The 55,848-nt window shown below is 62.3% G+C and carries 60 protein-coding genes (2 of these 60 cut by a window edge); 38 read left to right on the top strand and 22 right to left on the bottom strand.

Annotated elements, in window-relative coordinates:
* A protein-coding gene (locus LGQ03_RS10820) for an FAD-dependent oxidoreductase (RefSeq protein ID WP_226748400.1) crosses the window boundary here: on the bottom strand, positions 1–959 show its 5' portion. 514 nt of this gene lie to the left of the window's left edge; only the first 959 of its 1,473 coding nucleotides appear in the window; its start codon is at positions 957–959; its stop codon lies off the left edge, out of view.
* 106 nt (positions 960–1,065) lie between these two features.
* Positions 1,066–1,854 (bottom strand): ribose-5-phosphate isomerase RpiA, encoded by a 789-nt coding sequence (gene rpiA / locus LGQ03_RS10815; RefSeq protein ID WP_226748399.1) that lies wholly within the window; start codon positions 1,852–1,854, stop codon positions 1,066–1,068.
* A gap of 135 nt (positions 1,855–1,989) precedes the next feature.
* Here rpiA and LGQ03_RS10810 point away from each other — a divergent pair, with 135 nt between their 5' ends.
* Together LGQ03_RS10810 and LGQ03_RS10805 are read left to right on the top strand one after the other, a co-directional pair.
* Entirely contained in the window at positions 1,990–2,664 is a 675-nt protein-coding gene (locus LGQ03_RS10810) for a glutathione S-transferase family protein (protein ID WP_226748398.1), read from the top strand.
* 36 nt (positions 2,665–2,700) lie between these two features.
* On the top strand, positions 2,701–3,606 hold the full coding sequence (locus LGQ03_RS10805; RefSeq protein WP_226748397.1) for a DMT family transporter: 906 nt from the start codon (positions 2,701–2,703) through the stop codon (positions 3,604–3,606).
* On the opposite strand, the gene LGQ03_RS10800 is transcribed toward LGQ03_RS10805, so the two are convergent.
* Entirely contained in the window at positions 3,551–4,228 is a 678-nt protein-coding gene (locus LGQ03_RS10800) for a thiamine diphosphokinase (protein WP_226748396.1), read from the bottom strand. The two genes, LGQ03_RS10805 and LGQ03_RS10800, sit on opposite strands and share 56 nt — an antisense overlap.
* A gap of 123 nt (positions 4,229–4,351) precedes the next feature.
* Between LGQ03_RS10800 and LGQ03_RS10795 the strand changes: the two genes are divergently transcribed.
* Positions 4,352–6,643, top strand: a complete 2,292-nt coding sequence (locus LGQ03_RS10795) for a hypothetical protein (protein ID WP_226748395.1) — start codon at positions 4,352–4,354, stop codon at positions 6,641–6,643.
* A 118-nt stretch (positions 6,644–6,761) separates the two neighbouring features.
* Here the strand turns inward: LGQ03_RS10795 and LGQ03_RS10790 are convergent, their stop codons facing one another.
* Entirely contained in the window at positions 6,762–6,992 is a 231-nt protein-coding gene (locus tag LGQ03_RS10790) for a DUF2842 domain-containing protein (protein ID WP_090158949.1), read from the bottom strand.
* Entirely contained in the window at positions 6,989–8,284 is a 1,296-nt protein-coding gene (locus LGQ03_RS10785; protein WP_090158950.1) for an adenylosuccinate synthase, read from the bottom strand. Before LGQ03_RS10785 ends, LGQ03_RS10790 begins: the two co-directional genes overlap by 4 nt.
* A gap of 288 nt (positions 8,285–8,572) precedes the next feature.
* Between LGQ03_RS10785 and secG the strand changes: the two genes are divergently transcribed.
* Complete coding sequence (secG, locus tag LGQ03_RS10780) at positions 8,573–8,932, top strand: preprotein translocase subunit SecG (RefSeq protein ID WP_226748394.1); 360 nt, start codon at positions 8,573–8,575, stop codon at positions 8,930–8,932.
* A gap of 159 nt (positions 8,933–9,091) precedes the next feature.
* On the top strand, positions 9,092–10,735 hold the full coding sequence (locus LGQ03_RS10775; RefSeq protein WP_090158952.1) for a CTP synthase: 1,644 nt from the start codon (positions 9,092–9,094) through the stop codon (positions 10,733–10,735).
* A 47-nt stretch (positions 10,736–10,782) separates the two neighbouring features.
* Here LGQ03_RS10775 and LGQ03_RS10770 read toward each other — a convergent pair whose 3' ends face one another.
* On the bottom strand, positions 10,783–11,700 hold the full coding sequence (locus LGQ03_RS10770) for a calcium/sodium antiporter (protein ID WP_226748393.1): 918 nt from the start codon (positions 11,698–11,700) through the stop codon (positions 10,783–10,785).
* Positions 11,701–11,963: 263 nt separating this feature from the next.
* The gene (locus LGQ03_RS10765; protein ID WP_226748392.1) at positions 11,964–12,728 is read right to left on the bottom strand and encodes a MipA/OmpV family protein; all 765 of its coding nucleotides are present in this window, start codon (positions 12,726–12,728) and stop codon (positions 11,964–11,966) included.
* Positions 12,729–12,837: 109 nt separating this feature from the next.
* Between LGQ03_RS10765 and rlmJ the strand changes: the two genes are divergently transcribed.
* The 11 genes from rlmJ to LGQ03_RS10710 all read left to right on the top strand — a co-directional run bounded on the left by rlmJ (position 12,838) and on the right by LGQ03_RS10710 (position 22,715).
* Positions 12,838–13,620, top strand: coding sequence for a 23S rRNA (adenine(2030)-N(6))-methyltransferase RlmJ (gene rlmJ / locus LGQ03_RS10760; protein ID WP_090158955.1), 783 nt, complete (start codon positions 12,838–12,840; stop codon positions 13,618–13,620).
* Positions 13,621–13,656: 36 nt separating this feature from the next.
* Positions 13,657–14,091 (top strand): tellurite resistance TerB family protein, encoded by a 435-nt coding sequence (locus tag LGQ03_RS10755; RefSeq protein WP_226748391.1) that lies wholly within the window; start codon positions 13,657–13,659, stop codon positions 14,089–14,091.
* 70 nt (positions 14,092–14,161) lie between these two features.
* On the top strand, positions 14,162–14,941 hold the full coding sequence (locus LGQ03_RS10750) for an ABC transporter ATP-binding protein (protein WP_226748390.1): 780 nt from the start codon (positions 14,162–14,164) through the stop codon (positions 14,939–14,941).
* Between the two features lie 87 nt (positions 14,942–15,028).
* On the top strand, positions 15,029–15,757 hold the full coding sequence (locus LGQ03_RS10745) for a transporter substrate-binding domain-containing protein (protein WP_226748389.1): 729 nt from the start codon (positions 15,029–15,031) through the stop codon (positions 15,755–15,757).
* A gap of 93 nt (positions 15,758–15,850) precedes the next feature.
* Complete coding sequence (locus LGQ03_RS10740; RefSeq protein WP_226748388.1) at positions 15,851–16,732, top strand: ABC transporter permease; 882 nt, start codon at positions 15,851–15,853, stop codon at positions 16,730–16,732.
* A complete protein-coding gene (locus LGQ03_RS10735; protein ID WP_226748387.1) occupies positions 16,729–17,535 on the top strand; it encodes an ABC transporter permease in 807 nt (268 codons plus the stop codon). Before LGQ03_RS10740 ends, LGQ03_RS10735 begins: the two co-directional genes overlap by 4 nt.
* 63 nt (positions 17,536–17,598) lie before the next feature.
* Positions 17,599–18,930 carry a glutamine synthetase family protein gene (locus LGQ03_RS10730; protein ID WP_090158960.1) on the top strand — a complete coding sequence of 444 codons (1,332 nt, stop codon included), beginning with the start codon at positions 17,599–17,601 and terminating at the stop codon, positions 18,928–18,930.
* Positions 18,931–18,980: 50 nt separating this feature from the next.
* The gene (locus LGQ03_RS10725) at positions 18,981–19,661 is read left to right on the top strand and encodes a type 1 glutamine amidotransferase (protein WP_226748386.1); all 681 of its coding nucleotides are present in this window, start codon (positions 18,981–18,983) and stop codon (positions 19,659–19,661) included.
* Positions 19,658–21,010 carry a glutamine synthetase family protein gene (locus LGQ03_RS10720; protein WP_090158962.1) on the top strand — a complete coding sequence of 451 codons (1,353 nt, stop codon included), beginning with the start codon at positions 19,658–19,660 and terminating at the stop codon, positions 21,008–21,010. The genes LGQ03_RS10725 and LGQ03_RS10720 overlap by 4 nt, the downstream gene beginning before the upstream one ends.
* Before the next feature lie 85 nt (positions 21,011–21,095).
* On the top strand, positions 21,096–22,397 hold the full coding sequence (locus LGQ03_RS10715) for an NAD(P)/FAD-dependent oxidoreductase (protein ID WP_226748385.1): 1,302 nt from the start codon (positions 21,096–21,098) through the stop codon (positions 22,395–22,397).
* A gap of 45 nt (positions 22,398–22,442) precedes the next feature.
* Positions 22,443–22,715 (top strand): DksA/TraR family C4-type zinc finger protein, encoded by a 273-nt coding sequence (locus tag LGQ03_RS10710; protein ID WP_226748384.1) that lies wholly within the window; start codon positions 22,443–22,445, stop codon positions 22,713–22,715.
* Positions 22,716–22,718: 3 nt separating this feature from the next.
* On the opposite strand, the gene phaR is transcribed toward LGQ03_RS10710, so the two are convergent.
* From phaR to LGQ03_RS10695, 3 genes are all read right to left on the bottom strand, one after another.
* Positions 22,719–23,273, bottom strand: a complete 555-nt coding sequence (gene phaR, locus LGQ03_RS10705; protein WP_226748383.1) for a polyhydroxyalkanoate synthesis repressor PhaR — start codon at positions 23,271–23,273, stop codon at positions 22,719–22,721.
* Between the two features lie 136 nt (positions 23,274–23,409).
* Complete coding sequence (locus LGQ03_RS10700; protein WP_090158966.1) at positions 23,410–23,859, bottom strand: Phasin; 450 nt, start codon at positions 23,857–23,859, stop codon at positions 23,410–23,412.
* Between the two features lie 140 nt (positions 23,860–23,999).
* Positions 24,000–25,823, bottom strand: coding sequence for a PHA/PHB synthase family protein (locus LGQ03_RS10695; RefSeq protein ID WP_226748382.1), 1,824 nt, complete (start codon positions 25,821–25,823; stop codon positions 24,000–24,002).
* A gap of 62 nt (positions 25,824–25,885) precedes the next feature.
* Here LGQ03_RS10695 and phaZ point away from each other — a divergent pair, with 62 nt between their 5' ends.
* Complete coding sequence (gene phaZ, locus LGQ03_RS10690) at positions 25,886–27,160, top strand: polyhydroxyalkanoate depolymerase (protein ID WP_090158968.1); 1,275 nt, start codon at positions 25,886–25,888, stop codon at positions 27,158–27,160.
* A 33-nt stretch (positions 27,161–27,193) separates the two neighbouring features.
* On the opposite strand, the gene LGQ03_RS10685 is transcribed toward phaZ, so the two are convergent.
* From LGQ03_RS10685 to LGQ03_RS10670, 4 genes are read right to left on the bottom strand one after another with little or no spacing between them, the layout of a single operon-like run.
* Complete coding sequence (locus LGQ03_RS10685) at positions 27,194–27,904, bottom strand: alpha/beta fold hydrolase (protein WP_226748381.1); 711 nt, start codon at positions 27,902–27,904, stop codon at positions 27,194–27,196.
* 60 nt (positions 27,905–27,964) lie between these two features.
* Complete coding sequence (locus LGQ03_RS10680) at positions 27,965–29,311, bottom strand: MFS transporter (protein ID WP_226748380.1); 1,347 nt, start codon at positions 29,309–29,311, stop codon at positions 27,965–27,967.
* 51 nt (positions 29,312–29,362) lie between these two features.
* Entirely contained in the window at positions 29,363–30,112 is a 750-nt protein-coding gene (locus LGQ03_RS10675) for an alpha/beta fold hydrolase (protein ID WP_226748379.1), read from the bottom strand.
* A complete protein-coding gene (locus LGQ03_RS10670) occupies positions 30,102–31,430 on the bottom strand; it encodes an MFS transporter (RefSeq protein WP_226748378.1) in 1,329 nt (442 codons plus the stop codon). Before LGQ03_RS10670 ends, LGQ03_RS10675 begins: the two co-directional genes overlap by 11 nt.
* A gap of 87 nt (positions 31,431–31,517) precedes the next feature.
* Between LGQ03_RS10670 and thrS the strand changes: the two genes are divergently transcribed.
* The gene (gene thrS / locus LGQ03_RS10665; protein ID WP_226748377.1) at positions 31,518–33,464 is read left to right on the top strand and encodes a threonine--tRNA ligase; all 1,947 of its coding nucleotides are present in this window, start codon (positions 31,518–31,520) and stop codon (positions 33,462–33,464) included.
* A 94-nt stretch (positions 33,465–33,558) separates the two neighbouring features.
* On the opposite strand, the gene LGQ03_RS10660 is transcribed toward thrS, so the two are convergent.
* The 6 genes from LGQ03_RS10660 to LGQ03_RS10635 form a co-directional block, all read right to left on the bottom strand.
* Complete coding sequence (locus tag LGQ03_RS10660; RefSeq protein ID WP_226748376.1) at positions 33,559–33,783, bottom strand: hypothetical protein; 225 nt, start codon at positions 33,781–33,783, stop codon at positions 33,559–33,561.
* 52 nt (positions 33,784–33,835) lie between these two features.
* Complete coding sequence (locus LGQ03_RS10655; RefSeq protein ID WP_226748375.1) at positions 33,836–34,399, bottom strand: hypothetical protein; 564 nt, start codon at positions 34,397–34,399, stop codon at positions 33,836–33,838.
* Between the two features lie 63 nt (positions 34,400–34,462).
* Positions 34,463–35,659, bottom strand: coding sequence for a thioesterase family protein (locus LGQ03_RS16725; protein WP_226748374.1), 1,197 nt, complete (start codon positions 35,657–35,659; stop codon positions 34,463–34,465).
* Between the two features lies 1 nt (position 35,660).
* A complete protein-coding gene (locus tag LGQ03_RS10645; protein WP_226748373.1) occupies positions 35,661–35,969 on the bottom strand; it encodes a hypothetical protein in 309 nt (102 codons plus the stop codon).
* On the bottom strand, positions 35,966–36,511 hold the full coding sequence (locus LGQ03_RS10640) for a lipocalin family protein (protein ID WP_090158974.1): 546 nt from the start codon (positions 36,509–36,511) through the stop codon (positions 35,966–35,968). Before LGQ03_RS10640 ends, LGQ03_RS10645 begins: the two co-directional genes overlap by 4 nt.
* A 178-nt stretch (positions 36,512–36,689) precedes the next feature.
* The gene (locus tag LGQ03_RS10635; protein WP_226748372.1) at positions 36,690–37,733 is read right to left on the bottom strand and encodes an aldo/keto reductase; all 1,044 of its coding nucleotides are present in this window, start codon (positions 37,731–37,733) and stop codon (positions 36,690–36,692) included.
* A gap of 144 nt (positions 37,734–37,877) precedes the next feature.
* Between LGQ03_RS10635 and metG the strand changes: the two genes are divergently transcribed.
* The 3 genes from metG (at position 37,878) to LGQ03_RS10620 (ending at position 41,481) form a co-directional block, all read left to right on the top strand.
* On the top strand, positions 37,878–39,593 hold the full coding sequence (gene metG / locus LGQ03_RS10630) for a methionine--tRNA ligase (protein WP_226748371.1): 1,716 nt from the start codon (positions 37,878–37,880) through the stop codon (positions 39,591–39,593).
* Between the two features lie 73 nt (positions 39,594–39,666).
* Entirely contained in the window at positions 39,667–40,449 is a 783-nt protein-coding gene (locus tag LGQ03_RS10625; protein ID WP_404807654.1) for a lytic murein transglycosylase, read from the top strand.
* 117 nt (positions 40,450–40,566) lie between these two features.
* Complete coding sequence (locus tag LGQ03_RS10620) at positions 40,567–41,481, top strand: FkbM family methyltransferase (RefSeq protein WP_090158978.1); 915 nt, start codon at positions 40,567–40,569, stop codon at positions 41,479–41,481.
* Positions 41,482–41,514: 33 nt separating this feature from the next.
* On the opposite strand, the gene irrA is transcribed toward LGQ03_RS10620, so the two are convergent.
* Complete coding sequence (gene irrA, locus LGQ03_RS10615; protein ID WP_056038227.1) at positions 41,515–41,949, bottom strand: iron response transcriptional regulator IrrA; 435 nt, start codon at positions 41,947–41,949, stop codon at positions 41,515–41,517.
* A 142-nt stretch (positions 41,950–42,091) separates the two neighbouring features.
* Here irrA and fabA point away from each other — a divergent pair, with 142 nt between their 5' ends.
* The 5 genes from fabA to LGQ03_RS10590 all read left to right on the top strand — a co-directional run bounded on the left by fabA (position 42,092) and on the right by LGQ03_RS10590 (position 46,175).
* Positions 42,092–42,601 carry a bifunctional 3-hydroxydecanoyl-ACP dehydratase/trans-2-decenoyl-ACP isomerase gene (gene fabA, locus LGQ03_RS10610; protein WP_226748369.1) on the top strand — a complete coding sequence of 170 codons (510 nt, stop codon included), beginning with the start codon at positions 42,092–42,094 and terminating at the stop codon, positions 42,599–42,601.
* A gap of 42 nt (positions 42,602–42,643) precedes the next feature.
* Positions 42,644–43,393: a methyltransferase family protein gene (locus LGQ03_RS10605; RefSeq protein WP_226748368.1), complete on the top strand. Its 750-nt coding sequence runs from the start codon at positions 42,644–42,646 to the stop codon at positions 43,391–43,393.
* On the top strand, positions 43,380–44,081 hold the full coding sequence (gene ubiG / locus LGQ03_RS10600; RefSeq protein ID WP_226748367.1) for a bifunctional 2-polyprenyl-6-hydroxyphenol methylase/3-demethylubiquinol 3-O-methyltransferase UbiG: 702 nt from the start codon (positions 43,380–43,382) through the stop codon (positions 44,079–44,081). Before LGQ03_RS10605 ends, ubiG begins: the two co-directional genes overlap by 14 nt.
* A gap of 74 nt (positions 44,082–44,155) precedes the next feature.
* Complete coding sequence (gene fabB / locus LGQ03_RS10595; protein ID WP_226748366.1) at positions 44,156–45,385, top strand: beta-ketoacyl-ACP synthase I; 1,230 nt, start codon at positions 44,156–44,158, stop codon at positions 45,383–45,385.
* A 4-nt stretch (positions 45,386–45,389) separates the two neighbouring features.
* A complete protein-coding gene (locus tag LGQ03_RS10590; RefSeq protein ID WP_056038211.1) occupies positions 45,390–46,175 on the top strand; it encodes an enoyl-ACP reductase FabI in 786 nt (261 codons plus the stop codon).
* Positions 46,176–46,213: 38 nt separating this feature from the next.
* Here LGQ03_RS10590 and LGQ03_RS10585 read toward each other — a convergent pair whose 3' ends face one another.
* The gene (locus tag LGQ03_RS10585; protein ID WP_090158984.1) at positions 46,214–46,648 is read right to left on the bottom strand and encodes an FKBP-type peptidyl-prolyl cis-trans isomerase; all 435 of its coding nucleotides are present in this window, start codon (positions 46,646–46,648) and stop codon (positions 46,214–46,216) included.
* A gap of 126 nt (positions 46,649–46,774) precedes the next feature.
* Here LGQ03_RS10585 and LGQ03_RS10580 point away from each other — a divergent pair, with 126 nt between their 5' ends.
* From LGQ03_RS10580 to LGQ03_RS10530, 12 genes are all read left to right on the top strand, one after another.
* Entirely contained in the window at positions 46,775–47,587 is an 813-nt protein-coding gene (locus tag LGQ03_RS10580; RefSeq protein WP_226748365.1) for an alpha/beta fold hydrolase, read from the top strand.
* Positions 47,584–48,546: a threonine ammonia-lyase gene (locus LGQ03_RS10575; protein WP_226748364.1), complete on the top strand. Its 963-nt coding sequence runs from the start codon at positions 47,584–47,586 to the stop codon at positions 48,544–48,546. The genes LGQ03_RS10580 and LGQ03_RS10575 overlap by 4 nt, the downstream gene beginning before the upstream one ends.
* Positions 48,543–49,334, top strand: coding sequence for a 3-oxoadipate enol-lactonase (gene pcaD / locus LGQ03_RS10570; RefSeq protein WP_226748363.1), 792 nt, complete (start codon positions 48,543–48,545; stop codon positions 49,332–49,334). The genes LGQ03_RS10575 and pcaD overlap by 4 nt, the downstream gene beginning before the upstream one ends.
* On the top strand, positions 49,335–50,537 hold the full coding sequence (locus LGQ03_RS10565) for a TCR/Tet family MFS transporter (RefSeq protein ID WP_226748362.1): 1,203 nt from the start codon (positions 49,335–49,337) through the stop codon (positions 50,535–50,537).
* A 20-nt stretch (positions 50,538–50,557) separates the two neighbouring features.
* Complete coding sequence (locus LGQ03_RS10560) at positions 50,558–51,640, top strand: zinc-binding dehydrogenase (RefSeq protein ID WP_226748361.1); 1,083 nt, start codon at positions 50,558–50,560, stop codon at positions 51,638–51,640.
* A 45-nt stretch (positions 51,641–51,685) separates the two neighbouring features.
* Positions 51,686–52,912 carry a mandelate racemase/muconate lactonizing enzyme family protein gene (locus LGQ03_RS10555; protein WP_226748474.1) on the top strand — a complete coding sequence of 409 codons (1,227 nt, stop codon included), beginning with the start codon at positions 51,686–51,688 and terminating at the stop codon, positions 52,910–52,912.
* A 66-nt stretch (positions 52,913–52,978) separates the two neighbouring features.
* Complete coding sequence (locus LGQ03_RS10550; protein ID WP_226748360.1) at positions 52,979–53,569, top strand: TetR/AcrR family transcriptional regulator; 591 nt, start codon at positions 52,979–52,981, stop codon at positions 53,567–53,569.
* A gap of 89 nt (positions 53,570–53,658) precedes the next feature.
* A complete protein-coding gene (locus tag LGQ03_RS16720) occupies positions 53,659–53,814 on the top strand; it encodes a hypothetical protein (protein ID WP_319004483.1) in 156 nt (51 codons plus the stop codon).
* 9 nt (positions 53,815–53,823) lie between these two features.
* Positions 53,824–54,336, top strand: a complete 513-nt coding sequence (locus tag LGQ03_RS10545) for a PspA/IM30 family protein (protein ID WP_319004482.1) — start codon at positions 53,824–53,826, stop codon at positions 54,334–54,336.
* Between the two features lie 24 nt (positions 54,337–54,360).
* Positions 54,361–54,639: a hypothetical protein gene (locus LGQ03_RS10540; protein ID WP_226748359.1), complete on the top strand. Its 279-nt coding sequence runs from the start codon at positions 54,361–54,363 to the stop codon at positions 54,637–54,639.
* A gap of 83 nt (positions 54,640–54,722) precedes the next feature.
* Positions 54,723–55,376 (top strand): lysophospholipid acyltransferase family protein, encoded by a 654-nt coding sequence (locus tag LGQ03_RS10535; protein WP_226748358.1) that lies wholly within the window; start codon positions 54,723–54,725, stop codon positions 55,374–55,376.
* Positions 55,373–55,848, top strand: partial view of a phosphatidate cytidylyltransferase gene (locus LGQ03_RS10530; protein WP_090158995.1) — the 5' portion only. The gene runs 469 nt beyond the window's last position; 476 of the gene's 945 nt are visible here — the first part of the coding sequence; its start codon is at positions 55,373–55,375; its stop codon lies beyond the right edge, outside the window. The genes LGQ03_RS10535 and LGQ03_RS10530 overlap by 4 nt, the downstream gene beginning before the upstream one ends.

Genomic DNA, 55,848 nt, shown 5'->3' with positions numbered 1-55,848 from the left:
TTGCGTTCCAGCTTGACCCCGACATCATCCAGCCCCAGCCCATCCGTCGACGGTGCGCGCCCCGTGGCAAAGATCACATGATCGAACACCTGCTCCACCCCTGTCGTCGCCTTGGTCCAGATCGGGCCAGCGGCACGGGGATCGGTGATGCTCTTGTCGTTGGTGGCCAGCGAACGACGCTCTCCTGCGGGTTCGCCCATCGTGGCATCAGATCCGGTCGGACGCGGCCCTTTGGGGGCCTGATCGGCCGGGCACATTTCCTGCACGCTGGTGCCCATGTGAATGTCGATGCCGCATTGCTTCATGGATTCCGACAAAAGACCGCGCGCCTCGTCGTCGAACCCTTTGAGGATTTGCGCACCACGCGCGTAGATCGTGACCTCGACCCCGAAATTGCGCAGGATGCAGGCAAATTCGCAGGCAATATATCCGCCACCCACGATCAGGACGGATTTGGGCAGTTTTTCCAACAGGAACACATCATTGCTGACAAGCCCCAATTCCGCGTTTTCCAGCGGCGGGCGCACCGGATGGCCTCCGACTGCAATCAGGATGTGTTTGGCCGACACGGTTTGGTTGTTGGCGAGTTTAACCGTATGCGGGCCGTCCACCGTCGCGCGACTGTCATAGATCTTGACGCCCGAGCCATCCAGCAGCTTGCGATAGACCCCCTCGAGCCGCTCCAGTTCAGCCGTCAGCTTGGGGTGGAAACGGCCCCAGTCGAAATCGCCGATGGTCGCGTCCCAGCCGAATTTCTGCGCATCCGACACCTGCGCCGCCCCTTTGGACGCAAAGACCATCAGTTTTTTCGGGACACAGCCACGGATGACGCATGTACCGCCCAGACGCGATTCCTCGGCCAGGGCCACCCGCGCGCCGGTCTGCGCCGCCATGCGCGCCGCACGCACCCCGCCTGACCCGCCACCGATGACAAACAGGTCAAAATCGTAATCAGCCATGGTCGCGCACCCTCTCTTCAATTCGTCCGCAACCTAGGGCGAAGCCCGCCTGAGGACAACGCCACATCGGGCCATCCGCCCCAAGTGCTGCGACAGACCGGGTGCCTCAGTCGCCCAGATCGGCGAACAGGTTGTCGTCATCCAGAAAATCGTAACGGGTTTCGTCGTGTTCGCCATTGTTGATGTCCTGCACCTCGACCCGGCCATCGCCATAGCCCGTCACGACGATATCGCAGATGTCGATGAACAGGCCGTTTTCAACGACCCCCGGGATCTGGTTCAGCACAAGGCTGAGCTGTCGCGCGTTGCCGATCCGGTTCAGATGCAGGTCCAGGATATGGTTCCCCTCGTCGGTGACATAGGGCGCATCTGCGTTCATGCGCAGACTGGCGGTGGTGCCCAGCACATCCATGCCCACCAGCACCTCTTCGATCAGCGCCTTGCTGGTCTGCCAGCCAAAGGGGATCACCTCGACCGGCAGCGGAAAGTTCCCCAGCGATTCAACCCGCTTGGACCCGTCGGTGATGACGATCATCTGGTCGGACGCCGTGGCCACGATCTTTTCCTGCAACAGCGCACCGCCGCCGCCCTTGATCAGGTTGAGGTCGTGGTCGTATTCGTCCGCCCCGTCGATGGTCAAATCCAGCCATTTCGCCTCGTCCAGCGAAATCACCTCGATCCCGACCTGACGGGCCAGTTCCGCCGTCCGGCTGGAGGTCGGCACGCCCTTGATCTTGAGGCCGTTGTCTCGCACCATTTCGCCCAGACATCGCACCAGCCATGCGGCGGTCGATCCTGTTCCCAGTCCCAGCTTCATGCCGTCCTGCACGTAATCGCAGGCGCGTTTTGCGGCGACGAATTTCGCTTTGTCGATGGGGGACATATTGGCGGACATGGGGCAGCTCCTGTGACGACTCGCCGCTTTATAGGCCGGGCGGGCGGCCCTTGGACAGTCAGATCACACGGCGACGCGGCGAATTGGCCCGCAAACCCGCTGGACGCGCGCAACAAGGCAGCGCAGACATGCGAAATGACACACCAACCTCTGCGACTGCACTATGCGCCCGACAATGCCTCCTTGTGCATCCGGTTGGCCTGCGAACTGCTGGACATCCCCTATCAGACCGTTCTGGTGGACCGCGCCAGCCGTGCGCAGGACAGTGCCGCCTATCGCGCGCTGAACCCAGCTGGCCTTATCCCGGTGCTGGAAACCGACGACGGTCCGGTGTTCGAGACAGCCGCCATCCTGATCTGGCTGGCAAACCGGTATCCCGGCCAGCTGATGCCCGCCCCCGCCACAACCGGAGAGGCTGCCGCCCTGTCGTGGCTGCTGTGGCTGGCCAACACATTGCATCCAACCCTGCGCATGACATTCTATCCCGCGCAATACATGCCCGATGCGCCAGACGATTTCAGGGCCGCCATGCAGAGGCGGCTGTCCAGCCACCTGCACCTGCTGGACCGCCATGCTACGACGCTGCACCCGGTCCATCACTGCTACCTTGCACCCATGCTGCGCTGGACGTCCCTGTATGGTGACAACGCAGGCTGGTTCACACTGACCGACTACCCGCGGCTGCACGACCTCGCGCGGCAATGCGAGGTCAGCGCCCATGCCCGCCGCGCGGCCCAGGCCGAAGGTCTGGGGGACACTCCGTTTTCCGCACCGCGTCTGGCCAATCCGCCCGAAGGGTCCGCCACCTGATATTGCGCAGGTCTGTTCCCGCGCCTAGGCTGCGACATGCCAAATGACCGCCCCTTTACCGGCATCCTGTTGATGCTCGGATTCTGCGTCCTCGCCCCGTTGGGCGATGGCATGGCAAAACTCTTGGGCGGTGCCGTCGTGCTGGGGACGCTGGTGCTGGCCCGGTTCGCGATACAGGCCGCGGTGCTGGTGCCATTGGTTCTGGCACGCGGGCAAGATCTACGCGCGCCACATGAAACAAGGCGTCTGGTCTGGCTGCGCAGCACCCTGCACATCGCCGGCATGACGATGATGTTCGCATCACTGCGCTATCTGCCGTTGGCTGATGCACTGGCCATCGCTTTTGTCATGCCGTTCATCCTGCTGTTGCTGGGGCGCATTTTCATGGACGAACAGGTGGGCCCGCAGCGCATGATCGCCTGCGCGGTCGGGTTTGCCGGAACCCTGCTCGTGATCCAGCCGAATTTCGTCGATGTCGGCCTGCCTGCGCTCTTGCCACTGGGGGTGGCGGTCACATTCGCGCTGTTCATGCTGGTCACACGGTCGCTGTCAGGACGCATCGACCCGATCAGGCTCCAGGCGATTGGCGGATTGCAGGCCACGTTACTGGTGTCGATCGGCCTGCTGGTGCTGCCTGGCCCGCAGGCCAGTTTCGCGCTGCCCGGCACCGGCGCGCTGTGGCTCGTCGTATTGATGGGGCTGGTCGGCACGGCGGCACATCTGCTGATGACATGGAGTCTGCGCTGCGCCCCGGCGTCAACACTCGCCCCGATGCAATACCTCGAAATTCCATTTGGAACGGTCATCGGCTGGGCCATGTTCGGCGACCTGCCCAACGGCCTTGCGGCCTGTGGCATCGTCGTCACTGTCGCCGCGGGCCTCTATGTCATCGTCCGAGAGCGTAATCTAGCGCGCCGGGCAATTCCGACCGCTCCAGCGTGATCAGGACAGGCCCGGCCACATCCAGTGTCACATGGTCTGCCTGCGCCCTGTTCGAACTGCTGACCACCCCGTCAGGTGCTAGGCTGTGCGCGTCCATGTTCCAGACCAACCCAGCCGACCTGACCGTCGCGGCCCCTAATGGCATGACTGCGACACGTGTCTGAGGTGTCACCGCAATGCGGCTGCGCCCTTGCCGCGCCAAGATGCAGACCTCGCTGTCGGACACCAGAACGACGTGATGCGCGCGCAGCCGCGCCAGTGTTGCCAATGTTGCCAGCGTGTGATCCAGCCGTGCGCCCAGAAACCCTGCTGCCAGAACCAGGGGCGCTGTGATCCGCGTCAGGCATTTTTCGAAATCGGTGGTGTCCTGTTCCGTCACCGCATGGATGAGATCCCTGTGCATCGCACGCGCCTGCGCTGACAGACTGTCCATGTCACCGATCACCGCCAAAGGCGCGATGCCCGTCACAACAAGGCGATCAGCGCCCCCATCGGCTGCGACGACACTTGGCGCGACCCTTAGGCACATGTTAAGGGTTTCGTCGGCAATGTCCGCGCCACCTATCAAGGTGATCGGTTCGGAACTGGCAACAATCGGTTTTTGCAGTGGGGATTGTTTCATATTTTGCGACATTCCTCAAAAGCGCCCCAAAATCAACCAGACAGCACCGCCAGCCTGTTCCGGTTTGCGAACCAATTCGTGGTAAACGAGGGTAATTGATTTTGAAAGAAAGCGAGGGACACCATGGTTGAATCGAGCAAGATTCTCACCGTCTCCTACGGCACCTTCTCATGCACCCTGGAAGGATTCGACGATTCCTTTTCCACGATGAAGGCGATCGCCGAATATTTCCGGGACCTGGCTGCGGGTGACCGTTATTTCGGGGCGGAGCCGCCGACACCGGATACGGAGATGCTGACCCGGATCGCCGAACGCGAGATTTCCCGCAGGGTCGAGGCGCGCACGTCCGATGCTGGCATCGTCTTGCGCGCGTCCGACCCCGCACCGCAAGCCCTCGCCGACCCCGACACGCGCCCTGCCATGCCACCGGCCCAGCAGCCCCCCGCAGAGGCACCGGTCGCACAGTCACAGCCCAAGGCGGAACGTCACCCCGATTCCGAAAGCGTCGCTGACAAGCTCAAGCGCATCCGTTCGGTCGTGGGCAGCCGCGCCGACACAGCCTTCGTCGAGGATCTGGAAGAGCGCGAAACCCCAAGTGCGCCCGCGCCCATTGCAGATGATACCGCATCGCTCGCGGACGATGATGCGCCTGTCGCAGCCAATCCGGACGCCGCTGCCAGCGTAGCCCCCGACGACGCCGCAACCTCGGTCAAGGCAGACACAGCAGAAGAGACTGTCACCATCCCCGAAGCCTATGCTGCGGCAGAGGACGACATCGACGACGAAACGGATGCGCAGATCAAAGAGGTGCTGCGCAATCTTGAACGCGCAGGCTTGCGACCGCCAGAGACACCGGCCGTCGAAGATCAGGCAGCCGTCGTCGAAAGCGCCACCGCGCGGGTTGCCGCACAAATCGCGCAGGACGCACCGCAGCAGGACATTGCCACGCCTGCACCCAAGTCCGAACAACCGGCAGAGACGCAGGCAACCGCGAAGCCCGCACTGGCCGTCAAGGCAGAGCCAGCAGCGGCCGCGCAGCCAGCCAAGCCTGAACCCAAGGCCGACACGGCACAGGCTGCGACTGCGGCCCCTGCGGCCGATCGCGCCGAACAAGAGGCTGACGAGGCTGCGGCTATCATTCAGTCGCTGATCGCGCAAACACGCGAGGCCAGCACCGCAGAACAGCCTCAAACCGCAAAGGCCGCGCCCGATGCGGCCCCGGCCAAGTCAGACGATGACTCCCAGACCGAGGCATCCGCCGACCCCGTCGAGGCACCTACAGCCCCGCGCCGTGGCCGGATCCTGCGTGTCACACGCCGGCCCCGCCCAGAGGCCGCCAGCGCCGCGGATGCACCGCAGGATGATGCCGCAGAACCCGCCAAGACCGGCCCTGTTTCGACACCGGTGCAGGACGCGCGCGCGCGCCTTGCCGAGATGCGCCGCGACATGAACCCGGAACCGCGCGAAATCGCTGCCGATCAAAAAGATGCACCAACCGATGCACCCTTGGAATCGTCACTTTCGCCAGAGGACGAGGCCGATCTGCAACGTGATCTTGCTGCGGCAGAAGCAGCAGCCGAGGCAGAACTGAGCAGCGTGTCCCAGGATGAAGACGGCGACGGCTTTGACGCCGACGACACCGAAGAGACCGCAGAGACCGCAGAGACTGACGCGGCCGTGGACGACGCCGAGACAGACTCCGGCAAACCCGAGGTGGCAACGGCAGCTGCACCGCAGGTGACCCGCGATGCCCTGCCCACCACGTCAGAGGCCGAGATGTCCCGCATCAACGCCCAGGCCGAAGAGGAACTGGCAAACCCTGAAAATAGCCGCCGCCGCGACGCCATCGCGCATCTCAAGGCCGCTGTGGCAGCGACCGAGGCCGCGCGCCAGCTGGGCGAGCCGCGCAAGACGCAGGACTCCGAGGAAACCGATTTCCGTGAAGACCTGCAAAAGGCGGTCAAGCCGCGCCGTCCGGTGGCCGATGAATCGGCACGGACCGAACGTCCCCGCACCGCACCACTGAAACTGGTTGCCAGCCAGCGTGTCGACACCCCCGCCGATGCAGCCGAAAAACAGGTGCAACCGCGCCGCGTGGCCGCACCTGCAGCAAAAGCATCGGACACCGGTGATTTCGCCGAATACGCGCAAAGCGTGGGTGCCAACTCGTTGCAGGACCTGCTCGAGGCTGCCGCCGCCTATGTCGCGATCGTCGAAGGTGCCGAAGACTTCTCGCGTCCGCAGATCATGCAAAAGGTGCAAGCAACCGCCAAAGAGGAATTCACCCGCGAAGACGGACTGCGCTCTTTTGGCACGCTGCTGCGTCAGGGCCGCATCGAAAAGGCCCGTGCCGGTCGGTTCCAGATTTCAGACCGCACCCGGTTCCGGCCTGAACAGAAGGCTGCCAACGGCTGAAACCGGCCATACGCAAACGACAAAAGGCGAAGGGGCAACCCTTCGCCTTTTTCATTTCGATACCAACGCGCGGCACTTGCGCCCAAGAGAGCGACGCCCGCAAACCGGACCGTGGCGATCACTCGTCCGGATCAGGCTGTCCGATACCGCGGAAAATCGCGCGGAACGGGAATGCCCACAACACCCCCAACCCCACGTAGATGGCCAGTTCCGTCAGGATCGACGGACGGTCCAGCGATGACACAACGCTGACGGCCACGATGATGTAGGCGGGCAACCCCAGTACCAGGATCAGCAGCGCCAGACGCTTGCGTGTCTTGTAGCTGAGAGAGGCGAACCAATCGTTCATCGCGCGGCGAACGGATCGGTGACAAGGATCGTGTCCTCGCGCTCGGGCGAGGTGGACACGAGCGCGACCGGACAATCGATCAGTTCCTCGATCCGGCGCACATATTTGATCGCCTGCGCGGGCAAATCGTTCCAGGATCGCGCCCCTTCGGTCGATTCCGACCAGCCCGGCATTTCCTCATAGATCGGAACGCAACGCGCCTGCTGGTCCGCTGCCGTCGGCAAATAATCCAGCGCCTTGCCGTCCAATGTGTAGCCTGTGCAAATCTTCAATGTCTCGAACCCGTCCAGCACGTCCAGTTTCGTCAGGGAAATCCCCGACACACCGGATGTAGCACAGGTTTGCCGGACAAGCGCTGCGTCAAACCAGCCGCACCGCCGTTTGCGGCCCGTGGTCGTGCCGAATTCATGGCCTCGCTCGCCCAGCATCTGACCGTCTTCGTCGTGCAGCTCGGTCGGGAACGGTCCCTCACCCACGCGGGTCGTGTAGGCCTTGACGATCCCCAGCACGAAATCGATCGCGCCCGGTCCCACACCGGTGCCCGTCGCGGCCTGTCCTGCGATCACGTTGGATGAGGTCACATAAGGATAGGTGCCGAAATCGATATCCAGCAGTGCGCCCTGCGCACCCTCGAACAGGATGCGTTTGCCCTCTTTGCGCTTGTCGTTCAGCACCTTCCAGACGGGGGCTGCGTATTCCAGAATCCCCGGCGCAATCTCGCGCAGTTGCGCCAGCAGTGCATCACGGTCGATGGGGTCCAGCCCCAGCCCGCGGCGCAGCGCATCATGATGGACCAGCGCGCGGTCCACGCGCAGTTCCAGCGTTGCATCATCGGCCAGGTCCGCCACGCGGATCACGCGCCGCCCGACCTTGTCCTCATAAGCCGGGCCAATACCGCGCCCGGTCGTGCCGATCTTGGCGACGTTGGCCTGACCTTCGCGCGCGCGATCCAATTCACCGTGGAACGGCAGGATCAGCGGCGTGTTTTCCGCGATCATCAGCGTTTCCGGCGTGATCTCGACGCCCTGACCGCGCAGGCCTTCGATTTCTTTCAGCAGATGCCAGGGGTCCAGCACCACGCCGTTGCCGATCACCGACAGCTTGCCGCCGCGCACGACGCCGCTGGGCAGCGCGTGCAGCTTGTAGACCGCACCGTCGATCACCAGCGTATGGCCCGCGTTATGACCGCCCTGAAAGCGTGCGATGACATCGGCACGCTCGCTCAGCCAGTCGACGATCTTGCCTTTGCCTTCGTCACCCCACTGGGCACCTACAACGACCACATTTGCCATGACTTACGTCCTTAAACCCGGAAATTCCGCCGTCCGCTATATCCATGACGGCACCGGTCTGAAACCGAAAAACGTCGCCTGCCTTGCCAGAGTGCGAAACCAGCCGCATTGCGGCACGGCCAACTCCGCCAGTCAGGTCCCGCGATTGCCCTGTCCGTGGCAAATCGGCCATGACACGCCCAACCTGCGACGGCAGGTTTGCCCCCCGCGCCGGTCAATGCCCCTTGCGGCAAGGGTCACAACGTCCTAGTTACCCCCGAACCAAATTAACCCGCAGGCCCGCCCACCATGGAAAACGTCGTTCTCGTCATCCACCTGATCCTTGCGCTGACGCTGATCGGCACCGTTCTGTTGCAACGGTCCGAAGGCGGGGGTCTGGGAATCGGCGGTGGTGGCGGTGGTGCCACCGGCAGCCGCCCGCCCGCGACCGCCATGGGCAAGGTGACTTGGGGTCTGGCGCTGGCATTCATCGCAACGTCCATCGCGCTGACGATCATCGCTGCGGAAAATGCGGCCGGGTCCTCTGTGGTGGACCGCCTGATCGACGCGCCGAACCCGACACCTGCCACGCCCGCACTGCCTGCCGATGGCGACAGCCTGCTGCCGCCGACTGTGGGTGACGACGCGCTGGTGCCCTCGGGCAACTAAACGACTGACATCACAGCATCTTGGCGCGCCACGCGGCGCGTCACCATCATATTGCGTCACGGGTTGCAGGCACTGGCCGTTTCAGGCTATCATTTAATCCCGTGGCAGGGCGTATTTGCACGCCGTCCGACCAGAAACGCGACACACGGGGGCCCTCACTTGGCACGCTATATTTTCATCACCGGCGGTGTGGTCTCATCCTTGGGCAAGGGCCTGGCCTCTGCCGCATTGGGCGCGTTGCTGCAGGCGCGGGGCTATACGGTCCGCCTGCGCAAGCTGGACCCCTACCTGAACGTCGATCCCGGCACGATGTCGCCCTTTGAACATGGCGAGGTTTTCGTCACGGACGATGGCGCGGAAACCGATCTGGACCTGGGCCACTATGAACGATTCACTGGTGTCCCCGCCCGCATGACCGATTCCGTGTCGTCAGGCCGGGTCTATTCAACCGTGCTGGAAAAGGAACGGCGCGGCGACTATCTGGGCAAAACCATCCAGGTCGTTCCCCACGTCACGAACGAGATCAAGGATTTCCTCAAGGTCGGCGACGACGAGGTTGATTTCATGCTGTGCGAGATCGGCGGCACCGTCGGCGATATCGAGGGCCTGCCCTTTTTCGAGGCGATCCGCCAGTTTTCCCACGACAAACCGCGCGGCGAATGCATTTTCATGCACCTGACCCTGCTGCCCTATCTGGCTGCAAGCGGTGAGCTGAAAACGAAACCAACCCAGCACAGCGTCAAGGAATTGCAATCCATCGGCATTGCCCCCGACGTGCTGGTCTGCCGGTCGGAACACCCGATCCCCGAACGCGAGCGCGAGAAAATTGCGCTGTTCTGCAACGTCCGCAAGGAATGCGTGGTCGCAGCCTACGATCTGAATTCGATCTACGAGGCCCCCCTGTCCTACCACGCGCAGGGTCTGGATCAGGCCGTGCTGGACGCATTCGGCATCAGCCCTGCCCCCCAGCCGAAACTGGATGTCTGGCACGATGTTCAGGACCGCATCCATAATCCCGAAGGCGAGGTGACCGTCGCCATCGTCGGCAAATACGTCCAGCTCGAAGACGCCTACAAATCCATCAAGGAGGCGCTGACCCACGGTGGCATGGCCAACCGGGTCAAGGTCAACGTCGAATGGGTCGACGCCGAACTCTTTGACCGAGAGGACGCCGCCCCGCATCTGGAACAATTCAACGCGATCCTGGTGCCCGGCGGATTTGGTGAACGCGGGACAGAGGGTAAGATCAAGGCCGCCCAGTTCGCCCGCGAAAAAGGCGTGCCATACTTGGGTATCTGCCTTGGCATGCAAATGGCCGTAATCGAGGCCGCCCGCAATGTTGCCGGCCTGACCACCGCCGGATCAGAGGAATTCGACCACGAATCCGGCAGCCGCCGGTTCGAGCCGGTCGTCTACCACCTCAAGGAATGGGTGCAGGGCAATCACACCGTCGCCCGCAAGGCGGACGACGACAAGGGCGGCACCATGCGTCTGGGTGCCTACGACGCCACCCTGACCGAAGGCAGCCATGTCGCGCAGATCTATGGCACCACCGCGATCGAGGAACGCCACCGTCATCGCTATGAGGTGGATATCAAGTATCGCGCCCAGCTCGAGGAAAAGGGACTTTGCTTTTCGGGCATGTCGCCGGACGGCAAACTGCCCGAGATCGTGGAATGGACCGACCACCCCTGGTTCATCGGGGTGCAATTCCATCCCGAACTGAAATCAAAACCCTTTGCACCGCATCCGCTGTTCAAGGATTTCGTGCGCGCCGCCGTCGAAAACTCTCGTCTGGTCTGAACAGACCGCGCCACGGCCCCGCAGCAATCGCGGGGCCGGGACACGTATTACTGGGCCAGCCAGACGTACCCTGCGTAGGCAATCAGCAGGCAGCAGCCGACGCCCCGCCCGATCACGGGCCGCGTCAGCAACAGCACCGCCAGCACCACCGACGCCGCAAGCATCATCGGCAGGTCAAAGCTTGCGAATCGCGGGGCCACCGGGATCGGTGTGATGATGGCCGTCACCCCCAGAATACCCAGAACGTTGAAAACGTTGGATCCTACGATATTCCCGATTGCAATTTCGGACTGACGACGCAGCGCCGCCGTGACCGAGGTCGCAAGTTCCGGCAGCGACGTACCCACCGCCACGATCGTCAGGCCAATGAACGCCTCTGACACGCCAAAACCCCGTGCGATTTCCGTGGCCCCATCGACCAGAAACCGCGCCCCGAACATCAGCGCGACCAGACCGACCAGCACCCAGCCAAGTGAAACCAAGACCGCGGGCGACGGGCTGGCGTCATGATCCTCTGCCACGGCGTCGCCGGGGCGCAGATAGGCCCAGACCAGATAGCCCACCAAGGCCAGCAGCAGTGCGACCCCCGACAGGCGCCCGACGGCACCCGTCAGAAAAATCGGCAACAGAACGGCTGCCGCCAACACCATGACCGACAGGTCCCGGCGCAGCGTGGCACCTGATACGCGGATCGGCCAGACAAGTGCGGTCAGACCGCCGATCAGCAGGATGTTGGCGATGTTTGACCCGATGACATTGCCCAGCGCGATATCGGGCACGCCGCCCAGTGCCGCCTGTACCGACACCAGCAATTCCGGGGTCGATGTCCCGAACCCCACAACCGTCAAACCAATCAACAAAGGCGATATCGCCATGCGCCGCGCGATGCCGACACTGCCGCGCACCAAAGCATCGCCGCCCAGAAACAGTCCGATCAGACCGGCGGCAATCAGGATGTAATCCAATTGAAACTCCCCTCGGGCATACAGCCTGCCCACAGCGCAAATGGGCATGCAAATGACGCGGCACACCCCCCGCCCCGAAATAATTTTCAGGCAAAACCCGGCCCTGCGAAGGCTCGGACCTGCGGACGCAGAAGTTAACGAGTAATTAATGTAACGCGTTGATTTTACATAATATGTTTCGCAAGCGAAACATCACGACATCGACATATATCGGCCCTGCGCCGCCCTGACCGGTCATGGCCAGGGCGGTGCCGCGACAGCAATCAGAAACTGATGCGCCGCGTGACCACCAGGCTGGCCGTCGTCGCCGTGTCGCTGCCTTGGACCACGATGGGGCTGTTTTCCGCATCACCCGTATATTCGTCATAGCGGACCGTCGCCGTCACGCCCCAGTCCTGATTGAACGCATAGGCCGCCGATGCCTCGATCCCGCGCGACAACAGACCGCCCTGCGCATCATAAGCCGTCAGGGTGCCGCCCGCCGCCGCATTCGCCGCAGCCTCTTGTGCGGTCACGCCGAAATAGCGGTTGGCATAATCGTCATCACCGAAAAACAGGCGCGGTCCGACCTTCAGCGTCAGCTGGTCGTTGGGGCGTGCGATCAGGTTGCCACCCAGATCCGCCACCAGCGACGAATGGCCCACGACACCGAAACGGACCTGGGCAAACACCTCGGCCATCTCGATGGCATAGCTCACCGAACCGCCCAGTTCGACGACCTGATCCAGATCGTTGAGGCCCGCCAACTCGTCATAGTCCGCGGCATCACGCGCACCGATATAACGGAATGACCCGCCATAGCCGAACCCGGTCGCCGTGCCGCCCTCGCTGCCGCCCGACCGCAGCGGGCCAAAGTTCAGTTCCTGCACCGAAAAACTGCCCGTTGCACCGACTTCTGTTTCGTCGCTGCCGAAATAGGCGGGTGCGCTTTGCGGGCCGACGCCCAGGGTCACGGTGTTTTGCGCGGCGGCACCGCTGGCCAGACCGACCAGGGCGGCAGTGGCGAGAAATCGAATGGAATAGGACATGGGGATGACTTTCTAAGCGGGGATGATCGTTGCGGATACCCTAGCGTATGGCCCCGCCCTTGCAAGTGTACGTCCCCCCGCATAACCACCTCGCAAAGCGGAGAAGCCGATGCTGTCCTATCAACATAGCTACCACGCCGGAAATATGGCCGATGTGCATAAACACGCGATGCTCGCGTGGATGCTGGACTACATGACCGCCAAACCAAAACCCCTCAGTTATATGGAAACCCACGCGGGTCGCGCGCTCTATGACCTGTCCGGTCCCGAGGCGCTGAAAACCGGCGAGGCCGCGCGCGGCATCGCCTTGGCCGATCGGTGGTTTCCCGCCGATCATCCCTACATGCGCGCATTGCGTGCCACGCGCGACCGCCACGGGCCGCAGGCCTATCCCGGCAGCCCGCAGATCGCGATGGACCTTTTGCGGTTCGAGGACAGCATCGCCCTGTCCGAATTGCACCCCGCCGAGGTAGAGGCCCTGCGCGCGGCCTTGCCCGGTGTCACTGTATCCCAGACCGACGGATACGCCGGGGCCTTGTCGCGCTGCCCGCCCGATCCGCGCCGTGGCCTGCTGTTGTGCGATCCATCGTGGGAAATCAAATCCGACTACGAAACCGTGCCAGATTTCATGGCCAAGCTGCACCGCAAATGGGCCGTCGGCGTGCTGGTCCTGTGGTTTCCCGTGCTCGAAGGCGCGCCGCACCGCCCGATGGTCCGTCAGCTGCACCGCCAGTTCCCCGATGCGATATCGCATACGGTCGCCTTTCCACCCGCGCGGCCCGGCCACGGAATGACCGGCTCGGGGTTGTTCGTGGTGAACCCGCCCTACGGTTTTGTGGATCAGGCAAACTGGCTGTCGGACAAGTTTGCCACCCTGTGCGCGCAACCGTGACTTTCCCATTTCCACGACAAGCCCTATATCCATTCCATGTTTGCTGATCTTCTTGCCCGCCTCACCGCCACCAACCCTGCCCCCGCAGCCGACGCCGACGCGCGTCTGGCCCTGGGCGCACTGCTGGTGCGCATCGCCCGCGCCGATGACGACTACTCCGCCGTCGAACGCGACCAGATCAAACAGGTGCTTAAGGCGCGCTATGGTCTGGACGATGCCACCAGCCTGCTGGCCGAATGCGAAACGCTTGAACAACAGGCCCCCGATACGGTGCGGTTTACCCGCGCGATCAAGGATGCCGTCGCCTACGAGGACCGCCTTGGCGTGATCGAGGCGATGTGGCAGGTCGTGCTGGCCGACGGCAAACGCGACGAGGATGAAAACAGCCTGATGCGTATGGTCGCCCCGATGCTGGGTGTGGCCGATCAGGACAGCAACGCCGCCAGACGCCGGCTGGAACAACAGGGCTGACAGCACGCTGCGCGCGAAACGCAGCACCGCTTCTTGCAATCATGGCCCGGATGCGCCCTATATGGTCGCCATGAACACAGCGCCCCCACCCGTCATCCAGATTCGCAACCTGCACAAATCCTACGGCTCGCTCGAGGTTCTCAAGGGTGTGGACATCGCCGCCCCTGCCGGTCACGTCGTGTCGCTGATCGGATCGTCCGGGTCCGGCAAATCGACCTTGTTGCGCTGCGCCAACCTGCTCGAGGACAGCCAGCAGGGCGACATCCTGTTCAGCGGCGAACCTGTGAAATGGAAAGGCAGCGGCCTGTCGCGTCGCCCCGCCGATCACCAGCAGATGATCCGCATCCGCACGAATCTGTCGATGGTGTTCCAGCAATTCAATCTCTGGGCGCATATGACCATCCTTCAAAACGTGATGGAGGCTCCGGTCACGGTGCTGAAACGCGACCGCGCGCAGGTCGAACAGGCCGCACGTGGCTATCTGGACAAGGTCGGCATCGGCGACAAGGCCGACGCCTATCCGGCCCAGCTCTCGGGCGGCCAACAGCAACGCGCCGCCATCGCCCGCGCGCTGTGCATGGAACCGCGCGCGCTGCTGTTCGACGAACCCACCAGCGCGCTGGACCCCGAACTGGAACAAGAAGTCGTCAAGGTGATCAAGGCCCTCGCCGAAGAAGGCCGCACCATGATCATCGTGACCCACGACATGCGCATGGCCCATGACGTCAGCGACCACGTCGTGTTCCTGCATCAGGGCCGGATCGAGGAACAGGGTGACCCTGCCGATCTGTTCACCAATCCGCAGACGGACCGCCTGCGTGGTTTTCTGTCCGCGACAATGCCCGCCTGACGCAGCGCGCCTCTTGTCTTTGGGGGCAATATGCATACCGTAACCGCGTTACGCGACCGACAGAGTCGCCACCAACAGGAGATATCCATGAAGTCACTGATCCTTGCCGCCGGCGCATTCGCCCTGTCCGGCACCATGGCCTTTGCCGAAGCACACGCCGAAACCGTGCGTCTCGGCACCGAAGGCGCCTATCCTCCGTACAACTTTCTCAACGACGCCGGCGAAGTCGACGGGTTCGAGCGTGCCCTGGGCGACGAGCTGTGTGCCCGCGCCGAACTGACCTGCGAATGGGTCACCAACGACTGGGACAGCATCATCCCCAACCTGGTGTCCGGCAACTACGACGTCATCATCGCGGGCATGTCGATCACGGACGAACGTGACGAGGTCATCGACTTTTCCGATCCCTACACGCAGCCCGACCCTTCCGCATTCGTCGCAATGGCCGAGGGTGACTTGTCCTCTGGCGTGATCGCAGCGCAGGCTGGCACGATCCAGGCGTCCTATGTCGCGACTGAAATGCCGGATGCGACCCTGCTGGAATTCGCAACCCCCGAGGAAACCGTCGCCGCCATGCGCAACGGCGAGGCTGATGCCGTGATCGCCGACAAGGCGTTCCTGGAACCCGTGGTTGCCGAAGGTGACGTGATGTTCGTGGGCGAGGATATCCTGATCGGTGGCGGCATCGGCCTTGGCATCCGCGAAAGCGACGGCGAGCTGAAGGCGAAATTCGACACCGCCATCCAGTCCATGAAGGACGACGGCACGCTGAATGCCCTGATCGTCGAATGGCTGCCCGGTTCGGCCACGTTCTAAACCATCATCGCGCCCCGGCCCCGATGTCGGGGCGCGACCCTTTCGCATCATCTTGCCCTAAATACTCATATCCCGCCGCCCGACAGGACCGCCATGTTCGCCTATTGCACCGACCCAGCCAGCCTTGACGGCCTCGCGTGGTTGTCGTGCTATCTGACCACGGGCAAGCACATGAACTTTTACTGGTCGTTCGGCACGGTGCTGCTGCTGCTGGCGATCACCGCGCCGACCGCCCTGCTGTTCGGATATGCCGGGGCCAGTGCCGCGCGTAGCACCCTCGCCCCCCTGCGCTGGTTCGGTCAGATCTACATGGCAATCGTGCGCAGCGTGCCCGATATCGTGTTTTTCCTGTTTTTCGTGATCGCGCTGGATCAGGGCATCGAATACCTGCGCCATGTCACGCTCTGTCCCGACTGGGACCAGCCTGTTCGCCAGGGCAACGATTTCGTGGTCTGCACGGCGGCCAAGATGCCGTTGGGCAACGCACCACAATGGATGCACGAAATCTACGGCGCGGGCCTTGCGGTGCTGACATTCGCGCTGGTGTTCGGGGCCTTTGCCGCCAATGTGCTGTTCGGTGCCATGCGTGCCGTGCCGCGCGCGCAACTGGAAACGGCCGAGGCCTACGGCATGACCCGCAGGCAGGTTACACGCCGCGTGCTGGTGCCGCAGATGTGGGTCTATGCCCTGCCCGGCCTGTCGAACCTGTGGATGGTCCTGATCAAGGCAACCCCGCTGCTGTTTTTGCTGGGGGTCGAGGATATCGTCTATTGGGCGCGCGAATTGGGCGGCACGAAATCGCCCCGCTTTACCGATTATCCGCATGGTGACTGGCGCGTGTATTACTTTGGCTTTCTGCTCTTGTTCTATCTGGCCTTTACCAAGATATCAGAGGTCGTCCTGTCACGCCTGATGGCCCGCCTGACGCTGGGACAGGCCACCGCCGGCGGCGAAGCACAGAGAAAAGCGGCATGAGCTGCGCACAGACCATCGCGGATTATGCATTCCGGTCGCTGGGCTATGGCGAACGGCTGTTGCCACGCAGCGATTTCACCCTGTGCCAGCAATTCACGCTGATCGGGTCCGGCATGATCTGGAACGTCTATTTCGGCGTGCTGGCCCTGTTGGCCGGCTTTGCGCTGGCCACGGTGCTGGCACTGGGCAAGGCCTCGGCCCGCGCGGTGCTGCGCAAACCGGCGGAATGGTTCGTCTTTGTCTTTCGCGGCTCGCCTTTGTTCATCCAGTTCTTTTTCGCCTATTTCCTGTTCCAGTCGCTGTCATCGGGATACCCGATGCTGTCTGGCCTGACCTCGGCCTGGGCCGGGGCACTGGTGGTGCTGTTTTTCAATACCTCTGCCTACTCCGCCGAGATTTTCTACGGTGCGTTGCAATCCATCCCCAAGGGCGACACAGAGGCCGCCGATGCCTATGGCCTGTCAGGCTGGTCCCGGTTTCGGCGCGTGATCTGGCCCACGATGCTGCGGCTGGCCTGGCCTGCCTACACCAACGAGGCGATTTTTCTGTTTCACGCCACCACGCTGGTGTTCGTCAGTGGGTTTCCGGCGATCCAGCAACGCGGGGATGCGCTGTATTACGCCAGCTATTTCGCGGACAAGACGTTCAACCCCTTTGTGCCCTATCCGATCCTGGCGGGCTATTTCATCGTGCTGACGCTGATCGTCATCACCCTGTTCAACGCAATCAACCGTCGTCTGAACAGACACCTGCCGTCCGATGCGCGCCGTCGCGTGAAATACCGGCCGCAGCTGGTGCGATAACAGCGATTGCCGGGGTGCGGGACGCGGCGTAAAGCTATGTGAACACATATTGGAGCACCCGCCATGAGCTGGCTCGACAACCACCCCGAAGTCCGCAACGTGCGTTGCGGGGCGGCCGATCTGAACGGTCAGGCGCGCGGCAAACGCGTGCCGATCCGGTTCGCCAAGAAGCTGGAAGTCGAAGGCACGCGGTTCCCCTTGTCGGTGCTGAATCTCGATATCTGGGGCGAGGATGTCGAGGATTCGCCGCTGGTGTTCGAAACAGGGGATCCTGACGGCGTTTTGCTGCCGACCGAACGCGGCTATGTGCCGATGCCTTGGCTGAAAACGCCGTCTGCGCTGTTGCCCCTTTGGATGAGCTATGAGGACGGTACGCCGTTTCCGGGCGATCCACGTCATGCGCTGCGGGCGGTGCTGGACCGCTATACCGCGCGCGGGCTGACGCCCGTGGTTGCGACGGAAATGGAATTCTACCTGGTGGACGACAGTGGCGACGGCATCCGCCAGCCAAAGTCGCCACGCTCGGGCAAGCGGCGACCGGGTGCGGAAATTCTGTCCTTGCGGGCGCTGGACGCATTCGACTCCTTTTTCAACGATCTCTACGACGCCTGCGACGCGATGGACATTCCCGCCGAAGCCGCAATTTCCGAGGTCGGCATGGGCCAGTTCGAGGTGAATATCGAACACGTGCCCGATGCACTGATGGCCGCGGACAACGCCTGGCTGTTCAAGATGCTGGTGCGCGGTCTGGCCCGTAATCACGGCATGGCGGCCAGTTTCATGGCCCGCCCCTACGAAGAATATGCAGGAAACGGCCTGCACACCCATTTCAGCGTGATCGACCGTGACGGCAACAACCTGATGGCCAACGACACGTTCGAAGGCACGCGGATGCTGCATAATGCCATCGCGGGCTGTCTTTACGGTATTCCCGATCTGGCGCTGATCTTTGCCCCGCATGGCAACAGCTATGACCGGCTGGTGCCGGACAGCCACGCGCCCACGGGCGTCTGCTGGGCCTACGACAACCGCACGGCATCCATTCGTGTCCCCGGCGGCAGTCTCAAGGCGCGGCGGGTGGAACATCGCGTGGCGGGCGGTGACGTGAACCCCTATTTGTTCCTGGCCGCCGTGCTGGGATCTGCCTTGATCGGGATCGAGGACAACATGGACCCCGGCCCACCCATTTCCGGCAACGCCTATGACCTTGATCTGCCACAGATCCCCGACACTTGGGTCGCGGCCATCGACCGGTTCGACAATTCACCCATCGCGCGGCGGATCTTCTCGGATGTGCTGGTCGACAACCTGGTCATGACCAAGCGGCAAGAGGCCCGGTATTTCGAGGAATTGACCGCCGAGGAACAGCTGGAACTGTATCTGGATACGGTTTGACGCGGCCTTTTGGGGTGATATCCTGCGCCCATCCCCAATAGGTGTTTTCTATGAAAATCGGTATTCTTCAAACCGGCCACGCCCCCGATGCGATGCGCCCAGAGACGGGCGACTATACGGACCTGTTCCAGCGCCTGCTGGGCGATCAGGGGTTCGATTTTGTCACCTATGACGTGGTGGACATGCAGTTTCCCCAGACGGTGCGCGACTGCGACGGCTGGCTGCTGACCGGATCGAAACACGGTGCCTACGAGGATCACGCCTTTATCCCCCCGCTCGAGGTTTTCATCCGCGATGTCTATGCCGCAGGCGTGCCGATGGTTGGTATCTGTTTCGGACACCAGATCATCGCGCAGGCGCTGGGGGGCCGGGTCGAAAAATTCGCAGGTGGCTGGGCGGTTGGTCGCCAGACCTATGACTGGCAGGGGCGCACCGTCGCGCTGAATGCCTGGCATCAGGACCAGGTGACGCAGCGGCCCGAGGGCGCGCAGGTGCTGGCTAGCAACGCATTTTGCGAAAACGCGGCGCTGGTCTATGACAACCGCATCATGACCGTGCAGGCGCATCCCGAATTCGAAACCGATTTCACCATGCGGCTGGCCGATGCGCGCGGCGAGGGCGTGGTGCCGGAACCGCAATTGACCGCGGCCCGTGCGGCCGCCAGTCAGCCCATCGACAACCACACCATCGCCAACCAGATGGCAGATTTCCTGAAAGGGGCCACCACATGAGCTGGATGGACCAGATCCCCGAGGCGGCGCGTCTCTACCTCGAATCCAACCGTCTGGATGAGGTCGAATGCGTCATCGCGGACCTGCCCGGCATCGCCCGCGGCAAGGCGGTGCCCGCCTCGAAATGGGAACGGCAGCAGCATTTCCACCTGCCCAACAGCATCTTTTTCCAGACCATCACCGGCGAATGGGGCGAGGCGGCAGGCCCTGACGGGTTTTTGGAACCCGATATGATCCTGCGTCCCGACATGGGCACAGCGACAGCCGCCCCCTGGACCAAGGACGGGACGTTGCAGGTCATTCACGACGCCTATGACCAAAAAGGCCGCCCCGTGCCCTGTGCCCCGCGCAACGTGCTGAAACGGGTCTGCGACCTCTATGCCGCAGAAGGCTGGACACCGGTGGTCGCGCCCGAAATGGAATTCTATCTGGTGGGGCGCAACATCGATCCGGCCAAGGCGATCGAGCCGATGATGGGTCGCACGGGCCGCCCCGCCGCCGGGCGTCAGGCCTATTCGATGACCGCCGTGGACGACTACGGTCCCGTGATCGACGACATCTACGAATACGCCGAGGTGCAGGGCATTGAAATCGACGGCATCACCCAAGAGGGCGGATCAGGGCAGCTGGAAATCAACCTGCGCCACGGCGACCCCGTCAAACTGGCGGACGAGGTGTTTTTCTTCAAACGTCTGCTGCGCGAGGCCGCGCTGAAACACGATTGCTTTGCCACCTTTATGGCCAAACCGATCGAAGGCGAGCCGGGCAGCGCGATGCATGTCCACCATTCGGTGCTGGACGCCAAGGGGCGCAACATCTTTACCGGGCCCAAGGGCGGCGAGACGGATGAATTCTTTCACTTTATCGGCGGGTTGCAGGAACATCTGCCGTCGGTGATCGCGGTGATGGCACCTTATGTGAATTCCTACCGTCGCTACGTGCGGGACCACGCCGCACCGATCAATCTGGAATGGGGCCGTGACAACCGCACAACGGGTATCCGGGTGCCGATTTCACCACCAGAGGCGCGGCGGGTGGAAAACCGGCTCGCGGGGATGGATTGCAACCCCTACCTGTGCATCGCGGCCTCTTTGGCCTGCGGCTATCTGGGCATGAAGCACGAAATCTGGCCGGACAAACGGTTTGCCGGCGATGCCTACAAGTCCGAGGATGAAATCCCGCAGGGCCTGTATGCGGCGCTTGAGTTGTTCGACAATGCACCGCAGGTGCAGGCGGTGCTGGGCGAGGAATTCGCCCGGGTCTATTCCATCGTGAAACACGCCGAATATTCGGAATTCCTGCAGGTCATCAGTCCGTGGGAACGCGAACACCTGCTGCTGAACGTATGAAACAGAACCTGCTGATGTTGCTGGGCATGGCGTTCTGCGTCTTTGCGCTGGGGATGGCACTGGCATCGACCTTTGGACTGCTGCCATGAACCCGCTGTATCGCAACGACCGGCCCGGTGTGTTTCCCGACAGCTGGTATGCCGCCAGCGCCGATATTCCGCCGCAACGTGCCGAACTGCGCGGCGAGGTACGGGCCGATGTTGTCGTGGTGGGTGCGGGTTACACCGGTCTGACCGCGGCCCTGCGACTGGCACAGGCAGGCCGCCGTGTCGTCGTGCTGGAGGCGCATCGCGCCGGTTTCGGCGCGTCGGGGCGCAACGGTGGACAGGTCAGCAGCGGTTACAACTGGGGTCAAAAGGATCTGGCCGCCAAGCTGGGTGACGGCCCTGCCCGCGCGCTGTGGGATGCGTCGGAACAGGCCAAATCCGACCTGCGCGAGGCGGTGGCGGCCCATGCCCCCGACGCGCGCTATACCCCAGGCGTGGCCTACGGCGTCTATTCCGATGGGGCGCGGGCCAAGGTCCACGCCGAGGCGGATTATCTGGACAAGACCTATGGCTACCGGACCGAACCGCTGGACCGGGACGCGTTCCAGTCCATCGTCCGGGCCAAACCCTATGCCGGTGGCGCGCTGGACATGGGGGCGGGCCACGTGCATCCGCTGCGCTATGTCCTGGGGCTTGCGCGTGCGGTCGAGGCGGCTGGTGTCGTGATCCACGAGGGGTCGGAGGTGCATCATATCGCCCATGGCACACCGGCCAAGGTGCAGACCGGGCGCGGTCACGTGATTGCGGATCATGTCGTGCTGGCGGGCAATGGCTATCTGCCGGGGATCGCCCCCGCCGTCGCGTCCAAGGTGATGCCGATCAATTCCTTTATCGGGGCGACAGCACCGCTGGGCGATCTGGCCGACCAGATCCTGACCCGCGATATCGCGGTCGCAGACGAGAAATTCGTCGTGAATTATTTCCGTCTGTCAGAGGACCGTCGCCTGCTGTTCGGTGGGCGCGAAAGCTATTCCATCGGATTTCCGCGCGATATTCAGACCGCGCTGCGCGCACGGATGCTGTCGCTGTTCCCGCAATTGGGCGATGTGCCGCTGGACTATGTCTGGGGTGGCACGCTGGGTATCACGATGACCCGCCTGCCGGCGCTGCAACGGGTGGCACCGAACGTGTTGTCAGGTGCGGGATTTTCCGGCCACGGTGTCGCGCTGTCAGGATTTGCCGGGCGCGTGATGGCCGAAGCGATCATCGGCCAGACCGACCGTTTCGATGTGATGGCGCAACTGCCCGTGCCGTCGTTTCCGGGCGGTGCGGCCTTGCGCGCACCGCTGCTGGCGCTGGCGATGACCTGGTATTCCCTGCGCGACCGGTTGGGAATCTAGCCTGTCGACCCTATGTTAACCCCCTACCCTAATGGAGGTGACGACATGGCCGGTGGATGGACAAGGGACGGCGCGGTCGGCGAACAGATCGAGGCGTCTATTCAGGACGAACTGGCGCGCCTGAAGGCGCGTCAGGGCACGCGCGGCGAAAGCCTGACCCATTGCGCAGAATGCGAAGACCCTATTCCCGAACGGCGACGCGCGGCCATTCCGGGTGTCACGCTGTGCGTGTCCTGTCAGCAGGACCGCGACGGTCGCAACCGGGTGCACAGCGGTGGTTTCAACCGACGCGGATCAAAGGACAGCCAGTTGAAATAGGCATCACTTGCCCAGTTTTGACAGTTTTTCCTGCATCTCGGCCAGTTGCGCCTTGATCGTGTCCAGGTCGTCATTGGATGTGCTGGGTTTTTCGGCGGGCTTCTTTGCCTGCCCTGGCCCGGTCAGACCACCCGACATTGCCTTGAAAAACGCCTCTTGCTGGGCACGCATGGCGTCGAAACCGGGCATGTTTGCCATCGGGTTCATGCTGGTCATGTTTTCCATGGCCTTGCTCTGTCCACTGCGCAACATCTCGAAGCTGGCGGCCAGAAAATCGGGCACGACCGATGCGGCCTGCGTGGTGTAGCCACGCACGAGATCGGTCAGCAGATCGACACCCAGAACGGGTTCACCATGGCTTTCGTGTTCGGCGATGATCTGAAGAAGGTATTGACGAGTCAGGTCATCACCGGTTTTCAGGTCAACGATCTGAACCTCGCGTCCATCCCGAATGAACGCGGCAATATCCTCGAGCGTGACGTAGTCGCTGGTTTCGGTGTTGTACAAACGACGGCTGGCGTAGCGTTTGATCAAAAGCGGTTTGTCGGTGGTGGCCACGGTCGAACCTCTTGGTTTTAGGGCAGTTCGACGATGCTATGCCGCATCTGCTAAAAAAGAAAGCACCTGCGGCATGGTCCAAACAAAAAGACGCGCCCCCGGAGGGACGCGTCCAATCGGTCGCGATGGTCACTGCTTATTTTGCAGCGGTGGTCGCTTTTTTCGTGACTTTGGTCATCTCTTCGGATGCCTTTTTCGCAGCGGCGGTCATGTCCTCGGACATGTCCTTGCCGGCGGCCATCATCAGTTCCAGCGTCTGGGTCTGAACCTTTTTCGCGATCTCTGCAAAGGCTGCCATGTGCTCGGCTGCGGATTCAGCATTGGCGGATGCAAAGTCGGTCATCGACTTGGCGTAGTCGGCGGGCTCTGCCTTGGCTTTGGACAGGTCCTGCATTTTCTTCAGCGTGCTCTCGGCCCATTTGGCGGACAGCTGTGCGGATTCCTGTGCGGCAGACAGCGACACGGTCGACAGTTTCTCGGCCAGCGTGGTCTGCGACTTGTAGGCGTCTTCCATTGCCTTGGTATCGACGGGGAATGCGCTCATCATGTCTTTGAACACGGCGGTGAAATCTTGAGTGTTAGCCATTGGTACGTCCTTTCGGTATGGAGCCAGGGATGTTTCCGTGGCATCTTTCTCTGCCAAGAGATATACATGCTGCACTGCGGCATTTCAAGGTTTTTCTGCACTGCAGCATGATAAAATGCCGCACTTGCATAACCCCTTGTTCAGGATGGATTTCTTGCCCTTACGTCAACCTTGGCAGTCACATAAGTGCCCGGCGCAGGGCAGATCGGCGCATATTTTTCCGATCCATGCGTGCGTGCGGGCACCATTTCACCGGATTTCGGGTTCAGCCAGTCAAGCCAGAGATGCCACCAGCTGCCGTCGCGTTTTTCGGCGCCGTCCAACCAATCCTCGGGGGACAGCGACAGGTCGGGATTGCACCAGTGCCCGTATTTGTTCTTGTGCGGTGGATTCACGATACCAGCGATGTGACCAGATCCGGACAGGATGAATGTCTTGTCGTTCGATCCCATTTTCTGCACGCCGCGATAGCTGCTTTTCCAGGCGGCGATATGGTCGGTTTCGCAGGCCACTGCACACAGCGGCACGTCCACGTCGGAAATATGCGCCGTATGGCCAGCAATATCGAATCCGTCGGTCGCGAACTGGTCGCCCTGACACAAGCCGCGCAGGTATTCCGTCGCCATGGCACCCGGCAGGTTGGTGGAATCGCCGTTCCAGTACAGCAGATCAAAGGCGGGTGGTGCCTTGCCCATCATGTAGCTCTTGATGGCAGGACCATAGATCAGGTCGTTGGACCGCAGATAGGAAAACGTGCGCGACATGTAGTATGAATCGAGGATGCCGCGGGCGGCGGCCTCTTTTTCGATGCCGTCGACGAAATCATCCTCGAGGAACACGCCGACCTCGCCTCGGTCGGAAAAATCGGTGAGCGCGGTAAACAGCGTGGCACTGTTCACATCATTGCGCCCGCGCTGTTTAAGGATCGAGAGTGTCAACGACAGCGTGGTGCCCGCGATACAATAGCCGATCGCATTGACCCGTGGCACCGAACAGATTTCCTGCACGGCCTGAATCGCCCGCAAGAACCCGTCGTTCACGTAATCCGCCATTTCGGTCTGCGCATAGGTGGCGTCGGGATTGACCCAAGACACGACAAAAACGCTGTGCCCCTGATCGACGAGCCATTTGATGAAACTGTTTTCCGCCTTGAGGTCGAGGATATAGAATTTGTTGATCCAGGGGGGAAAGATCACGATCGGGGTCTCGAACACCTGTTCTGTGCTGGGGGTGTACTGGATCAGTTCGAACATGGGATTGCGGAACACCACCTCGCCCGGCGTGGTGGCCAGATTTTCACCCACTGAAAACGCGTCCTTGTCCGCCAGTGTCACCACCAGATCGCCATCGTTCGCCTCTAGGTCGCGCACAAGGTTTTCGAGGCCGCGCACCAGACTTTCGCCTTCGGTTTCGACGGCGAGCGACAGGGCCTCGGGGTTGGTGGCCAGATAGTTGGTGGGCGAGAACAGATTGACGATCTGCTCCGAGAAAAAGCGCAGGCGTTTCTTTTCCTGAGGATCAAGGTCGGTGATATCCTCGACCGCCTGCTGGATCGCCTGCGCGTTGTGCTGATACTGGCGTTTGACGAAATTGAAATAGGGGTTTGTTTTCCACAGGGGATGGTTGAACCGGCGGTCATCTGGGCCGTCGTCCTCGGGGGCCTGCATCAGACCTTCGGACAGTTTTTTCTGTGCCTCGACGAAATGGGTGACAGATTTGCTCCAGAAACTCATCTGGTGTTCGATCAGCTTGGCCGGATCGTTGATCATTTCCGACCAATAGGCACCCATCGCCTTGGCATAAAGTTCAGGGGTCGGCCCCTGCAGAGCTGGCGGCACCGCGCGCCCCTTTTGCATTGCGGCCACCAACCGCTGGGTCAGCGCGTCCACATGCGACAGATTCTGTTGCAACTTGTCCAGGTTGCGACCCATCGCTTCGTCATCGCCAACATCTTTGGTTGTCATGACCGTGTTCCCGCCCTAGTTTGCAAGTGCAGCATTTCATGCGCACCCAAGGAGTATCCACCATGAAGTATATGATGACCTACGACATGATGGAAAGCATGCGAAATACAAACCAGTGGATGGGGGCGACTGCGCGTGCTTTTGCCAGTTATCCGCTGATGGCCATGACCGCCAACCCGGCGATGGACTGGCTGCGCGCCTGGGGCGAAGTCACGGAACGCACGTTCGAACGGATGGTGGTCAAGCCAGACTGGAACATTCCCGCCCTGCCCAACACCGACGGCACCGACATGGTCGTCACCACCGAGGTGGTGATGAAACGCCCCTTTGGCGACCTGATCCGGTTCCGCGTGGGCAACCGTCCCGACCGCACGCGGCGCGTGCTGCTGGTCGCACCGATGTCCGGCCACTATGCCACGCTGGTGCGCAAGACCGTGGTCAGCCTGCTGCCCGATTGCGACGTCTTCGTCACCGACTGGCACAACGCGCGCGACATTCCGGTCAGCGCTGGAAAATTCGATATCGAGGATTCGACGCTGTATCTGGTCGATTTCATGCGCGAACTGGGGTCGGATATTCATGTCATAGCGGTCTGTCAGCCTGCGCCGCTGACACTCGCGGCCGTCGCCTACCTCGCAGAAGAGGACCCCAGCGCACAGCCCAGGTCCATGACCCTGATCGGCGGCCCGATCGACCCGGACGCCAATCCGACGGATGTGACCGACTTTGGCCATTCGGTCAGCATGGGCCAGCTGGAAGAGCTGATGATCCAGCGGGTCGGGTTCAAATACAAGGGCGTGGGCCGGCGGGTCTATCCCGGCCTGCTGCAGCTGACGTCGTTCATTTCGATGAACAGCGAATTGCACGGCAAGGCCTTTCGTGACCAGATCATTGCCACGGCCAAGGGTGAGGCGTCCGACCACGACAAACACAACGAGTTCTACGACGAATATCTGGCCGTCATGGACATGCCAGCCGAATTCTATCTGTCGACGGTGGAACGCGTGTTCAAGAACCGCGACATCGCACGCAACGATTTCACCGTCGCGGGTCGCAAGGTCGATATCGGCAAGATCACGACCGTCGCGGTCAAGATCGTCGAAGGTGAAAAGGACGACATTTCGGCACCCGGACAGTGTCTGGCCGCGCTGGACCTGCTGACCGGACTGCCCGACGACAAGAAGTTCGCGCACCTTGAACCGGGTGCAGGGCATTACGGCATCTTTGCAGGTGGCAAATGGCGCAAAAACATCCGGCCTTTGGTGCTCGAATTCATCGACGCCAATGCCGGTTCCGCCCCGTCAAAGCCCAAATCAAATCCGGCCAAGGTCGCCTGACGCCCTCTCTGCCGCCAGACGGCAGCGGCCCGATCAACGCAGAACGAGCGGTTGCTGCATCCAGTCGCGCAGGGTATCTGCCGCAGCCTGCGGTGCCTCCAGCGTCGGCAGGTGGCCTGCGCCCGCGATTACGCGGTGCTGGGCGTAGGGGATCAGCTCAGCCATGAATTGCTGACGGCGCAGGGGATAGACCGTATCCTCGCCCCCGCTCAGCACCAGCGTCGGCTGCCGCATCTTGCGCAGGGTTGGTGTCTGATCCGGACGGCGCTGCATGGCGCGGGCCTGCATGACATAGGCATCCGCCCCGACATCGCGGGCCATGTCACCCATCGCATCCAGCGTATCGGACCGGTACGGTCCCTGCCCGATGGCACTGGGTGGCAATTCGGCATGGACCACATCACAAAACCGACCCGCGCGGGCCGCGACGATCCGCGGTTCACGCGCTGCGGCGATTTCAGGCAGTTCCGACTGTGCGGTGGTGTTGATCAGCGCCAGCCGCGTGACGCGCCCTGGCGCTTGCCGCACCACCTCGAGCGCGATGCAACCGCCCATCGACAGACCCGCCAACGCAAACTTGGGCGGGGCCTGCGTCAGGATTTCACGCGCGATCTGTTCCATCGTGTCGGCCAGCCCGGTCGGCAGACACATCACGGGACTGGTCGCCGAAAACGCCATGATCTGATGCGCGAACGCCCGCGCGTCGCACAGCATGGGCGGAAGAAAAACAATCGGTTCGGGCATGTTCGGCCTGCTCTTTTTTTGTTTACCCTGTCAAATCAGGGCGCAGGCTGGCAAGCGTGGTCAGCGGTGAGAGGCGATATCGCGTACGCGCGGCCGGTAAAGCGTCCAAAGTGCAACAATCCCCAACGCAAAGATCGCGGCAGGCACAAGTGTCAGCGCGATTTCCAGCGTGGCCAGCGCCTGCGGGGTCTGATCGACCACCCCGCTGTCCGAGGCGCGCCAACCGGCGACAGACAGGATCAAGCCCAGCAGCAAGGGGGCCAGCGCATTGGCGACCTTTTGTCCGAACAGCCAGACGGCGCTGAACGCGCCTTCGATTGCGGTGCCGGATCTGCGGCGGGTGACATCCATCAGGTCAGGATACATGGCCCAAGGCACCTGCTGATAGGCGCCGTTGGTCATGCCCGCCAGCAGGAACAGCCCGGCCAGCGGTCCCAGCGTCGGTGCAGGCAAAACGGCCCGAATGCCCAGCAGCACGGCGATATAGGCCAGCATCCCCAGCGCAAGCGCCGTGGTTTTCCCAAAACGGCGTGACGCCAGAACCCAGATCGGCTGCGAGATCACGGAACCCACAATGAACATCGCAAACAGCGTCGAAAAGATGCCCAGCGCCCCTGCAAGGCCCGATAGCGCCCCCGTGCCGTCGTCGGTCACAAGGTAGAGCGCCGACAGTTGCAGCCCTGCCGCGATCAGCGCCACCCCCAGCGTGAACACGCCGTAGAGCAGCGTCAGGATGGCAAAGGGGCGGTTTTCCAGCACCAGCCGCAACACGCTGACGAACCCTTGGGTTGCGGGGGTCGGGATCGTCGGCGCGCGACGGGTGGCAAACAGCATCCCCCAGATGGTCAGCACGATCACCGGGGCCACCAGAAAGACGGCGCGGGCATAGCCTTCGCGCGTGTCACCGGCCAGCGCAGGCACCAGCGCGCCAGCGGTCAACAGGCCCAGCGACGCAAATGTCATGCGAAACGCCATCATGGTGGACCGTTCGGTCGGGTCTTGGGTCATTTCACCGGCCATGGCACCATAGGGGATCGTGACAAAGGTAAACCCGATGGACGCGAGGGCGAAAAACGCCGTGACCCACAGGGCGTTGGCCTGCCAGCCCATCCCCTGCGGCACGGCGAACATTGCCACGATCCCCGCCGCGAGGATCAGCACGCCCAAGGCAATCCAGGGCATCCGCCGCCCCCAACGCGAGGTGCTGCGGTCGGACCAGTAGCCCACGATGGGGTCCGTGATCACGTCGAACCCCAGCACGGCAAAGGTGACGACACCTGCCGCACCCGGCGGAACACCGAGAAACGTTGTCAGATAGGTGAACACCAGCAGCTGTTTGACCACGACAAAGACGTTCACGCCCATATCGGCCAGACCCCAGCCTGCCTTTTGTCCCATGCTCAACATGCCGTGCCCTCCCAAGCCCTGCGATACGCTAGGGCCAAAGAGGTGCGCCGCCTAGCCGGACGTTGCGTTCAGCACGTCGGTGATCGCGGTGGTGATCAACTCCAGACAGGTCGGGTCGGAAAACCGGTGATCGGCCCCTTTGACCAGCGTCAGGGTCATGTCGGGGCCTGTCGCGTGACCCAGCAGGCGCAGGGCCACCGATTGATCGACGTCGGCGTCAGCGGTGCCTTGCAGGAACCGGGTCGGGAACGGCAATGGCAGCGGGCCGCGCAACACGAGGTGGTTGCGGCCATCCTCGATCAGGCGGCGGGTGATGATGTAGGGATCGCCATAGTCGCTGGGCAACGCGATCTGGCCCTTGTTCGCCAGATCATCACGCTGGGCGGGGGTGGCGTTGGCCCACATGGAATCTTCGGTAAAGTCGGGGGCGGCGGCGATGGTGACCAGACCCGCGATGCGGTCAGGGATGGCGCGGGACAGCAACAGCGAAATCCAGCCGCCCATGGAGGATCCGACCAGGACCAGCGGCCCGTCGATGAGGCTGACGGCGGCCTGCGCGTCCTGAAACCAGTCACCGATTGCACCCTCGGTAAAGGCGCCAGAACTGTCGCCGTGACCCGAATAGTCGAACCGCAGAAATGCGCGCTTGTGGGACTTGCACCAGTCTTCGAGATAGACTGCCTTGGTCCCGCCCATGTCGGATTTGAAACCGCCCAGAAACACGACCGTCGGACCCTGCCCCGCTGTCAGGTGATATGCGATCTGGCGACCCTCGGGCGTGGTCAGGGTATCATGCGTCATCTTGCACCTCGTTCAGGCCCAGCGACAGGGCGCTTGCTGTCCAACACATCACGGCGAACAGGGCGATGACAAGGGGCACCGACACGGAGGCGATACCAGCAAACGCCGCACCGGCGGCGAACAGAACGACGCCGACGACCGTGTTTGACAGGGCCGTGTAGGGCGCGCGGTCGGCTGCGTCGGCCATATCGACCAGATGCGTGGACCGGCCCTGACGCACCCCGTTGTAGGAGATCATCAGGCCGAACAGCGCCAGCGGAATTACACCCGGCGCGCCGATGCCACCCAGCCAGCCCAGCAGGGCGACGACAGACAGCACGCCCCCACCCGCAAGACCCGCGTACAGCAGCACGCGGCGAGACGACCGGTCAGACAGCCGCCCCCAGACGTAGGATGATAGTAGCGAGGCGATGGCACTGGCCAGCACCAGCGCGCCCAGTTGGCCAAAGCCCGAGTCTGGGTTCAGCAGAACGAAATACGGCGGGGCCAGTGCCGTACCCACCAGCAGGCTGCGCACGAAGATGAACCGCATCAGCTGCGGGTCCTTACGCAGCAGTCTGAACTGGTCCCAGCCGATGCTGCGCGCAGCGTCGCCCGTGCTGGGCTGTTCGCGCAGGGTGGCGAAAATGGCAGCTCCCCCGATCCAGAAACCGCCCGCCAGCAGCAGGGCGGCAATGACGACGGCATAGCGGTCGCCGATCCCGGTCAGCAGGATCAGCGCGAACACGATCACACCGACGCTGGCCGCCGTGCTGGCCGCACCCGTGGCCGTGCCGCGCCGCGATTTGCCGACGGTTTTGCCCAGCACGTCCTTGTAACTGGCGGAACAGACCGACCGGGCCAGCGCCAGCACCGCAAGCAGGCCCACGATAACAGCACCCGCCGCATTGCCGTCCAGCGTCAGCGCCGCCACGGCGATCAGGATTGCGCAGATGCCCTGGACAAATGCGCCACCCGCCCAGAACCATTTGCGGATGGTCTGACGCGTGATCACGGGTGTTGTGAATAGTTGTGGCAACAGTGCGCCGCTTTCGCGGACGGGCACCAGCAGGCCAGTCCAGAACGCCCCTGCACCCAGCGATGTCAAAAGCCACGACAGCACCAGTTTGGGATCGATCAGACCGTCCGCGATCTTGGATCCCGACAGCGACAAGACATGGCGCAGGAAACTGCCCGGCTCGACCGCGGCGGCATCATCGGAAAGCCCACCTTGGGTATCGGGATCGTCAACGAGATATTCGAACAGGTCGTCGGTCAGGTCCTGGGGCATGGTGTCCTCTGTCTTGGTTTGCGACAGACATAGTGCGGCGTCGTGCATTGACACCATGTCCCGTGCAGGCCATTCAGACCGCACATATCCCGCAACCGGGCGCACCTGTAGGCGCCAAACAGACGAGGAGCCGACATGGCCCAGATCACCCTGACACTTCCCGATGGCAATGCACGCACATACGACGCCGGCGTCACCGCTGGCGACGTGGCTGCCGATATTTCGACCAGCCTGCGCAAAAAGGCGATCAGCGCCACGGTGAACGGCCAGCACTATGACCTTGCCTGGCCGATCTCGGCGGACGCCGATATCGCGATCAACACGATGAAGGACCGCGAGCCCGCGCTGGAACTTGTGCGCCATGACCTGGCACACATCATGGCGCGCGCGGTCCAAGAGATCTGGCCAGACACGCAGGTCACCATCGGGCCGGTGATCAAGGACGGCTGGTATTACGATTTCGACCGGGCAGAGCCGTTCACGCCGGAGGATCTGGCGACGATCGAGGCCAAGATGAAACAGATCATCAACGCCCGAGACGACGTTCGCACAGAGGTTTGGGACCGCGACCGTGCGATCCAGCACTACACCGACAAGGGCGAGCCCTATAAGGTCGAACTGATCGAGAGCATCCCCGGCGACGAGCCGCTGCGCATGTATTGGCACGGCGACTGGCAGGACCTCTGCAGGGGGCCGCACTTGCAAAACACGGGTCAGGTGCCGGGCGATTCCTGGCGTCTGATGTCCATCGCAGGGGCCTATTGGCGCGGCGACAGCGACCGGGCGATGCTGCAACGCATCTACGGCGTGGCCTTTACCAACAAAGAGGACCTCAAGGCGCATCTGACGATGCTGGAGGAAGCCGCCAAGCGCGACCACCGCCGTCTGGGCCGCGAGATGGACCTGTATCACATGCAGGAAGAGGCCCCCGGTCAGGTGTTCTGGCACCCCAACGGCTGGACGATCTACACCGAATTGCAGGACTACATGCGCCGCAAACAGCGCGCCGACGATTATGTCGAGGTGAACACGCCGCAGGTGGTTAACCGCGTGCTGTGGGAAAAATCCGGCCACTGGGACAACTATCAGGACCATATGTTCATTGTCGAAGTGGACGAGGATCACGCCCGCGAAAAGACGGTCAACGCGCTAAAACCGATGAACTGCCCCTGCCACGTGCAGGTGTTCAACCAAGGTCTGAAATCCTACCGCGACCTGCCGCTGCGCATGGCGGAATTCGGGTCGTGCAACCGCTATGAACCATCGGGCGCGCTGCACGGGATCATGCGCGTGCGCGGTTTCACGCAGGACGACGGGCATATTTTCTGCACCAACGACCAGATCGTGGCCGAGACGGAAAAATTCATCAAACTGCTTGCCTCGGTCTATGCTGATCTGGGGTTCGAGAACTGGACGATCAAACTTTCGACCCGCCCCGAAAAGCGGATCGGGAGCGACGAAAGCTGGGACCGCGTCGAGAAGGCGCTGGGCGATGCCTGTCAGGCCGCGGGCTATGATTTCGAGCTGCTGCCAGGTGAAGGCGCGTTCTATGGCCCCAAGCTGGAATTCACGCTGACCGACGCCATCGGACGTGAATGGCAATGCGGCACCTTGCAAGTTGACCCCAACCTGCCGGAACGGCTGGATGCGAATTACATCGCGCAGGACGGTGACAAACATCGCCCCGTGATGCTGCACCGCGCCGTGCTGGGATCGTTCGAGCGGTTCATCGGTATCCTGATCGAGAGCCACGCAGGCAAGCTGCCGTTCTGGCTGGCCCCCCGTCAGGTGGTCGTCGCGACCATCGTGTCGGACGCGGACGACTATGCGACCGAGATCGTGGCCGCGTTGCGCAAGGCGGGTGTGCGCGCCGAGGCCGATACGCGCAACGAAAAGATCAACTACAAGGTCCGCGAACATTCAGTCGGCAAGGTGCCCGTCATCCTCGCGCTGGGCGCGCGCGAAGTCGAGGAACGCACCGTTACCGTGCGGCGGCTGGGCGAAAAGCAGACGCAGGTGATAGATCTGCACGCAATCCTCGCATCACTCAAGGACGACGCGACGCCGCCCGATCTGCGCTGAACATTAGCCAAGGGGGGCCGAATTTTCGCGAAAATTCGGTGGGGGCGCTGCCCCCAGACCCCCGGGATATTTTGAAAACAGCGCGTGCCGGCGCTCAGGTCGTGATGATCAGCGTCACGATGCTGGTCATGAGAAGCCCGATGCCAGCATATGCCTTGGCCGAGATCCGTTCCTTGAACACCAACGGACCGATCAGCACAGAAAAAAGTTCGATCTGGCCGACGCCGTAGAACAGCGCCACGGTCTGCAGCATGGAGGCAGTGAACCAGCAAAGCGACCCCGCCATGCTGGTCAGCCCGACGAGCCCGGCCCCTGCCATGTCAAAAATACGAACGTAATCTGACCGGGTGATGTGGTCCGCAACCAAAGGGTCATGACCGTCGTTTGAAAGGCTGTGACGCACGCCAGCATGATGACCGCGCGGAAAAACGCGTCCCCTTCAGCCAGTGGTGTGACGCACCGCAATAGCCTACGGCCGATAGTGCGAAAAACTTGCCATATCCCAGGCCCAAGGCAGCCGCCCGATTGAACAGACGACTGTACCAAAGGCCGGTGGCCTGCGGTTCATCCGAGAGGGGCAGCACCCCCGGCAGGCCGATCAAGAGTGCCAGCCAGGCGACCGTAGGTAAACTTTCGCCCAATATGAGCACGGCAACGCGCGCGGATAGGACAACCTTTGCCCCCTTGAAAGTTACCCCAACGGCAAAGTGTCGATGGATAAACAGAGTGACGACACAGAGCGTTGCGAGGATTTGCGACGCGCCGTCCAGAGCAGCGCCCCCCCAGAAGTGCGGCGGCAAAGGTGTTGTCGCCTGATCGGTTGCGCTTGCGTAGATCAAAGCGAGAAGAGCCGTCAGCGGCGCGGAATAAACAAGCCGTGCAAAAGTTCCGCCAGCGGTTGAGAGGGTCGCGGGCCGCAATTGTTTTTGCAGCATGAATCGGATCGTCTTGGGCGGCCGCCACGCCAAGTGTGACCCAGACCCAAAGATCAGGCCAATTCACTTGCGCCCCACAGCGCGGCCGGCACCGTCAGGCATCGGCAATCCCGCATGGGCCGCAGCGATGCGCGCCAGCGGGATAGCGACGGCGTCACTTGGTGCGCAAGCCGACCGGGTCGTCAGGCTGACGTGGATCAACATGTGTTCCCCCGTTGCCAGCAGCCTGTCCCCCGCCCACATGCGGTGAAAGAGATGCATCTTTTTCCCACGCCCCGCCAGCACCTGCGTGTCGATGTGGATACCGGTTCCCTCCTGCACCTCGTCGAGGTGACGGATATGGGTTTCCGCGGTGAAAAAGCTGTGACCTGCCGCGACATAACCGGGTGTACATCCCACGAGGATCATCATGCGGTCCGTCGCCTCGCCAAAGGCGTGCAGGTAGCGCGCTTCGGTCATGTGGCCGTTGTAGTCGGTCCAGTCCAGCGGGACGGCGCGGGCAAAGGTGGTCACGGGCCGCGATAGATCATCCACGCTGCCAAGTGTTCGTGACACCGTGTCCCGTGCCAGGTCCAGCGCGTTCAGGACGCTTCCCACACCGTGATTGCAGGTCTTGAACCCGCGCAACAACGTCACCAGCAGCCTGTCCCGCGCGTCCCCGTCAGGCACATTGTCCGCAACCACGCAAAGCGCTTGCTGTGTCTCAACCAGTGCCGTGTCACGCGGTGCGTTCTCACCCACTGGCACCATGCCCAGCGATCTGAGCGTCGCGACCGCACCGGCAACCACGGGCGCGGGATTGGCCCGGCTCTGCGTCATTGCAACCGACGGCATGAGGTAGATCGGATCGAAGCCCACTGCGCCGATGATCTGGCCGGGAGAGGCTGTCGCCGATTGCAACGCTGCAATGTCATGATCCGCGCTGCCGATCGCGATGATGGCGTTCGGCGGGCAGAGGGCCGCGACCGTGGCAATCAGGTCCCGGGCGGCCGGCAGGTCAGGTGGCGGGCAAACCGCGATCCAGTCCACCCCGGCCACAGTCGCGGCAAGGTCCTGCTGCAGGCTGCGGCGTCCCGGGCGGGGCGGTACAACGTCACTCAGGCTGGACAGCGCGCGGCCGGCACGCGCCAGCAGGTCGGACCCTTGCGCAGAGGACGGGACCACACCGGCGTGAACCACCACGTCCCACCCCATCAACTGGAAACGTGCAGCCCAGCCGGCCGCAGCGGGTCCTGATCCGATGATCGCAGCGCGCGGCACGTCAGTTCGCCGTCGCCAGATCCTGCATTTCGCGCGCGGCGTTCATGTCGGTCTCGACGGTCGGATCGTCGATCACGGCGCGCGGAACGGGATTACGTTTTACCGATGGATCACAGGCCGTCATGGGGCTGTTTGCATCGCGGATGATCAGCCCGCCACCGGCGCGGCACTGTTCAAACGACATGGACGACCCGACGACCAGAAACTCGCGAAAGCCCGGTTCAGTCCCGCCGGGCGCGTTGGTCATGGTGCCGACCTCACAACCGGCCACGAGGATCAGCGCCCCCAAAGCTGTCAGAAGTCGTGTCATTGCGGCACCTCCATCAATCGGTTCAAGTCATAGCCGTTGAAGTCGAGGACCTCTTTTGCGGCAGTCAGACGGTCTGCGGGGATATCGGGTGTGCGGTTCAGGATCCAGCCCGAACGCCCGTCGGGCGCACCCACCACGGCCGTGCGATACCCCTCGTCCACCCATAGCACCCAGTAATCGCCCCGCACAAACGGGACGTTGTCGAAACTGACCTTCAACCTGCCCGGCCCCACGACCTCGGCCCGGCCCTGAATCGTGGACCTGACTGTGCCGTCGGCATTGCGACAGGTGTTCAGGACCGACAGGCTTCCGTCAGGCAAAGCTGCGTAATCTGCCGAAACACCCGTGCAGCCAGCCTCGAACGGGACCGGATAGCGGGCGACCTCGTACCAGCGTCCGACGTAGCGGTCAGGCTGGAACAGCGCGGCAGAGGCAATCGGCTGGTCGCGGTCGCGGTATACCTCGAACAATCCGCCGACCTGTTCGTCCGGGAGGGGCTTTGCGCACGCTGCCAGCAGCAGCAGGATCGACAGACGTTTCATGAAAGTCCCCTTTTGCGCGACCTTGCCGCAGCACCGGTGACCGGGGCAAGCGTCCAGACTTCTTCTGATCAAAAATATCCGCCCCGCCGGCGAGGCGACCCGCAGTGTCAAACCACGCGCTGCGCCCGATACGACGCGGCAAGAATTCAATCCGCGGGGCCACAGCCCCGCGGTCCGATCAATATGGCATCGGGTGGGCGCGGTGTGCTGCGTCGATGTCCTCCAGCACCTCTTGACCCAGCACCACATCGCGCCCCGCGAGGATCTGCGCCAGTTGGTCCGCTGTCGTCGCGCCAAAGATCGCCGACACCGGAAACGGACGGCTGAATTGCCAGGCCATCGCCAGATGCACCGGGTCGATGCCGTGTTTGGCAGCAATATCCAGATAGGCCTGCGTCGCGGGCAGAACCCGGTCGGTCAGACGGCCCCCCATGTCGGTGTTCAGCGACATACGGCTGCCGTCGGGCACCTGGCCGTCCTGATATTTGCCGGTCAGGAAACCGGCAGCCAGTGGAGAGAATGACAGCAGGGTCACGTCCTCGTTCACCATCGTTTCGGACAGGTCGGTATCCATGTGCCGGCACAACAGCGAATATTCGTTCTGGATCGACGCCATGCGCGGCAGGCCGTGCTCCTCGGCTACATCGCACCATTTCGTGGTGCCCCATGCGGTTTCATTCGACAGGCCGACGGCGCGGATCTTGCCTGCCTTGACGGCCGTATCCAGCGCGCCGAGAACCTCGTGCATGTGGTCCAGCGTCTGCGCGCGGTTCTGGCCGGAGGGATCATAGGACCAGTTGCTGCGAAACGCCCAGGTGCCGCGCACCGGCCAGTGCAGCTGGTACAGGTCGATGACATCGGTTTTCAGGCGCGTCAGGGATTCGTCGATGGCCTGTCCGATGTTCGCCCCGGAAAACCCTGCCCCATCACGTTTGAAACCGGGATTTGGTCCTGTCACCTTGGTTGCCAGCACCCATTCATCGCGACGCCCCGTCCGGGCAAACCATTCGCCAAGGTATTCCTCGGACCGGCCTGCGGTTTCCTTGGCCACGGGGTTCACGGGATACATTTCTGCGCAGTCGATGAAATTCAGCCCCGCATCCAGCGCCATGTCCATCTGGCGGTGCGCGTCGTCCATCGGGGTCTGGTTGCCGAATGTCATCGTGCCAAGGCACCAGTCGGTCACCGAAATATCCGTGCGGCCTAGGGTCAGCGTTTTCATCTGTGTCATCCTGTGTTGATTTGGCGCGCACAGTAGCCAGCCGCGACCGAACCGCAAGAGACCCGGACACGCAGCTGTCGCTGACCACTGGCCTTGCGGGCGTCCGCCCGCTAGATAGCGGGTCACACCACGACAGGATACACCATGGCCCGCCACCTCATCACCTCTGCCATTCCCTATATCAACGGGATCAAGCATCTGGGGAACCTTGTCGGATCGCAGCTGCCTGCGGACCTGTATGCCCGCTACCTGCGCGCGCGCGGCCACGAGGTGCTGTTTCTGTGCGCCACGGACGAACACGGCACCCCGGCAGAACTGGCCGCGGCCAAGGCCGGCAAGCCTGTGGCTGACTATTGCGCGGAAATGCACGACGTGCAGGCGCGGATCGCGGATGGTTTTGCCCTGTCGTTCGATCACTTTGGCCGGTCGTCCAGCCCGCAGAACCGGGCGCTGACCCAAGCTTTTGCCGGGCGCCTCGCCGATCAGGGTCTGATCCGCGAAGTCACCGAGGAACAGGTCTATTCCGTCACCGACGGGCGGTTCTTGCCGGACCGCTATATCGAGGGGACCTGCCCCAATTGCGGGTTCGAGGACGCGCGCGGGGATCAATGCGACAATTGCACGAAACAGCTGGACCCTACGGATCTGATCAATCCGCGATCCACGATTTCGGGTGCCACCGACCTGGAGGTGCGCACGACCAAGCATCTGTATCTGGAACAATCCAAGCTGAAGGGCCAGCTGGCCGACTGGATCGCCAGCAAGGCAGACTGGCCCGTGCTGACGACATCCATTGCGAAAAAGTGGTTGAACGACGGCGATGGTCTGCAGGACCGGGGCATCACCCGTGATCTGGACTGGGGCATCCCGGTCAAGCGCGGGACCGAGGACTGGCCCGGCATGGAAGGCAAGGTGTTCTACGTCTGGTTCGACGCCCCCATCGAATACATCGCCTGCGCGCAGGAATGGGTGGACGCGGGCAAAGGGTCTGATTGGGAAAGCTGGTGGCGCACCGACAAGGGTGCGGACGACGTGCGCTATACCCAATTCATGGGCAAGGACAACGTGCCGTTCCATACGCTTTCATTCCCGGCCACGATCATGGGGGCCGACGACAACTGGAAGCTGGTCGATTACATAAAGTCGTTCAACTATCTCAACTACGACGGCGGTCAGTTCAGCACCTCGCGCGGGCGCGGTGTGTTCATGGACCAGGCGTTGGACATCCTGCCCGCCGATGTATGGCGTTGGTGGCTGTTGTCCCATGCGCCTGAATCATCGGACGCGGAATTCACCTGGGAGGCATTCCAGCAGGATGTGAACAAGGATCTGGCGGATGTGCTGGGCAATTTCGTCAGCCGCATCACCAAATTCTGCCGGTCCAAATTCGGTGAGACCGTCCCAGAGGGTGGCACAGCCGGCGACGCCGAGGCCACATTGACGGCAGAGCTGGACACCCGGTTGGCAGCCTATGCGCAGCACATGGACGCCATCGAGGTTCGCAAGGCCGCAGCAGAACTGCGCGCGATCTGGGTCGCGGGTAATGAATACCTGCAATCGACAGCCCCCTGGACCACGTTCAAGACGGACCCCGAACAGGCGGCCTGTCAGGTGCGTCACGGTCTGAACCTGATCCGGCTCTATGCCATCCTGTCCGCCCCGTTCATCCCCGACATGGCCCGCATCATGGCAGAGGCGATGAATGTCACCGATCTGGATTGGCCCGAGGGTGCGGCAGCGGCGCTGACCGCCCTGCCAGCAGGCCATGCGTTCGTGGTGCCTGAAAATCTGTTCACCAAAATCACCGATGATCAACGCGCGGACTGGTCCGAACGCTTTGCCGGAATACGTGAGGGGTAACGATATTGGATAACACCGGCACTGTGTTAGTGTTTCCATAACCTGAACAGACTGGACCACCAACATGCGCACCATGGCCCTTATTGCGACTTTTGCCCTGACCTCGACTGCGGCAGCCGCCGCCACCTGCGGCAATGACGCCAGCGGTTTCAACAGCTGGAAACAGCAATTCGCCCAAGAAGCGACCGCCGCTGGCATCGGCCAGCGCGGGCTCGCGGCGCTGGCCAATACCAGCTACGCGCAGCGTACGATCAATGCGGACCGCAACCAGATATCGTTCCGCTACAGCCTGGACGAATTCATGCGCATCCGTGGTGCGGACACCATCGTGGCGCAGGGTCGTCGCAAGATCGCGAACAACCCGACGTTCTATGCCAACCTCGAGGCGCGCTATGGCGTGCCGGCGAGCGTGATTGTCGCAATCCACGGTATGGAAACCGCATTCGGCAATTTCATGGGTGACAGCAATGTGCTGAGCGCGATCACGACCTTGGCCTATGACTGCCGCAGGTCGGATTTTTTCACACCACACGCGCTGGCCGCCCTGCAATTGGTGGATCAAGGTTCGATTAGTGCAAACACGATCGGCGCGATGCACGGCGAGTTGGGCCATACGCAGTTTCTGCCAGCCAATGTGATCCGCTACGGCGTGGACGGGGATGGCAACGGTGTGGTCGATCTGACCAACCAGACCGACGCGCTGTATTCCACAGCAAATTTCCTGCGCCAGAAAGGCTGGCAACCCGGTCAGGGCTATCAGGAAGGCGAGCGCAACTACGCCGTAATCCAGCAATGGAACGCGGCTGGCGTCTATCAAAAGGCCATCGCAATCATGGCCGCACGGATCGCGGGTTGACCGCGACCGTCCACGATATGGAAACAATTTTGCCTTGATTTGGTCAAGCGCGGTTGCGAGGGTCCGTCGAGGGGCCTCGCAATACGCGGGCCGAACATCAAGCGACAAGAGGCAAGAATGGCGAGTGACAACGCTCCGAAAACCGACGCAGAGGCAACCGCACAAAAGCCGGGCACCCTGCCCAGCAAGTCGCGCTACAAGTCAGGCAACCCGTTCGAGATGCCGCAGCGGCATGATGCGAACCACCTGCTGAAGCTGTTCAAGAACCGGCGCGACACCATCCGCAAGGAAAAACTGGATCCTGAAACCGCGACCTTTGACGACGGGCTGGAGGATTATGTCTGCACCGATGCGGACAAACCCGGCAAGACGTTGCAGCGGTTCCGCGATTTCGCCCTGCCCTATACGGCGATCTATCAAGGTCAGGTGATGCAGGACCTGTGGTGCCTGTTCGAACTGGACGGCAAGCGCGAAGGTTATTTCGTCGATTTCGGTGCCACCAATGGCACGACGATGAGCAACTCGATGATCCTCGAACGTAATTTCGACTGGAAAGGCATCGTCGCCGAGCCCAACCCGATCTTTCACGAAAATCTGGCGCGTGCGCGCGAATGCCATATCAGCCACAAATGCGTGCATTCCAGCACGGGCGACACGATGGAATTCCTGATGGCGGCGCGGCCGATGTTTTCGCGCCTTGCCGATGCATCCGACGGGCTGGAATTCGAAGAAGGCGGTGTCGAGGAACGGATCAAGGTCGAAACAATCACGCTGAACGACTTGCTGGACGAATATGACGCGCCCGACGTCATCGATTTCATTTCCATCGACACCGAAGGATCGGAAATGGACATCATGGAAAAATTCGATTTTGGACCGCGTCACGTGCGTCTGTTCGCGATCGAGCATAACCACGAGGAACGGCGCGATCACATCCTAGAACTGATGACGTCAAAGGGATACGTGCGCCGATTGCCCGAATTGTCGAAATTCGACGACTGGTACATCCACGAAAGCGATATCCGCGACTGACCAAAATGGGTGGCGGATCGAACGGTCCGCCGCCTAGCTGCGCCGCAGGCGCAACACCACATCCACAGCGACCACATGCGTGCCCTCGGGGGCGGCAGGCAGATTGCGGATATCCAGCGACTCGCGCGGGGCGTCGGTCAGTTCGGCGGAATCTTCCCAGAAAAAATGCGGATGGTCGCACAGATCGGTGTCAAAATAGCTCTTGGCACCGTCAACAACGATTTCGCGCAACAGGCCCGCATCGCAAAACGCGCGCAGCGTGTTGTAGACGGTCGCCAGCGACACCTTGCCGTCGGCGGCGCTTGCGGCCTCGAACAATGTTTCGGCGGTCACATGGCGGTCACGGCCGTCACCCATCAACAGGGCAGCCAGTGTGACGCGCTGACGGGTGGGACGCACATTGGACTGCGACAGCCATTGCGTAGCACGTTCCGCGTGGACGGGGGTGATATCGGGAAATCCTGCCATACCGTCGTTATATGGGAACGCGGTGCCGCTATTCAATGACTTTTCCACCCTGCCGTGGTCCCGTTGACTTGCACGCTGCAGAGCCGCAGTGATAGGTCTGTTCACGCACCTGTAACACAGAGAAACATTGCAAAGGACGCCCATGGCCGATTTCCCCTCATCCTTCGACCGCGACGATCTTTTGAAATGTGCGCGGGGTGAATTGTTCGGCCCCGGGAACGCGCAGCTGCCCGCGCCGCCGATGCTGATGATGGACAGGATCACCGACATTTCCGGGGACGGCGGTGCACATGGCAAGGGGCATGTGGTCGCTGAATTCGACATCACACCCGACCTGTGGTTTTTCGACTGCCACTTTCCGGGCAATCCGATCATGCCCGGCTGTCTGGGCCTGGATGGTCTGTGGCAGCTGACGGGGTTCAACCTGGGCTGGCGCGGCTGGCAGGGGCGCGGCTATGCGCTGGGTGTGGGCGAGGTCAAACTGACCGGCATGGTGCGTCCTGACCGCAAGATGCTGACCTACAAGATTGATTTCACCAAGGCGATCCAGACCCGTCGCCTGACCATGGGTGTCGCCGACGGCATCGTCGAAGCTGACGGCGAGGTCATCTACATGGTCAAGGACATGAAGGTCGCCCTGTCCGAAAGCTAAGATGTCGCAGGACCCTGCGGGGGTGTTTTGCGTTTAGGACATATGAACGCTGACACCCGCCGCCTGACACTTGCCCTGATGTTCGGTGCCGTTTGCCATGGCAGTTTTGCCATCGGCGTCGGCCTGATGATGTATCATTTGTTTTTCGGGTTGTCGCACAGCTGGGGCGCGGTGCCCTGGCCATTCGCTGCATTTGCCAATCTCGTGTTGTTGCTGCAGTTCCCGGTGATCCATTCGTTGTTGTTGACTGGCAAGGGCCGCGAGTTACTGGCGCTAATGGGGCCGGACAAGCGGCTGTCAACGACACTGTTCGCAATGATCGCGGCGATCCAGCTTGCGCTTCTCTTTGCATTCTGGACGCCCAGCGGGATCATTCTGTGGCAGGCGACGGGGGTGGCGTTCTGGGTGATGTGCGCGCTTTACGCTGCATCATGGGGATTTCTGATGCTGGCGATCATGCAAAGCGGGTTTCAGCTGCAATCGGGGATGCTGGGCTGGTTTGCGATGGCACGGGGGCGCGACCCGAAATTTCCCGATATGCCGACGCATGGTCTGTACCGGATTATCCGCCAGCCGATCTATGCAGGCTTTGCCATGACACTGTGGACGATGCCGACCTACACGCCCGACCAGTTGGTGTTGGCCGTGGTCTGGACAGGCTATTGCGTGATCGGCCCCCTGCACAAGGAAAAGCGGTTTACCAATATCTATGGCGACAGGTTCCGCAATTTCCAGAAACGCGTGCCCTATTGGCTGCCCTTTCCCAGAAAGTCCCAAGATGACAAAGCGTAACGATCAGACGATCTATGACAGCCACGCTGCCCAGTGGTGGTCCGACGAAATCCGCTGGGTGCGGACGCTGAAAAACATGGTGCCGGGGCGGCTGTCGTATTTCGACCGCTATGTGGACTGGCAGGGCAAGGCTGTGCTGGATCTGGGCTGTGCCGGTGGGTTTCTGGCCGAGGCGCTGGACGACCGCGGTGCCATCGTGACCGGGATCGACCCGGCCGAACAGGCGATTGCCGCCGCACGCGACCATGCACAGGCAGGCGGGCGACAGATTACCTATGACGTCGGCGTGGGCGAGGCCCTGCCCTATCCCGACGCGCACTTTGACGCGGTGGCCTGTGTCGACGTGCTGGAACATGTCAGCGACCTGCAACAGGTGTTGTGCGAGGTGGCCCGCGTGCTGAAACCCGGTGGTGTGTTCTGCTACGATACGATCAACCGTAACCCGATTGCGCATCTGGCCGTCGTGATCATGGCAGAGGACGTGCTGCGATTGTTGCCAAAAGGCACGCATGATCCCGCGATGTTCATCAAACCGGCGGAGTTGCATGCGGCGATGAAAACTGCGGGGCTGACGCGCAAGGCAGAGACGGGACTGGGCCCGCGCGGCGTCAACCGCAGGCTGGACCCGGTGTTTGGCACGCTGCCGCTGAAAACAATGATCTACATGGGTGTTGCGGACAAAGCATGATCGGCCTGCCTTTGTGGTTGCCCCTTCTCCCACCTGTCTCTTAAACAGGGGGCAATAACCGGAGGAGAGCACTCATGCGTCGTGTCGTCATCACAGGTCTGGGCATTGTGTCCCCGATCGGAAACAACGCCCAGGAAGTCATGCAAAGCCTCAAGGCAGGCAAATCCGGTATCGAGGCCAGCCCCGAGATGGCCGAACACGGGTTCCGTAGCCAGATCGCGGGCACGCTGAAACTGAACGTCGCCGACCATGTGGACAAACGCACGCTGCGTTTCATGGGGCCGGGTGCTGCCTATGCCCACATCGCGATGGGTCAGGCGATAGCCGATGCAGGCCTGTCGGACGATCAGGTGGTGAACCCGATGACCGGCGTGATCGCGGGATCGGGCGGGCCATCGACCAGTGCGATGCTGGCCGCGCACCAGACAGTGCTGAACACGGGTGCGACGAAACGGATCGGGCCATTCGCCGTGCCCAAGACCATGTCATCCACGGTCAGCGCCAACCTTGCGACGGCCTATCAGATCAAGGGCATGAATTTCTCCATCACCTCGGCCTGTTCGACGTCCCTGCATTGCATCGGGATGGCTGCACAGCAGGTCGCCCTTGGCACGCAGGACATCATGTTTGCAGGCGGCGGCGAGGAGCTCGACTGGACGCTGTCGTGCCTGTTCGATGCGATGGGGGCGATGTCGTCCAAGTATAACGACACCCCGGAAAAGGCGTCGCGTGCGTTCGATGCGGACCGCGATGGTTTCGTGATCGCCGGTGGCGGTGCCATGGTCGTGCTGGAAACACTGGACTCCGCGCAGGCGCGCGGTGCGAAAATTTATGCCGAGGTCACGGGTTTTGCCGCGACATCTGACGGGGCGGACATGGTGGCCCCCAGCGGCGAGGGCGGCGAACGCGCCATGCGCGGTGCGCTGAAAACCCTGCCAGAGGGACGCAAGATCAGCTATATCAACGCGCATGGCACCAGCACGCCGGTCGGTGACGTGGGCGAAATCGAGGCCGTGCGCCGCGTCTTTGGCGAGGGCAGCACGCCGCCGGTCAGTTCGACAAAATCCATGACGGGCCACAGCCAGGGTGCCACCGGTGCGCAAGAAGCTGTCTATTGCCTGCTGATGTTGCAGGACGATTTCATCGCGCCCTCGATCAACGTCGAAAACCTTGATCCAGCGCTCAAGCCCGAAGAAATTGCGACCACCCGTGTGGACAATGCCGGGCTGGACACGGTGATGACGAACTCATTCGGGTTCGGCGGCACCAACGGATCGATGCTGCTGTCGAAACTGAAGGATTGAACCGATGATCGGGATGCAGGGCAAACGCGGGCTTGTCATGGGGGTGGCCAATGAACGGTCAATCGCCTGGGGCATCGCAAAGGCAATGGCGGACGCAGGTGCTGAACTGGCGTTTACTTACCAAGGTGAGGCATTCGGCAAACGTCTGGAACCGCTGGCGGCCAGCGTCGGGTCAAACCTGATGGTCGATGTCGATGTCACGAACGAAGACAGCATGGATGCCGCGTTCCAGATGATCAAAGATCAGTGGGGCAGCCTCGATTTTGTGGTGCATGCTATCGCCTATTCAGACAAATCGGAACTGACGGGCCGGTTCATCAATACCAGCCGCGCGAATTTCAAGAATTCGCTGACGATCTCGTGCTATTCGTTCATTGATGTGGCGAAACGTGCGTCCGAACTGATGCCCGATGGCGGTTCCCTCATGACGCTGACCTATCAGGGCAGCAACGCGGTGACCCCGAACTACAACGTGATGGGCGTGGCCAAAGCGGCGCTGGAATCGGCGGTCCGCTATCTGGCCAATGATCTGGGACCGGACGGGATCCGCGTCAATGCGATCAGTCCCGGTCCGATGAAAACGCTGGCCGGGGCCGCAATCGGCGGCGCGCGCAAGACCTACAAGCATACGGGCGAAAACGCGCCGTTGCGATCCAATGCCACGCTGGAGGCTGTTGGCGGCACTGCCGTTTATCTGGCGTCGGATGCCGGCGCATTCACGACCGGGGAAATCATCCGCGTCGACGGCGGCTATCATGTCCTCGGGATGCCACAGGGCGAAAACCTGTAGGCGGTCAGGGCCGGGTCATCCCCGGCCCTGCTGCATGATCAGGCCGGGACCACGTCGACCAGTTTCACGTCGAACGTCAGGTCCTTGCCAGCCAGCGGGTGATTGGCGTCCAGCGTGACGGTATCGTCGGTCAGACCCACGACAGTGACGGGCACGGCCTGCCCTGTGGGTGTCTGCATTTGCAGTTGCAGACCTTCTTCCAGCGGAATTTCAGCGGGGATATCCCCGCGCGGCACGTCCTGACGGGCCTCTGGGTTGACCGGGCCGTAGGCCTGATCGGAGGGAATTTCGACCTTTTTCTCGTCGCCAACGGTCATTCCGGGCATCGCCACATCCAGGCCGGGGATGATCTGGCCAGAGCCAACGGCAAATTCCAGCGGCTCGCGGCCTTCGGAACTGTCGAACACTGTGCCGTCCGAAAGGGTGCCGGTGTAGTGGATCTTGACCGTGTCGCCTGATTTCACTTGTGTCATATCATACCTCATAAATTTAAAGTCCCAACGTGGGTAACGAAGGCGGCCATGGGATGCAAACGGGTTTCCCTTTGGCGAAACCCCGTGGCAATGTCGCGCCGAAGACGCAGCAACTGGACATCCGCTATGCCATTTTTCGCAGCCGCCGACGGCACGCAGATCTATTTCGAAGAGGCGGGCGCAGGCACCCCGGTCATTGCCCTGCCCGGTCTGACGCGCAACACGACGGATTTCGATCACGCAGCCCCCCATCTGGATTGTCGCCTGATCCGGCTGGACTATCGGGGACGCGGACAATCCGACTGGGCCGCACCCGAAACCTATACCGTCCCGGTCGAGGCATCGGATGTGCTGGCGCTGATGGACCACCTGTCATTGCCCAAGGCCGCGTTTCTGGGCACATCACGCGGAGGCATGATCGCCATGTTCCTTGCAGCAACCGCCAAGGATCGCGTCCTGGGGATCGCCTTGAACGACATCGGACCCGAGATCGCCGAAACCGGCCTGAACGTGATCCGCGCCTATGTGGGTCAGCGGCCTGCGCAAAAAACCTATGCAGAGGCGGCTGCCCTGCGCGCCACCTTGCCGGGGTTTGCGAATGTGCCGATGGACCGTTGGCTGGCCGAGGTGCGGCAGCAATATGTACAGACCGATGACGGTCTGGACCTGCGCTATGATCCGGCACTTGCGGGGACATTGGGCGACGGGTCCGAACCCGCGCCGGACCTGTGGCCGCTGTTCGATGCAATGGCTGGCCTACCGCTGGCGGTGATCCGGGGTGCGAATTCGGACCTCTTGACCACCGAAACGCTCGCGGAAATGCAACGCCGGCGGCCGGATGCCATCGTGGCGACCGTGCCGGACCGGGCGCATATCCCGTTCCTGGACGAGGATGAATCGCTGGAGGCGCTGCACCGCTGGCTGGGAGCGATGACATGAATATCGACATGATTGATGCCGCTGCAGACCGCCTGAACGGTCACGCGCGGCGCACCCCCCTGCTGTCGTCACCGTTTCTGGACGAACTGACCGGGCGGCGTATCCTGATCAAGGCTGAATGTCTGCAACACACCGGCAGTTTCAAATTTCGCGGTGCCTGGTCCGCGCTGTCGGCCTTGACCGATGCCCAGCGCAAGTCGGGTGTCATCGCCTTTTCGTCGGGCAACCACGCGCAGGGCGTGGCACTGGCCGCACGGATGCACGGCGCACCTGCTGTCATCGTCATGCCGTCGAATGCCCCCGCCGTGAAAATCGCGAACACGCGTGCTCTGGGTGGCGAGGTGGTGCTGTATGACCGAGAAACCGAAAGCCGTGAGGACATCGGCGCGGCCCTGGCCCAAGAGCGTGGTCTGACGCTGGTCCGCCCCTATGACGACCCGCAGGTCATTGCCGGACAAGGCACGGTGGGTCTGGAAATTGCGGTACAGGCGGCAGAGTTGGGTGTCACCGATGCCGAGGTTCTGGTGTGTTGCGGCGGCGGCGGGCTGACCTCGGGCGTGGCCCTCGCACTGGAGGCGCGCGCGCCCGGGATGCGGGTCCATCCCTGCGAACCGCAGGGGTTCGACGATGTGGCGCGGAGCCTGTCATCGGACGAAATCCAGCGCAATCCCAGCCAGACCGGGTCGATCTGTGATGCCATCGTGACACCTGCGCCGGGGGATCTGACCTTTCCCATCATGCAGCGATTGTGCGGGCCGGGCTATGTCGTCAGCGACGACGATTGCCTGCACGCGATGGCGCAAGCGTTCCAGCGGTTGCGGATCGTAGTAGAACCGGGCGGTGCAGCGGCCATGGCCGCGGCGCTGACACAGTCAAAGGCCGACACGGTGATCGCCGTTGCCACGGGCGGAAACGTCGATCAGGCCATGTTCACACGCGCATTGGAGACGCTGACATGATGGTTGAAAACAACGGTGTGCGCCTGAATGTGCAGGTCGACGGGGCGCAGGGCCCTGATGCGCCCACGGTGGTTTTTGCCAATTCGCTGGGCACGAATCTGCATCTGTGGGACCCGATCATGGACCTGCTGCCCGCCGGACCGCGCTATATCCGTTGGGACAAGCGCGGGCACGGCGCGTCAGATGTGCCGCCCGCCCCCTACAGCATGGGCGCGCTGATCGCGGATGCAGAGGCGGTTTGCGACGCACTCGCGGTGCGCGACTGCGTCTTTGTCGGGTTGTCCGTGGGGGGCATGATCGCTCAGGGCCTCGCCGTGAAGCGCATGGACATCGTGCGTGCGATGGTGCTGTCGAACACGGGGGCCAAGCTGGGCACGCCCAAGCTGTGGAATGACCGGATTGCAGCCGTGCGGTCGCAGGGCATGGCGGCATTGGCTGACGGCATCATGGAACGCTGGTTCGGGCCAGCCTTTCGCAAATCGCCGGCCGTCGCGCCGTGGAAGGACATGCTGCTGAATACCGACCCAGAGGGCTATGCCGGGGTTTGCGGCGCCATTGCGGGGACGGATTTCATCACGCCGACCTCTGGTCTGCGCCTGCCGACCATGGGGATCGCAGGGTCTGATGACGGATCAACCCCGCCCGATCTGGTGCGTGAAACCGTTGATCTGATCCCGGGATCGGATTTTCACATCATCCGTCGTGCAGGCCACTTGCCCTGTGTCGAACAACCGCAGGAATACGTCGACCTGTTGGCCGGGTTTCTGACCCGCACCGGCACGATCTAGGTGCGCCTGCCCGTCGTTTTCATCCTCGTCACCGTCGTGATCGACGCGATGGGGATCGGGCTGATCCTGCCCGTCATGCCCGACCTGATCCAGTCGATCGAAGGGGCCGGAGTCGCGCGTGCAGCGTTATGGGGCGGGATGCTGGCGTCGATCTTTGCGGTCATGCAGTTCCTGTTCGGCCCGCTTTTGGGCGCGCTGTCGGACCGCTGGGGCCGCAGGCCGGTGTTGCTGGTCGCACTCGCCGTCATGGCGCTGGACTATGTTCTGATGGCAGTGGCGCATACGATGGCGCTGCTTGTCATCGGGCGCATCATCGGCGGCATCACCGCAGCCACGCAATCTACCGCCGGGGCCTATATGGCCGACATCAGCAAGCCAGAGGAAAAAGCAGCCAATTTCGGTCTGATCGGCGCAGCCTTTGGCGTGGGGTTTGTGTTGGGGCCGCTGATCGGCGGGCTCCTGGCCGAATTCGGAACCCGCGCACCGTTCTATGCAGCGGCGGCGCTGGCGGGGCTGAATTTCGTCTTTGGGTATTTTGTCCTGCCAGAGACCGTCACCGACCGGATCCGGCGCCCGTTCAGCTGGCGCAGGGCCAATCCCGTGGGGGCATTCCGGCACATCGGTGCATTGCCCGGCGTGGGGCGGCTGTTGGTGGTGATTTTTGTCTATGGCGTCGCCTTTTATGTCTATCCGGCCGTCTGGGCCTATTTCGGCACCGAACGCTTTGGCTGGGGGCCGGGTATGGTTGGCCTGTCGCTGGGCCTGTTCGGCATTGGTATTGCTGTCGTCCAAGGTTTCCTTGTCGGGCCAGCAATCCGGCGGTTCGGGGAACGTGGCACCGTGCTGTTGGGCCTTGGCGTCGACATCGCGGCCTTTGTGGCCCTGGGGTTCGTCAGCAACGGCTGGATCGCATTGGCACTGACCCCGTTTACGGCGATCGGGTCCATCGCCGGCCCGGCGTTGCAAGGGATCATGTCGCGCAGGGCCGCCGACAACCAGCAAGGCGAATTGCAGGGCGTGCTGACCAGCACCCATGCGGTCGCCACGATCATCGGGCCGCTGGCGATGACCCAGACGTTTTATGCATTCACCGTGCCGGGGGCCGCGATCTACCTGCCCGGCGCACCCTTTCTGCTCGCCGCTGGCCTTACGCTGATCTGCGTTGCCATCGTTCTTGCCACGCCACGCGCCCGCGCGGCATGATCCCCACAAAGGAGCCGCCCATGACCCCGATCAAAGCTGCTGTCAGCCATGCCCACAACACACCGCTTTCGGTGGAAACGGTGCACATCCGCCCGCCCGGACCCGGCGAAGTGGAGGTCACGCTCAAGGCCTGCGCGATCTGTCACTCCGACATTCACTATGCCGAAGGTGCCTGGGGTGGCACCCTGCCCGCGATCTACGGTCACGAAGCAGCGGGTCAGATCACGGCTGTCGGTGACGGGGTGCGCGGGCTTGTACTGGGTGACAGCGTCGTCGTGACCTTGATCCGCGCCTGTGGATCCTGTGCCACCTGTGGGTCGGGCATGCCGGTGCTGTGCGGCACACCGCCAGCCTTTCAGACGCCACTGACAACGCTGGATGGTGCGCCAATCGTGCAGGCGATGAACGCCGGGGCCTTTGCCGAACGTGTGGTCGTTGACCCCAGCCAGGTGGTCAGGATTTCCCCCGATATCGATCCTGTCGCCGCATCCCTGCTGGCCTGTGGCGTCATCACCGGCGTGGGCGCCGTGGTCAACGCGGCAAACCTGCGGGCGGGTCAGGACGTGGTCGTGATCGGCGCAGGCGGCGTCGGTCTGAACGCAATCCAGGGCGCGCGGATCGCTGGTGCGCGCCGGATCGTCGCCGTCGACATGACCCCGGAAAAGCTGGCCATTGCAAAGGAATTCGGCGCGACGGACGGCGTGCTGGCCACCGACGACAAACCCTGGCGCGCCGCGAAAAAGGCGATGGGCAAAGGGGCCGATGCGGTCATCATCACCGTTGGTGCGATCCCGGCATTCGATACGGCGGCCCAGTACCTCGGCATGGGCGGCAAGGTCATCATGGTCGGCATGCCCCATTCGGGGGCCACATCCACCTATGAACCCGTGATGTTCGCAGCCACAGGTCAGGGCATGATCGGATCGAAAATGGGCGACGTCGTCATCGCGCGCGACATCCCCTGGATGGTCGATCTCTACGAACAAGGACGACTGAAGCTGGACGAGCTCGTCAGTCAAACCTGGCCGCTGGACCAGATCAACGCGGCCATCGCCGACACCAAAACCGGATCGGCCAAGCGCAACGTCATCGTCTTTGACTGACGCTCTGCATCATCTTGCCAAAAATACTCAAAACAGGGACGCATGATGAAACTCGCTGACCTCGACATTATCGTCACGGCACCACCGGCCCCGGGCTGGGGCGGCCGCTATTGGATCCTGGTCAAGGTCACGACGGATACGGGCATCACCGGCTGGGGCGAATGTTATGCCAGCAGCGTCGGACCCGAGGCCATGCGCGCCGTCATCACCGATGTGTTCGCCCGGCACATGGCCAGGGAAAACCCCGAAAATATCGACCTGATGTACAGGCGGGTCTATTCCGCGGGCTTTACCCAAAGGCCTGATCTGACGGTGCTGGGCGCCTGGTCCGGGCTGGAAATCGCCTGCTGGGACATCCTAGGCAAGCACCGTGACCGCCCTGTTCATGCGCTGATCGGCGGGCGCACGAACGACCGCATTCGCGCCTATACCTACCTTTATCCGCAGGCGGACCACGCCCTGCCCGATTTCTGGTCCAGCCCGGATATGGCCGCCCAGTCCGCCACCGCCATGGTCGCGGCAGGTTATACGGCGGTGAAATTGGACCCTGCCGGTCCCTATACGATCCGGGGCGGGCATATGCCGTCGATGCACGATATCTCGCTGTCGGTGGCGTTCTGCCGCGCCATCCGCGAGGCCGTGGGCGACCGCGCCGACCTGCTGTTCGGCACACACGGGCAGTTTTCCACCGGTGGTGCGATCAGGCTGGGTCAGGCCATCGCCCCTTATCAGCCGCTGTGGTTCGAGGAACCGATCCCACCCGACAACACCCACGAGATGTCCAAGGTTGCAGCCAAGGTCAGCATCCCCATTGCCACGGGCGAACGCCTGACGACCCGGTCCGAATTCGCGCCCGTCTTGCGGTCCGGGGCCGCCACGATCCTGCAACCCGCGCTGGGGCGCTGCGGCGGCATCTGGGAGGCGCGCAAGATCGCCGTGCTGGCAGAGGCCTATAACGCGCAAATCGCGCCGCACCTTTATGCCGGTCCGATCGAATGGGCCGCGAACATTCAACTTGCTGCTGCCATCCCGAATATCCTGATGGCCGAGACCATCGAAACGCCGTTCCATTTCGACCTGATCAAACACAGCCTGCGGGTAGAGGATGGTTATATTCCCGTGCCCACCGCCCCCGGTCTGGGGATCGAGGTGGACGAGGAGCTGGCGCGGGCCCATCCCTACACCGGCACCGCATTGCACCTGGAGATGCAACAGGACGCCGTCAGCTATCACGAGGTCAATCGATTCGGAGGTGGCGCACCCGCCGATTGAGGCAGACGGGTTTCCACCGGCAGCGCAGTGGCGTATCCCTGAACCACGTTCACCCAAGGATGCGACATGGCCACGAAAACCGAACAACGCCGCGCGGACCTGCGCGACCGACTGATTGCCAGCGCGGAACGCACCATCACGACCGAAGGTCTGCACGCGCTCAAGGCGCGCGCGCTTGCGCAGGATGCCGGCTGTGCCGTGGGTGCCATCTATACGGTGTTTGACGATCTGGATCAGCTGGTGCTGACGGTGAACGCGCGAACCTTTCGTCGGCTGGGCCAATTCGTTCAGGACCGCACGGCAATGGACGGCACGCCACAGGACCGGCTGGTGTCGATGGGGACCGCCTACCTGCATTTTGCCGCTACGAATCAACCGGGCTGGCGCGCGTTGTTCGATCTGTCGATGACGGCCGACAGCCCCGTGCCAGACTGGTATCTCGCAGAACTCGGTGCCTTGTTCGCAAAAATTGCGGACCCCCTGCGTGACCTGTTTCCCGATTGGTCGGATGCAAGGATCGACCTGATGACACGCGCCTTGTTTTCCTCGGTGCACGGCATGGTTTTGCTGGGACTGGAACGGCGCATCTCGGCCGTGCCGATGGACCATATCGAGCGGATGATTGCGGTCCTGCTGCGCAACGTGACCTCGGAATAAAAATGAACGGCGTTCATTTTTATTCTTGAACGACGTTCAAATTTGATCTAACTCTTTTCGTGAACACCGTTCAAGAATGGAGAGATCGCATGTTCAAGACCTTGACGACCCTTCTGTCCGCGAGCAACGCACGCGCAGAAACCCGCCTGCGCGATACGTTTGCGATTGAATTGATCGACCAGAACATCCGGACCGCAGAGGCCCGACTCAGGGCTGCCAAGGCGACCCTGGCAAGTCTGATCTAGCGCCAGCGCATGGCGGATGCGGCACTGACGCAGCTCAACGGACGCATCAGCGATCTGACCCGCCGTGCGCGGCAGGCGCTGGCGGCAGGCCACGACGATATGGCGCGCGAGGCTGCATCTGCCATTGCGCAGATGGAAAACGAGGCGGCGGACCGGGCCCAGACCTGTGCGACGCTGGATCAGCGCGTCCTGCGGTTGCGCGCCAGTGTCGAAACAGGCCACCGCCGATTGATAGACCTGCGCCAGGGCGCGGCCCAGGCCCGTGCGGTCAAGAAAGAACAGGATATCCAGATGCGCCTGCACCAGCAGACAGGCGACACCGGGGCCGATGCGGCCGAGGAACTGATCACGCGGGTTCTGGAACAGTCAGACCCGTTCGAGAAACACGAGATCCTGCAAGAGTTGAACGCCGAACTGTCCCATGACGGACTGACCGACCGCATGGCGGATGCGGGGTTTGGCCCGGCAGACCGCGTGACACCCGCCGCCGTGCTGGCACGCCTGACATCCAACCAAGACTAATCACCGATCAAAGGACTATCCAAAATGAACAATCGTTCCGACAACGCGCTCATCATGTTTTTCAACGGCATCGCCGTGGTTGTGGCCTACGGCATGCTTGGCCTGTCACTCTGGCTGTCACCCGATGTTCCGCTGGCGACCAAGGGTTATTGGGGCATCGGCATTCTGCTGCTGACACTCGCGCTGGTGAATTTCGTCAAATACCGCTTTGACGACCGCCTGTCCGAGGATCGCATTCAGCGGCTGGAAGAGGCGCGCAATGAACGCCTGCTGTCCGAATACGTCAGCGACAAGGACCTCTAGGCCCGCACATCCGGGTCACACTCTGCCGCGCTGGTGGGGTGTGACCCCTTTTCAAGTTGTCTGTCACCCGCCAAGGTTCCGCGATGAAATCGATCTCGTCACTTGCCCGTTCTTTTGCCGCGAATATCGCAGGCCATGCGCTGCGCCTGTTTGCGCTGTTCGTGACCGCCGCACGTGCCGATTGGCGTGGCGTCGGACCCGAACCCGTCCAGCGCGTCTATTACGCCAATCACACCAGCAATGGCGATCTGCCGATGATCTGGGCCGTGCTGCCCGCAGCCCTGCGCCGCCAGACACGCCCCGTCGCCGCGGCGGACTACTGGCTGAAAAACCGCCTGCGCGCGTTTTGCGGGCGCGACGTGTTTCGCGGCGTGCTGATCGACCGCCGGCCCGAGGTGAACGACAATCCGATGGACAAGATCCTGGCCGCCCTCGACGAGGGATCGTCACTGATCATCTTTCCCGAAGGCAAGCGCAACATGACCGACGACCCACTGCTGCCCTTCAAATCGGGGCTGTACAACATTGCCAAGGCCCGGCCCGATGTGGATCTGGTGCCGACCTGGGTCGCCAATCTGAACACCATCATGCCCAAGGGAGAGGTCATCCCCCTGCCCCTGATCTGCACCGTCACATTCGGCGCGCCCGTCCACGTGGCCGAGGACGAGACCCGCGAGGCATTTCTGGCGCGCGCGGCGCATGCGCTGGCTGACCTGCGCCCGGAGGACCCGGCATGACCCAGACCACGATGAACCTGGCCCTGTTGTCCTTGGGCGTCTGCGGCATCTTGGTCGCGCTGACGATCCTGGGCGAGGTGCTGCGCGCACGTCTTCCTGCAGGTCAGGCAAACCCGGTGCTGGATACCTACCAGACCCGCGTGCAAAGCTGGTGGACCATCGTTGCACTGGTCGCCATCGCCCTGATGGCCGGGCAATTTGGCGCGGTGCTGCTGTCATTTTTCGCGTCTTTTGCAGCCCTGCGCGAGTTTCTGACCCTGACGACCAAGGCGCGGGCAGATCACCTGTCGCTGGCCTTGGCGTTCTTTGCGGTGCTGCCGTTGCAATATCTGTTCGTCTGGATGGGCTGGCATGGCATGTTCACCGTGTTCATCCCGGTCTATGCCTTTCTGGTGCTGCCGGTGGTATCCGCCTTGCGCGGTCAACCTGCGCGGTTTCTGATCCGTGTGGCCGAAACCCAATGGGCGCTGAT

Origin of the sequence: Loktanella gaetbuli, from assembly GCF_020531945.1 — a bacterium.
GTDB classification, from domain to species: Bacteria; Pseudomonadota; Alphaproteobacteria; order Rhodobacterales; family Rhodobacteraceae; genus Loktanella; species Loktanella gaetbuli.
Note: the sequence above shows the minus strand (reverse complement) of the source record. Positions and strands in the feature narration are given on the sequence as shown.

Excerpts from the sequence above, each read along its gene's own strand:
- rpiA (WP_226748399.1), bottom strand. The coding sequence starts at position 1,854 with ATGTCCGCCAATATGTCCCCCATCGACAAAGCGAAATTCGTCGCCGCA.
- LGQ03_RS10810 (WP_226748398.1), top strand. The coding sequence starts at position 1,990 with ATGACACACCAACCTCTGCGACTGCACTATGCGCCCGACAATGCCTCC.
- LGQ03_RS10805 (WP_226748397.1), top strand. The coding sequence starts at position 2,701 with ATGCCAAATGACCGCCCCTTTACCGGCATCCTGTTGATGCTCGGATTC.
- LGQ03_RS10800 (WP_226748396.1), bottom strand. The coding sequence starts at position 4,228 with ATGAAACAATCCCCACTGCAAAAACCGATTGTTGCCAGTTCCGAACCG.
- LGQ03_RS10795 (WP_226748395.1), top strand. The coding sequence starts at position 4,352 with ATGGTTGAATCGAGCAAGATTCTCACCGTCTCCTACGGCACCTTCTCA.
- LGQ03_RS10790 (WP_090158949.1), bottom strand. The coding sequence starts at position 6,992 with ATGAACGATTGGTTCGCCTCTCTCAGCTACAAGACACGCAAGCGTCTG.
- LGQ03_RS10785 (WP_090158950.1), bottom strand. The coding sequence starts at position 8,284 with ATGGCAAATGTGGTCGTTGTAGGTGCCCAGTGGGGTGACGAAGGCAAA.
- secG (WP_226748394.1), top strand. The coding sequence starts at position 8,573 with ATGGAAAACGTCGTTCTCGTCATCCACCTGATCCTTGCGCTGACGCTG.
- LGQ03_RS10765 (WP_226748392.1), bottom strand. The coding sequence starts at position 12,728 with ATGTCCTATTCCATTCGATTTCTCGCCACTGCCGCCCTGGTCGGTCTG.
- rlmJ (WP_090158955.1), top strand. The coding sequence starts at position 12,838 with ATGCTGTCCTATCAACATAGCTACCACGCCGGAAATATGGCCGATGTG.
- LGQ03_RS10755 (WP_226748391.1), top strand. The coding sequence starts at position 13,657 with ATGTTTGCTGATCTTCTTGCCCGCCTCACCGCCACCAACCCTGCCCCC.
- LGQ03_RS10750 (WP_226748390.1), top strand. The coding sequence starts at position 14,162 with ATGAACACAGCGCCCCCACCCGTCATCCAGATTCGCAACCTGCACAAA.
- LGQ03_RS10745 (WP_226748389.1), top strand. The coding sequence starts at position 15,029 with ATGAAGTCACTGATCCTTGCCGCCGGCGCATTCGCCCTGTCCGGCACC.
- LGQ03_RS10740 (WP_226748388.1), top strand. The coding sequence starts at position 15,851 with ATGTTCGCCTATTGCACCGACCCAGCCAGCCTTGACGGCCTCGCGTGG.
- LGQ03_RS10735 (WP_226748387.1), top strand. The coding sequence starts at position 16,729 with ATGAGCTGCGCACAGACCATCGCGGATTATGCATTCCGGTCGCTGGGC.
- LGQ03_RS10730 (WP_090158960.1), top strand. The coding sequence starts at position 17,599 with ATGAGCTGGCTCGACAACCACCCCGAAGTCCGCAACGTGCGTTGCGGG.
- LGQ03_RS10725 (WP_226748386.1), top strand. The coding sequence starts at position 18,981 with ATGAAAATCGGTATTCTTCAAACCGGCCACGCCCCCGATGCGATGCGC.
- LGQ03_RS10720 (WP_090158962.1), top strand. The coding sequence starts at position 19,658 with ATGAGCTGGATGGACCAGATCCCCGAGGCGGCGCGTCTCTACCTCGAA.
- LGQ03_RS10715 (WP_226748385.1), top strand. The coding sequence starts at position 21,096 with ATGAACCCGCTGTATCGCAACGACCGGCCCGGTGTGTTTCCCGACAGC.
- LGQ03_RS10710 (WP_226748384.1), top strand. The coding sequence starts at position 22,443 with ATGGCCGGTGGATGGACAAGGGACGGCGCGGTCGGCGAACAGATCGAG.
- LGQ03_RS10700 (WP_090158966.1), bottom strand. The coding sequence starts at position 23,859 with ATGGCTAACACTCAAGATTTCACCGCCGTGTTCAAAGACATGATGAGC.
- LGQ03_RS10695 (WP_226748382.1), bottom strand. The coding sequence starts at position 25,823 with ATGACAACCAAAGATGTTGGCGATGACGAAGCGATGGGTCGCAACCTG.
- phaZ (WP_090158968.1), top strand. The coding sequence starts at position 25,886 with ATGAAGTATATGATGACCTACGACATGATGGAAAGCATGCGAAATACA.
- LGQ03_RS10685 (WP_226748381.1), bottom strand. The coding sequence starts at position 27,904 with ATGCCCGAACCGATTGTTTTTCTTCCGCCCATGCTGTGCGACGCGCGG.
- LGQ03_RS10680 (WP_226748380.1), bottom strand. The coding sequence starts at position 29,311 with ATGTTGAGCATGGGACAAAAGGCAGGCTGGGGTCTGGCCGATATGGGC.
- LGQ03_RS10675 (WP_226748379.1), bottom strand. The coding sequence starts at position 30,112 with ATGACGCATGATACCCTGACCACGCCCGAGGGTCGCCAGATCGCATAT.
- LGQ03_RS10670 (WP_226748378.1), bottom strand. The coding sequence starts at position 31,430 with ATGCACGACGCCGCACTATGTCTGTCGCAAACCAAGACAGAGGACACC.
- thrS (WP_226748377.1), top strand. The coding sequence starts at position 31,518 with ATGGCCCAGATCACCCTGACACTTCCCGATGGCAATGCACGCACATAC.
- LGQ03_RS10660 (WP_226748376.1), bottom strand. The coding sequence starts at position 33,783 with ATGGCAGGGGCCGGGCTCGTCGGGCTGACCAGCATGGCGGGGTCGCTT.
- LGQ03_RS10655 (WP_226748375.1), bottom strand. The coding sequence starts at position 34,399 with ATGCTGCAAAAACAATTGCGGCCCGCGACCCTCTCAACCGCTGGCGGA.
- LGQ03_RS10645 (WP_226748373.1), bottom strand. The coding sequence starts at position 35,969 with ATGACACGACTTCTGACAGCTTTGGGGGCGCTGATCCTCGTGGCCGGT.
- LGQ03_RS10640 (WP_090158974.1), bottom strand. The coding sequence starts at position 36,511 with ATGAAACGTCTGTCGATCCTGCTGCTGCTGGCAGCGTGCGCAAAGCCC.
- LGQ03_RS10635 (WP_226748372.1), bottom strand. The coding sequence starts at position 37,733 with ATGAAAACGCTGACCCTAGGCCGCACGGATATTTCGGTGACCGACTGG.
- metG (WP_226748371.1), top strand. The coding sequence starts at position 37,878 with ATGGCCCGCCACCTCATCACCTCTGCCATTCCCTATATCAACGGGATC.
- LGQ03_RS10625 (WP_404807654.1), top strand. The coding sequence starts at position 39,667 with ATGGCCCTTATTGCGACTTTTGCCCTGACCTCGACTGCGGCAGCCGCC.
- LGQ03_RS10620 (WP_090158978.1), top strand. The coding sequence starts at position 40,567 with ATGGCGAGTGACAACGCTCCGAAAACCGACGCAGAGGCAACCGCACAA.
- irrA (WP_056038227.1), bottom strand. The coding sequence starts at position 41,949 with ATGGCAGGATTTCCCGATATCACCCCCGTCCACGCGGAACGTGCTACG.
- fabA (WP_226748369.1), top strand. The coding sequence starts at position 42,092 with ATGGCCGATTTCCCCTCATCCTTCGACCGCGACGATCTTTTGAAATGT.
- LGQ03_RS10605 (WP_226748368.1), top strand. The coding sequence starts at position 42,644 with ATGAACGCTGACACCCGCCGCCTGACACTTGCCCTGATGTTCGGTGCC.
- ubiG (WP_226748367.1), top strand. The coding sequence starts at position 43,380 with ATGACAAAGCGTAACGATCAGACGATCTATGACAGCCACGCTGCCCAG.
- fabB (WP_226748366.1), top strand. The coding sequence starts at position 44,156 with ATGCGTCGTGTCGTCATCACAGGTCTGGGCATTGTGTCCCCGATCGGA.
- LGQ03_RS10590 (WP_056038211.1), top strand. The coding sequence starts at position 45,390 with ATGATCGGGATGCAGGGCAAACGCGGGCTTGTCATGGGGGTGGCCAAT.
- LGQ03_RS10585 (WP_090158984.1), bottom strand. The coding sequence starts at position 46,648 with ATGACACAAGTGAAATCAGGCGACACGGTCAAGATCCACTACACCGGC.
- LGQ03_RS10580 (WP_226748365.1), top strand. The coding sequence starts at position 46,775 with ATGCCATTTTTCGCAGCCGCCGACGGCACGCAGATCTATTTCGAAGAG.
- LGQ03_RS10575 (WP_226748364.1), top strand. The coding sequence starts at position 47,584 with ATGAATATCGACATGATTGATGCCGCTGCAGACCGCCTGAACGGTCAC.
- pcaD (WP_226748363.1), top strand. The coding sequence starts at position 48,543 with ATGATGGTTGAAAACAACGGTGTGCGCCTGAATGTGCAGGTCGACGGG.
- LGQ03_RS10560 (WP_226748361.1), top strand. The coding sequence starts at position 50,558 with ATGACCCCGATCAAAGCTGCTGTCAGCCATGCCCACAACACACCGCTT.
- LGQ03_RS10555 (WP_226748474.1), top strand. The coding sequence starts at position 51,686 with ATGAAACTCGCTGACCTCGACATTATCGTCACGGCACCACCGGCCCCG.
- LGQ03_RS10550 (WP_226748360.1), top strand. The coding sequence starts at position 52,979 with ATGGCCACGAAAACCGAACAACGCCGCGCGGACCTGCGCGACCGACTG.
- LGQ03_RS16720 (WP_319004483.1), top strand. The coding sequence starts at position 53,659 with ATGTTCAAGACCTTGACGACCCTTCTGTCCGCGAGCAACGCACGCGCA.
- LGQ03_RS10545 (WP_319004482.1), top strand. The coding sequence starts at position 53,824 with ATGGCGGATGCGGCACTGACGCAGCTCAACGGACGCATCAGCGATCTG.
- LGQ03_RS10540 (WP_226748359.1), top strand. The coding sequence starts at position 54,361 with ATGAACAATCGTTCCGACAACGCGCTCATCATGTTTTTCAACGGCATC.
- LGQ03_RS10535 (WP_226748358.1), top strand. The coding sequence starts at position 54,723 with ATGAAATCGATCTCGTCACTTGCCCGTTCTTTTGCCGCGAATATCGCA.